General features: G+C 63.5%; 56 protein-coding genes and 1 tRNA gene (2 of these 57 cut by a window edge). 20 read left to right on the plus strand and 37 right to left on the minus strand.

The features are described from left to right. Window positions 1-444, plus strand: partial view of a phenylacetate--CoA ligase family protein gene (locus tag ACK4FK_RS03320; protein WP_409741073.1) — the end only. 768 nt of this gene lie to the left of the window's left edge; only the last 444 of its 1,212 coding nucleotides appear in the window; the start codon falls outside the window, past its left edge; it ends in the stop codon at window positions 442-444. Window positions 445-456: 12 nt separating this feature from the next. On the opposite strand, the gene ACK4FK_RS03325 is transcribed toward ACK4FK_RS03320, so the two are convergent. From ACK4FK_RS03325 to ACK4FK_RS03350, 6 genes are all read right to left on the minus strand, one after another. Beyond that, entirely contained in the window at window positions 457-1,248 is a 792-nt protein-coding gene (locus ACK4FK_RS03325; protein ID WP_409741076.1) for an ABC transporter ATP-binding protein, read from the minus strand. Window positions 1,249-1,309: 61 nt separating this feature from the next. Further along, on the minus strand, window positions 1,310-2,527 hold the full coding sequence (locus tag ACK4FK_RS03330) for an ABC transporter substrate-binding protein (protein ID WP_409741079.1): 1,218 nt from the start codon (window positions 2,525-2,527) through the stop codon (window positions 1,310-1,312). Between the two features lie 55 nt (window positions 2,528-2,582). Then, window positions 2,583-3,635, minus strand: coding sequence for a branched-chain amino acid ABC transporter permease (locus ACK4FK_RS03335; protein WP_409741081.1), 1,053 nt, complete (start codon window positions 3,633-3,635; stop codon window positions 2,583-2,585). Window positions 3,636-3,638: 3 nt separating this feature from the next. After that, the gene (locus tag ACK4FK_RS03340; RefSeq protein ID WP_409741084.1) at window positions 3,639-4,523 is read right to left on the minus strand and encodes a branched-chain amino acid ABC transporter permease; all 885 of its coding nucleotides are present in this window, start codon (window positions 4,521-4,523) and stop codon (window positions 3,639-3,641) included. Further along, entirely contained in the window at window positions 4,520-6,484 is a 1,965-nt protein-coding gene (locus ACK4FK_RS03345; RefSeq protein WP_409741086.1) for an AMP-dependent synthetase/ligase, read from the minus strand. The genes ACK4FK_RS03340 and ACK4FK_RS03345 overlap by 4 nt, the downstream gene beginning before the upstream one ends. Beyond that, window positions 6,484-7,290, minus strand: coding sequence for an ABC transporter ATP-binding protein (locus ACK4FK_RS03350; protein ID WP_291008896.1), 807 nt, complete (start codon window positions 7,288-7,290; stop codon window positions 6,484-6,486). The genes ACK4FK_RS03345 and ACK4FK_RS03350 overlap by 1 nt, the downstream gene beginning before the upstream one ends. 149 nt (window positions 7,291-7,439) lie before the next feature. On the opposite strand from ACK4FK_RS03350, the gene ACK4FK_RS03355 reads away from it, so the two are divergent. Beyond that, window positions 7,440-8,399: an NAD(P)H-dependent flavin oxidoreductase gene (locus tag ACK4FK_RS03355; RefSeq protein WP_291008868.1), complete on the plus strand. Its 960-nt coding sequence runs from the start codon at window positions 7,440-7,442 to the stop codon at window positions 8,397-8,399. Here ACK4FK_RS03355 and ACK4FK_RS03360 read toward each other — a convergent pair. Continuing rightward, window positions 8,386-9,015, minus strand: a complete 630-nt coding sequence (locus ACK4FK_RS03360; RefSeq protein ID WP_291008871.1) for a TetR/AcrR family transcriptional regulator — start codon at window positions 9,013-9,015, stop codon at window positions 8,386-8,388. The two genes, ACK4FK_RS03355 and ACK4FK_RS03360, sit on opposite strands and share 14 nt — an antisense overlap. A 221-nt stretch (window positions 9,016-9,236) precedes the next feature. Between ACK4FK_RS03360 and ACK4FK_RS03365 the strand changes: the two genes are divergently transcribed. Further along, entirely contained in the window at window positions 9,237-10,340 is a 1,104-nt protein-coding gene (locus tag ACK4FK_RS03365) for a CaiB/BaiF CoA transferase family protein (RefSeq protein ID WP_409741090.1), read from the plus strand. On the opposite strand, the gene ACK4FK_RS03370 is transcribed toward ACK4FK_RS03365, so the two are convergent. The 3 genes from ACK4FK_RS03370 to ACK4FK_RS03380 are packed head-to-tail and all read right to left on the minus strand — an operon-like array spanning window position 10,324 to window position 13,458. Beyond that, window positions 10,324-11,475, minus strand: coding sequence for a hypothetical protein (locus tag ACK4FK_RS03370; protein WP_409741093.1), 1,152 nt, complete (start codon window positions 11,473-11,475; stop codon window positions 10,324-10,326). The genes ACK4FK_RS03365 and ACK4FK_RS03370 overlap by 17 nt on opposite strands. A gap of 29 nt (window positions 11,476-11,504) precedes the next feature. Then, window positions 11,505-12,290 carry an enoyl-CoA hydratase/isomerase family protein gene (locus ACK4FK_RS03375; RefSeq protein ID WP_409741096.1) on the minus strand — a complete coding sequence of 262 codons (786 nt, stop codon included), beginning with the start codon at window positions 12,288-12,290 and terminating at the stop codon, window positions 11,505-11,507. Between the two features lie 25 nt (window positions 12,291-12,315). Then, window positions 12,316-13,458 carry an acyl-CoA dehydrogenase family protein gene (locus tag ACK4FK_RS03380; RefSeq protein ID WP_409741099.1) on the minus strand — a complete coding sequence of 381 codons (1,143 nt, stop codon included), beginning with the start codon at window positions 13,456-13,458 and terminating at the stop codon, window positions 12,316-12,318. Between the two features lie 208 nt (window positions 13,459-13,666). Between ACK4FK_RS03380 and ACK4FK_RS03385 the strand changes: the two genes are divergently transcribed. Next, on the plus strand, window positions 13,667-14,623 hold the full coding sequence (locus ACK4FK_RS03385; protein ID WP_409741101.1) for an NAD(P)H-dependent flavin oxidoreductase: 957 nt from the start codon (window positions 13,667-13,669) through the stop codon (window positions 14,621-14,623). 33 nt (window positions 14,624-14,656) lie between these two features. Here ACK4FK_RS03385 and ACK4FK_RS03390 read toward each other — a convergent pair whose 3' ends face one another. Further along, a complete protein-coding gene (locus ACK4FK_RS03390; protein WP_409741104.1) occupies window positions 14,657-15,565 on the minus strand; it encodes a LysR family transcriptional regulator in 909 nt (302 codons plus the stop codon). A gap of 251 nt (window positions 15,566-15,816) precedes the next feature. On the opposite strand from ACK4FK_RS03390, the gene ACK4FK_RS03395 reads away from it, so the two are divergent. The 5 genes from ACK4FK_RS03395 (at window position 15,817) to terL (ending at window position 21,629) form a co-directional block, all read left to right on the plus strand. Next, window positions 15,817-16,620 (plus strand): NADPH-dependent F420 reductase, encoded by an 804-nt coding sequence (locus ACK4FK_RS03395; protein ID WP_409741107.1) that lies wholly within the window; start codon window positions 15,817-15,819, stop codon window positions 16,618-16,620. A 289-nt stretch (window positions 16,621-16,909) separates the two neighbouring features. Further along, entirely contained in the window at window positions 16,910-17,677 is a 768-nt protein-coding gene (locus ACK4FK_RS03400) for an SDR family NAD(P)-dependent oxidoreductase (protein ID WP_409741109.1), read from the plus strand. Between the two features lie 532 nt (window positions 17,678-18,209). After that, window positions 18,210-19,559, plus strand: a complete 1,350-nt coding sequence (locus tag ACK4FK_RS03405) for a site-specific DNA-methyltransferase (RefSeq protein ID WP_409741112.1) — start codon at window positions 18,210-18,212, stop codon at window positions 19,557-19,559. A 20-nt stretch (window positions 19,560-19,579) separates the two neighbouring features. Continuing rightward, window positions 19,580-20,203 (plus strand): DUF5681 domain-containing protein, encoded by a 624-nt coding sequence (locus ACK4FK_RS03410; RefSeq protein ID WP_409741115.1) that lies wholly within the window; start codon window positions 19,580-19,582, stop codon window positions 20,201-20,203. Beyond that, the gene (gene terL, locus ACK4FK_RS03415; protein WP_409741117.1) at window positions 20,187-21,629 is read left to right on the plus strand and encodes a phage terminase large subunit; all 1,443 of its coding nucleotides are present in this window, start codon (window positions 20,187-20,189) and stop codon (window positions 21,627-21,629) included. Before ACK4FK_RS03410 ends, terL begins: the two co-directional genes overlap by 17 nt. Before the next feature lie 24 nt (window positions 21,630-21,653). On the opposite strand, the gene ACK4FK_RS03420 is transcribed toward terL, so the two are convergent. Further along, window positions 21,654-22,010, minus strand: a complete 357-nt coding sequence (locus ACK4FK_RS03420; protein ID WP_409741120.1) for a helix-turn-helix transcriptional regulator — start codon at window positions 22,008-22,010, stop codon at window positions 21,654-21,656. A gap of 108 nt (window positions 22,011-22,118) precedes the next feature. Here ACK4FK_RS03420 and ACK4FK_RS03425 point away from each other — a divergent pair, with 108 nt between their 5' ends. Both ACK4FK_RS03425 and ACK4FK_RS03430 read left to right on the plus strand, forming a co-directional pair. Further along, the gene (locus ACK4FK_RS03425; RefSeq protein WP_409741123.1) at window positions 22,119-22,832 is read left to right on the plus strand and encodes a hypothetical protein; all 714 of its coding nucleotides are present in this window, start codon (window positions 22,119-22,121) and stop codon (window positions 22,830-22,832) included. Between the two features lie 92 nt (window positions 22,833-22,924). Then, window positions 22,925-23,167 carry a hypothetical protein gene (locus ACK4FK_RS03430; RefSeq protein WP_409741126.1) on the plus strand — a complete coding sequence of 81 codons (243 nt, stop codon included), beginning with the start codon at window positions 22,925-22,927 and terminating at the stop codon, window positions 23,165-23,167. A 138-nt stretch (window positions 23,168-23,305) separates the two neighbouring features. On the opposite strand, the gene ACK4FK_RS03435 is transcribed toward ACK4FK_RS03430, so the two are convergent. After that, complete coding sequence (locus ACK4FK_RS03435) at window positions 23,306-23,650, minus strand: HNH endonuclease family protein (protein WP_409741129.1); 345 nt, start codon at window positions 23,648-23,650, stop codon at window positions 23,306-23,308. Between ACK4FK_RS03435 and ACK4FK_RS03440 the strand changes: the two genes are divergently transcribed. The 3 genes from ACK4FK_RS03440 (at window position 23,602) to ACK4FK_RS03450 (ending at window position 27,440) form a co-directional block, all read left to right on the plus strand. Next, window positions 23,602-24,999 (plus strand): DNA phosphorothioation-associated putative methyltransferase, encoded by a 1,398-nt coding sequence (locus ACK4FK_RS03440; RefSeq protein ID WP_409741132.1) that lies wholly within the window; start codon window positions 23,602-23,604, stop codon window positions 24,997-24,999. The genes ACK4FK_RS03435 and ACK4FK_RS03440 overlap by 49 nt on opposite strands. Before the next feature lie 298 nt (window positions 25,000-25,297). Continuing rightward, on the plus strand, window positions 25,298-25,777 hold the full coding sequence (locus ACK4FK_RS03445; RefSeq protein WP_409741135.1) for a DUF2924 domain-containing protein: 480 nt from the start codon (window positions 25,298-25,300) through the stop codon (window positions 25,775-25,777). Then, window positions 25,770-27,440 (plus strand): recombinase family protein, encoded by a 1,671-nt coding sequence (locus ACK4FK_RS03450; protein ID WP_409741138.1) that lies wholly within the window; start codon window positions 25,770-25,772, stop codon window positions 27,438-27,440. The genes ACK4FK_RS03445 and ACK4FK_RS03450 overlap by 8 nt, the downstream gene beginning before the upstream one ends. A 244-nt stretch (window positions 27,441-27,684) precedes the next feature. Here ACK4FK_RS03450 and ACK4FK_RS03455 read toward each other — a convergent pair. Next, a tRNA-Ser gene (locus ACK4FK_RS03455) sits at window positions 27,685-27,775 on the minus strand. Window positions 27,776-27,876: 101 nt separating this feature from the next. Between ACK4FK_RS03455 and ACK4FK_RS03460 the strand changes: the two genes are divergently transcribed. Next, a complete protein-coding gene (locus tag ACK4FK_RS03460) occupies window positions 27,877-28,188 on the plus strand; it encodes a hypothetical protein (RefSeq protein WP_409741141.1) in 312 nt (103 codons plus the stop codon). Between the two features lie 20 nt (window positions 28,189-28,208). Here ACK4FK_RS03460 and lepA read toward each other — a convergent pair whose 3' ends face one another. Continuing rightward, window positions 28,209-30,014, minus strand: a complete 1,806-nt coding sequence (lepA, locus tag ACK4FK_RS03465) for a translation elongation factor 4 (protein ID WP_409741144.1) — start codon at window positions 30,012-30,014, stop codon at window positions 28,209-28,211. Window positions 30,015-30,039: 25 nt separating this feature from the next. Then, window positions 30,040-30,516, minus strand: a complete 477-nt coding sequence (locus ACK4FK_RS03470; RefSeq protein WP_409741147.1) for a PaaI family thioesterase — start codon at window positions 30,514-30,516, stop codon at window positions 30,040-30,042. Between the two features lie 312 nt (window positions 30,517-30,828). Here ACK4FK_RS03470 and ACK4FK_RS03475 point away from each other — a divergent pair, with 312 nt between their 5' ends. Next, entirely contained in the window at window positions 30,829-31,047 is a 219-nt protein-coding gene (locus ACK4FK_RS03475; protein ID WP_409741150.1) for a hypothetical protein, read from the plus strand. Between the two features lie 16 nt (window positions 31,048-31,063). Here the strand turns inward: ACK4FK_RS03475 and ACK4FK_RS03480 are convergent, their stop codons facing one another. Together ACK4FK_RS03480 and ACK4FK_RS03485 are read right to left on the minus strand one after the other, a co-directional pair. Further along, complete coding sequence (locus ACK4FK_RS03480; RefSeq protein WP_409741153.1) at window positions 31,064-31,900, minus strand: universal stress protein; 837 nt, start codon at window positions 31,898-31,900, stop codon at window positions 31,064-31,066. Between the two features lie 381 nt (window positions 31,901-32,281). After that, window positions 32,282-33,352, minus strand: coding sequence for a tartrate dehydrogenase (locus ACK4FK_RS03485; RefSeq protein WP_409741156.1), 1,071 nt, complete (start codon window positions 33,350-33,352; stop codon window positions 32,282-32,284). Between the two features lie 143 nt (window positions 33,353-33,495). Here ACK4FK_RS03485 and galE point away from each other — a divergent pair, with 143 nt between their 5' ends. Beyond that, window positions 33,496-34,482 (plus strand): UDP-glucose 4-epimerase GalE, encoded by a 987-nt coding sequence (gene galE, locus ACK4FK_RS03490; protein WP_409741159.1) that lies wholly within the window; start codon window positions 33,496-33,498, stop codon window positions 34,480-34,482. Here galE and ACK4FK_RS03495 read toward each other — a convergent pair. The 5 genes from ACK4FK_RS03495 to rpmI form a co-directional block, all read right to left on the minus strand. Beyond that, a complete protein-coding gene (locus tag ACK4FK_RS03495; RefSeq protein ID WP_409741162.1) occupies window positions 34,479-36,152 on the minus strand; it encodes a hypothetical protein in 1,674 nt (557 codons plus the stop codon). The two genes, galE and ACK4FK_RS03495, sit on opposite strands and share 4 nt — an antisense overlap. A gap of 14 nt (window positions 36,153-36,166) precedes the next feature. Further along, on the minus strand, window positions 36,167-38,569 hold the full coding sequence (gene pheT / locus ACK4FK_RS03500) for a phenylalanine--tRNA ligase subunit beta (RefSeq protein WP_409741165.1): 2,403 nt from the start codon (window positions 38,567-38,569) through the stop codon (window positions 36,167-36,169). Further along, window positions 38,566-39,648 (minus strand): phenylalanine--tRNA ligase subunit alpha, encoded by a 1,083-nt coding sequence (pheS, locus tag ACK4FK_RS03505; protein WP_409741168.1) that lies wholly within the window; start codon window positions 39,646-39,648, stop codon window positions 38,566-38,568. The genes pheT and pheS overlap by 4 nt, the downstream gene beginning before the upstream one ends. Before the next feature lie 114 nt (window positions 39,649-39,762). Further along, on the minus strand, window positions 39,763-40,131 hold the full coding sequence (gene rplT / locus ACK4FK_RS03510) for a 50S ribosomal protein L20 (RefSeq protein WP_409741171.1): 369 nt from the start codon (window positions 40,129-40,131) through the stop codon (window positions 39,763-39,765). A gap of 18 nt (window positions 40,132-40,149) precedes the next feature. Next, on the minus strand, window positions 40,150-40,350 hold the full coding sequence (gene rpmI / locus ACK4FK_RS03515) for a 50S ribosomal protein L35 (RefSeq protein ID WP_409741172.1): 201 nt from the start codon (window positions 40,348-40,350) through the stop codon (window positions 40,150-40,152). 672 nt (window positions 40,351-41,022) lie between these two features. Between rpmI and ACK4FK_RS03520 the strand changes: the two genes are divergently transcribed. Together ACK4FK_RS03520 and ACK4FK_RS03525 are read left to right on the plus strand one after the other, a co-directional pair. Further along, complete coding sequence (locus ACK4FK_RS03520; RefSeq protein WP_409741175.1) at window positions 41,023-41,775, plus strand: DEAD/DEAH box helicase; 753 nt, start codon at window positions 41,023-41,025, stop codon at window positions 41,773-41,775. Window positions 41,776-41,947: 172 nt separating this feature from the next. Beyond that, the gene (locus tag ACK4FK_RS03525) at window positions 41,948-42,895 is read left to right on the plus strand and encodes a class I SAM-dependent methyltransferase (RefSeq protein WP_409741178.1); all 948 of its coding nucleotides are present in this window, start codon (window positions 41,948-41,950) and stop codon (window positions 42,893-42,895) included. Window positions 42,896-43,102: 207 nt separating this feature from the next. Here the strand turns inward: ACK4FK_RS03525 and ACK4FK_RS03530 are convergent, their stop codons facing one another. From ACK4FK_RS03530 to ACK4FK_RS03595, 14 genes are all read right to left on the minus strand, one after another. Beyond that, window positions 43,103-43,588, minus strand: coding sequence for a F0F1 ATP synthase subunit B (locus ACK4FK_RS03530; protein ID WP_409741181.1), 486 nt, complete (start codon window positions 43,586-43,588; stop codon window positions 43,103-43,105). Between the two features lie 16 nt (window positions 43,589-43,604). Beyond that, window positions 43,605-44,096, minus strand: a complete 492-nt coding sequence (locus ACK4FK_RS03535; protein ID WP_409741183.1) for a F0F1 ATP synthase subunit B' — start codon at window positions 44,094-44,096, stop codon at window positions 43,605-43,607. A 5-nt stretch (window positions 44,097-44,101) separates the two neighbouring features. After that, window positions 44,102-44,326, minus strand: coding sequence for a F0F1 ATP synthase subunit C (locus ACK4FK_RS03540; RefSeq protein ID WP_144068315.1), 225 nt, complete (start codon window positions 44,324-44,326; stop codon window positions 44,102-44,104). Window positions 44,327-44,380: 54 nt separating this feature from the next. After that, window positions 44,381-45,139 carry a F0F1 ATP synthase subunit A gene (locus ACK4FK_RS03545; RefSeq protein WP_409741186.1) on the minus strand — a complete coding sequence of 253 codons (759 nt, stop codon included), beginning with the start codon at window positions 45,137-45,139 and terminating at the stop codon, window positions 44,381-44,383. 2 nt (window positions 45,140-45,141) lie between these two features. Beyond that, complete coding sequence (locus ACK4FK_RS03550) at window positions 45,142-45,543, minus strand: AtpZ/AtpI family protein (RefSeq protein ID WP_409741189.1); 402 nt, start codon at window positions 45,541-45,543, stop codon at window positions 45,142-45,144. Between the two features lie 256 nt (window positions 45,544-45,799). Beyond that, window positions 45,800-46,396 carry a PAS domain-containing protein gene (locus ACK4FK_RS03555; RefSeq protein ID WP_409741191.1) on the minus strand — a complete coding sequence of 199 codons (597 nt, stop codon included), beginning with the start codon at window positions 46,394-46,396 and terminating at the stop codon, window positions 45,800-45,802. Window positions 46,397-46,466: 70 nt separating this feature from the next. Next, window positions 46,467-47,105: a PAS domain-containing protein gene (locus ACK4FK_RS03560; RefSeq protein WP_409741193.1), complete on the minus strand. Its 639-nt coding sequence runs from the start codon at window positions 47,103-47,105 to the stop codon at window positions 46,467-46,469. 12 nt (window positions 47,106-47,117) lie between these two features. Continuing rightward, complete coding sequence (locus ACK4FK_RS03565) at window positions 47,118-47,894, minus strand: HesA/MoeB/ThiF family protein (protein WP_409741196.1); 777 nt, start codon at window positions 47,892-47,894, stop codon at window positions 47,118-47,120. A 4-nt stretch (window positions 47,895-47,898) separates the two neighbouring features. Next, window positions 47,899-48,879, minus strand: coding sequence for a cysteine synthase A (gene cysK, locus ACK4FK_RS03570; protein WP_409741199.1), 981 nt, complete (start codon window positions 48,877-48,879; stop codon window positions 47,899-47,901). 57 nt (window positions 48,880-48,936) lie between these two features. Continuing rightward, window positions 48,937-49,389, minus strand: coding sequence for an RrF2 family transcriptional regulator (locus tag ACK4FK_RS03575; protein ID WP_409741202.1), 453 nt, complete (start codon window positions 49,387-49,389; stop codon window positions 48,937-48,939). A 13-nt stretch (window positions 49,390-49,402) separates the two neighbouring features. Beyond that, window positions 49,403-49,879: a dUTP diphosphatase gene (dut, locus tag ACK4FK_RS03580; protein WP_409741204.1), complete on the minus strand. Its 477-nt coding sequence runs from the start codon at window positions 49,877-49,879 to the stop codon at window positions 49,403-49,405. Beyond that, entirely contained in the window at window positions 49,876-51,189 is a 1,314-nt protein-coding gene (gene coaBC, locus ACK4FK_RS03585; RefSeq protein ID WP_409741207.1) for a bifunctional phosphopantothenoylcysteine decarboxylase/phosphopantothenate--cysteine ligase CoaBC, read from the minus strand. Before coaBC ends, dut begins: the two co-directional genes overlap by 4 nt. Before the next feature lie 148 nt (window positions 51,190-51,337). Then, entirely contained in the window at window positions 51,338-52,078 is a 741-nt protein-coding gene (locus ACK4FK_RS03590) for an SDR family NAD(P)-dependent oxidoreductase (RefSeq protein ID WP_409741209.1), read from the minus strand. Window positions 52,079-52,125: 47 nt separating this feature from the next. Beyond that, window positions 52,126-54,405, minus strand: coding sequence for a spermidine synthase (locus tag ACK4FK_RS03595; RefSeq protein WP_409741212.1), 2,280 nt, complete (start codon window positions 54,403-54,405; stop codon window positions 52,126-52,128). 177 nt (window positions 54,406-54,582) lie between these two features. On the opposite strand from ACK4FK_RS03595, the gene ACK4FK_RS03600 reads away from it, so the two are divergent. Beyond that, a protein-coding gene (locus ACK4FK_RS03600; protein ID WP_409741215.1) for a carboxylate-amine ligase crosses the window boundary here: on the plus strand, window positions 54,583-55,443 show its 5' portion. It continues 267 nt past the right edge of the window; the window shows 861 of its 1,128 coding nt (coding positions 1-861); its start codon is at window positions 54,583-54,585; its stop codon lies off the right edge, out of view.

A 55,443-nucleotide genomic window follows, 5' to 3' on the forward strand; every position in this document is an offset into this window, starting at 1 on the left:
CCCTTGCCCATAGGCGAACCCGGCGAAATCGTGGTCACCACACTGCGGCCGGGCTGGCCGCTGATCCGCTTCGGCACCGGCGATGTCGCCATGGCGCGCGCCCTGCACGACGATGGCAGCGTGGCGCATATCTCCATGCTGCAAGGCCGTGTCGGCCAATCCGTGAAGGCGCGCGAGATCTTCATCTATCCGCGGCAGCTGGAAGACCTAGCCATCGCCGTACCCGGTATCCAGCGCGCCCAGGCCTCGATCAGCCGCGAGGGCCATCGCGACTGCGTCACCCTGCGCCTCGCCCTGCAGGACGGTATCGATCCCGGCAGCGTGACCGAACCGGCGCAGCAGAAATTCCGCGAGCTGTCGCGCCTCAAGGCGGATCGTGTCGAGATTACCAGCAGTGCCGAGCTGACTGCCGAAGCGCCGCTGGTACGTGACCTGCGGCAATAAACGCCAACTGGCTCAGCCGAGCCAGCGCTTGCGCCGCCGGTAGTGCTTGACGTCGCGGTAGCTCTTGCGTTCGCCTTGGATATTCAGGCCGAGATAGAATTCACGCACATCTTCGTTGCTGCGCAGCTCATCGCCGGCACCTTCCAGCACGATATGGCCGTTTTCCATGACATAGCCGTAATCGGCCAGTTGCAATGCGACACGCGCATTCTGCTCCACCACCAGCAGCGTGACGCCGGCATCCTTCAGTGACTTCAGAACCGCAAAGACCTCGTCGACCATCAAAGGCGCGAGGCCAAGCGACGGCTCGTCGATCAGCATGAGCTTGGGGCGCGCCATCATGGCGCGGCCGATCACCAGCATTTGCTGTTCGCCGCCCGACAGATAGCCGGATGTGCGATCCTTCAGGGCGGCAAGCCGGCCGATGCGGGAATAGACCTCATCGAGCCGCTGGCGCACCGCGCGCAGGCTGGTTTCCTTGTGGCCGCCGATGATCAGGTTCTGCTCCACAGTCAGGTGGCGCAGCACGCGGCGGCCTTCCATCACATGGATGATGCCGTCATTGACGATATCGACCGCATCCTGGTTGTCGATACGCTTGCCATTGAACTGGATATTGCCCGAGGTGACGCGCCCGTCCTCGGTTTTGATCACATTCGAAATCGCCTTCAGCGTCGTCGACTTGCCGGCGCCGTTGCCGCCCAATAGGGCGACGCACTGCCCCTCGCTGATGCGCAACGAGACGCCCTTCACCGCCAGGATGACTTCGCTGTAGATCACTTCGACGTTGTTGAGTTCAAGCACGCGCGCCTCCTGCATTATAGAGCGAGCCGGGCATTACGCCCGGCCCGCCCTTGCGACTGGGTTACCACTTCCCGATCTGTGGCACCGCTACACCCGGAGCGGCCGTGACATACTTGCCGCCCTTCACGATGCCGATATTCACCGTCGCCCCGGTGGTCGGGAACGGCGCATCGTTGGTGTATTTCACATCCGACAGGATCTCAAAGGTCTGCTCGCTGGTAATCGTGGTGCTGAGCAGCGCTTCGCGCACGCCGCGGCCGGTGACATTCGCCGCGCCCGATTTCTTGGCCGCAGCCTCTACTGCGCGCAGCGCCACCAGGGTCTGGTTCAGGCCCATCACGGTCGGCACCGTCCAGCCGCCCTTCATGCCATACTGGTTCTTGAGCTTTTCATAGAACTGACGCGACTTGGTGTTCTCGTCGGTTGGCATCGCCATGCCGTAGACTTCGTAGTCGCCCTCCAGGTTGGCAATGCCGCCCATGGCCGAGGCCGAGGCAGTGATGCCGTTATGCGAGCTCATCACGATCGGCACTTTCTTGTTCAACGCCTGCAATGCACGCTTCACCGCCACCACGGCGGCCGTGTTGGTCTGCACGTCCAGCACTTGGGCGCCCTTGTTGAGGACGCGGTTCACCTGGGTGGTCAGATCGGTCGGCTGCACCTCGGTGTAGACGATCTCGACCAGGTCGATGGTGGCCTTGTTCTCATCGGCATACTTGCGCAGGCCTTTGGCGATATCGACATAGGCCGGCGAGGCCTCGGACGAGAAGACCGCAACCTTCAGCGCACCGGTGACATTGTTCTGCTTGCGGTACCATTCGAGGAAGGCAGCCGCCTCATGCGCATAGGTCGAGCGCGGGTTGAACACCCAGGGATCGCTCTTCCAGCCGAAGCCATAGCCGGCAGTCGACATGATCAGCGGAATGCCGTCGGCCGGCAGGCGACCCTGCAGCGCGGTGGCATCCGGCGCGCCGACGCCAAGGGCGATGATCGGGTTCAGCTCGGCCTTGATGCCGGGCCACAGGCTGGCAACCTGGGCAGCGTCGTAACGATGGTCATAATCCTTCATGCGGAGCTGGACGCCGAGGTCCTTGCCCACTTCGGCATTCCACCAGGCGACGGCGGAATGACGCGCGCCGTTGAGGTCCTTCATCACGTCGGCATATGGCCCGGTGAAATCGGCCAGCGAGGCGATGTTATAGGTGGTCTGGGCCCGCGCCGGGGCAGCCAGCATTAGCGTGGCCATTCCGGCAAGCACGGTGCGTGCGAACATTTTCATTGTTACTTCCTCCCGTTTTTCGTGTGTGTGGAACTCGTCTACGCCATGCGAAACGCTAGTAGGAGAACGGCCAGAGCCGGTAGGAGCGTTTGATGATCGACCAGCGATGCATCAGGCCGCGCGGCTCGAAGATCAGGAACGCGGCGATTACACCGCCCAGGAAGATGTTGAGGGTGGCGAACACCACGTCGCCACCCAGCCATGGCACCACCTGCACGAAGGTGGGACCGAGGCTGATGAAGCTCTCGCGGATCGAGAGAATGACCACAACGCCGATCAGGGCGCCGGTGATCGAGCCGATTCCGCCGACGATGACCATGGCGACGAACCAGATCGAGTGGAACAGCGTGAACTGGTCGACGGCGACGAAGCGGACGTAATAGGCCCACAGGCCACCACCGATGCCTGCATAGAAGGAACCCACCAGGAAGGCCATGGCCTTGGTGCGGACGACATCGATGCCCATCATGCCCGACGCGACATCATCGTCGCGCACCGCCACAAAGTCTCGGCCATGACGGCTACGCGCAATGCCGAAAGCACCGGCCACCATCACCACGGCGAAGGCCAGGCAGAGATAGTAGATCGAGCGATCGGTATCGATGGCGAAGCCGAACAGTTGCGCCGGCTCGAGCGACAGGCCGTTGGATCCGCCGAGCCATGACTGCGGCAGGTTGAGCACAAGGAAATGGAACAGCGACTGCGCCGCGATGGTGGTAAGCACAAGGTAGAAACCTTTGATGCGCACCGCCGACAGGCCGAAGATGAAACCGAAGGCGGCGGCCGCGCAGCCGCCCAGCGGGATCGCTGCCCAGAACGGGAAGCCGAACTTGCTGGCCAGAACAGCGGTGGCATAGGCGCCGCTGCCCATGAAAGCAGCCTGGCCAAGATTGATCTGGCCGCCATAGCCGGTGCAAATCTGCAGGCCGACAGTCACCACTACGGTGATCAGCGCCGAAGTCGCTACCGCCACCAGGCGCGGACCGACCAGCATCGGTAGCACCGCCAACAGCAGCAGGAAAAGCACCAGGCAGAGGAACTGCTTGCGCGTGCGGATCAGCGACTGGTCGCGCGCGAAGCTGGTTGCAAAGACGCCAGCGGGATCCATGGCTCAGACCCTCTCGACCATTTTCCAACCGAACATGCCGGTTGGCCGGATGAACAGGATGACAAGCATGATGATGAACGGGAACACATTGCCGACGGAGCCGCCGATGACCGGATCGACATAGGCCATAACCAGGCCTTGGATGATGCCGACGATGATCCCGGCAAGTAGCACGCCTCCGATCGATTCAAAGCCGGCCAGTAAAGCGACCGGCAGCGCAGCCAGGCCGATCTCGGAGGCCAGGAAGCTGACCGATTTTCCGCTCAGGAAGATGATCGCGCCCAGCGTCGACAACACCGAGCCGAGGATCCAGGCAAATGCCACCGAGCGCTTGACCGAGATACCCATCGACACTGCCACCTGGTGGTCTTCCGCCACCGCCGTCATGCGCAAGCCCGGACGCGTGCGGTTGAAGAACCAGGAGAGACCGAGGCCGACCACGATGGTGATCATGCCGCCGACGAACAACGAGCGCGGGATCAGGATGTCGCCGATGATCACCGGCTGCAGCGGGAAGATGATCGGGAACGGCCGCACCTGCGGGCCAAACAACACCAAGATCAGACCGCGCAGTAGGATCAGCAGGCCGATGGTGACCATCACCATGGCAAAGACCGACTCACCCACCAGGCGCGAGAAAAAGATGCGCTCGATGGCAAAGCCGAATAGGGCCGCGGCAACGAAAGCCAGCGGAATGCCGATCCAGTATGGCAGGCCGATGGAGGTGATCATCCACCAGACCACGAAGCCGCCGAACACCACCAGCTCACCTTGGGCAAAATTGAACACCTTGGAGGCGCGGTAGATGACGATGAAGCCCATGGCGATCAGGGCATACAACAACCCGATCAGCGCACCATTGATGGTGTAGTTTAGAAAGTCGCTCATGCGATGGCCCGCCTGTTGTCCTGCACTTCAATTACGTTGAAGCCCTCGTCGACATCGTTGATGCGCACTGTTGCCGAGAGCGTACCTTTACGACCATCCTGGTAGGTGATCAGGATGTTAACGGCCGCCGTGCTGCTGCCGCGATAGATCTCTTCCACCAGGGCCTGATAGCGTTCGGTGATGAATTCACGCCGCAATTTGCGCGAACGGGTCAGCTCGCCTTCGTCAGGATCGAGTTCCTTGGGGAAATTGGCGAAGCGGCGCACGCGCGCATGTTCCGGCAGGAAGCGGTTGACGCGGCGGATATCCTCGCGGATCAGCGTCGCCACTTCCGGCTTCTGCGACAGGTCAGTGAAGGTGGAGTATGTGATGTTGCGCTCTTCCGCCCAGCGCGACAGCACCTCCATGTCGATATTGATCAGCGCGCCGACGAAATCGCGACTTTCATCGCCAAGGGTGAGGATGTCCTTGATGAAGGGGCTGAAGCGCAGCCGGGTTTCGATATATTGCGGCGGGAAGCTGTCGCCGCTGCGCATGCGGCGTAGGTCGCTGATTCGCTCGAGGAAGACCAGCTCGCCGCTCTCGGTCTGGGTGACGGCATCGCCAGTCTGGTACCAGCCATCCTGCAGACGCTCGTCGGACTTCTCCGGATTGCGGTAATACCCCTGGAAGAAGGAACCGCCGCGCACCAGCAGCTCGCCGGCCTCTGACAGTTTCCATTCCAGCGGCTTGCCGGCATCCGGATGTGGCTTCATCCAGTGGCCGACGGTCTCGAGGTTGTAGCTCTCGCTCTGGTGCAGGGTCAGCAGGCCGATCTCGGTAGCGCCGTAGATGTTGCGCAGCGGCACGCCGATGGCATGGAACAGCCGGAATACATCCGGCGCCATGGTGGCGCCACCGCAGACCGGCAGGCTGAGCCGGGTCAGACCAAGTTTGTCGCGCAGCGGCTCCAGCACCAGCGCATCCGCCAGCGGATAGAGCAGCCGCGCCAGCAGCGGCGCCGGCTTGCCTTCCAGGCGACCGACATTCACCTGATGCCCGATCGCCACGCCCCATTCGTAGATGCGACGACGCAGCGGGCCGGCATCCAGCATGCGAGCCTGGATCGTCGCCGCCAGGCTTTCCCACTGCCGCGGCGCGAAGACCATCATCTCCACCGCAATTTCGCGCAGGTTTGCCAGAACCTGCTCGGGCGATTCCGGGAAATTCACCACCATCGGCACGGCCAGGCCCATGGTGACGCCGACGATCTGCTCGGTGATCCAGGCCGGCGCAATATAGGTTAGATAGTCGAGACCGGGCCGCACCTCGGCCGCACTCATGATGCGGTAGGCGTTGTCGATCATCATCTTGTGCGTGACGATCACGCCCTTGGGCCGGCCAGTGGTGCCCGACGTGTAAGACAGCACCGCGATATCGTCCGGCTGTCCTGCCGCCACCATCGCCTCGAAGGCAGCGGGACTGGCGCGGTGACGCTCGATACCCCGGGTTGTCACGTCCTGCGTGGTATGCAGCCCCTTGTCGCCGTAGGACCACATGCCCGTCGTGTCCCAGTACAGGATATGCCGCAGGCCTGGTACGGCATCGCGGATGGCCAGGCCCTTGTCGACCTGCTCCTGATCCTGGGCGATCAGGCAGACCGCCTCGCTGTCATTCAGAAGATAGTCGATTTCGCCAGCCGTCAGATCGGGGTAGAGCGATATGACCTTCGCTCCGAGCGCCAGTGCGGCAAACTCGGCCCAGAAATTGTCCGGCTCATTCTCGCCGATGATGGCAACCGTTTCGCCGCGCTTCACACCCATGGCATCAAGCCCGAGAGCGAGGCCGCGCACCTGCTCGAGCACATCGCCGAAGCTGTATTCGCGCCAGATGCCGCGCTTCTTGTGGCGCTGCGCCAGGCGGCTGGGCTCCTGCTGGCCACGCAGCAGCAGCAGTTGGGGCAGGGTCTGCATCGCAATCATCAGCGCGTTCCCTCACCCAGATAAGCCTTGAGCACCGCCGGATCGCGCTGGACTTCGGCTGGCGTGCCCTCGGCGATCTTGCGGCCAAAATCCAGCACGACCACGCGATCGGCCAGATCCATCACCACGCCCATGTCATGCTCGACCAGCACCACCGGAATGCCGCGTGCCTCGCGCACATCCAGGATGAAACGGGCCAGATCTTCCTTTTCTTCGGTATTCATGCCGGCCATCGGCTCGTCCATCAGCAGGATTTTCGGCTCCTGCGCCAAGGCGCGACCAAGATCGACCCGCTTGCGCTGGCCATAGCCGAGCGTGCCGACCGGACGGTGGCGAATCGCCTCCATCTCCAGCAGCTCGATGATTTCCTCCACCACCTCGCGCTGGGCGAATTCCTCATTGCGCGAGCGGCCGAAATGGATGAAGGCATCCAGGATGCTGCTGCGCATGTGCATATGCCGGCCGATCATGATGTTTTCGATCACCGTCATGCCCGAGAAGATATGCGTGCCCTGGAAGGTGCGGGCGAGGCCGGCGCGCGCAATCTGGTGCACCGACTTGCCGATCACGGACGTGCCGTCGAACTGGATTTCGCCGCGCTGCGGACGATAGAAGCCGCTGAAGCAGTTCATCAGCGAGGATTTGCCGGCCCCGTTCGGGCCGATCACCGCGACCAGTTCGTCGCTGCAGATCTCAATGGTGACGCCATCCAGCGCCTTGATGCCGCCGAATTGCAAACCGATGTCTTGGGCGGCGAGCACCGGACGCTTGCGCGCTCCGGCAGCCGCGCCATGCGGCACTGCCATCGCTTCCACTCGTTTCCTCCCTGGCATCGGTCGAGTTCAATTCCCGGACCGGCCGGTCAGATTTGAATATCTGACCATATGGACGTCTAGTTTACTTACGGGTCAATTCATGTCAACCTCTCTTTCACTGATCCTGGGGAGGACATGAAATGTCGATGCAATTCGGTAACCGCCAGCTCGCCGCGCGCTTCATGTCGCGGCTGCAACTTCCGGTCATCGCCGGACCGATGTTTTTGATTTCCGGGCCAGATCTGGTGATCGGTTGCTGCAATGCGGGAGTGGTCGGCTCCTTCCCCAGCCTGAATGCCCGCACGACAGCGCTGCTCGATGAATGGCTGACGCGCATCGCCGCCGAAACCAGCAGCCCGAATGCTGCACCGTATGCGGTCAATATGATTGTCCATCCCAGCAACACGCGGCTGGAAGAAGATATGGCGCTGGTCGAAAAGCATAAGGCGCCATTGGTGATCGCCAGCGTCGGTAGTCCCGCCAACATCGTCGCCCGTGTTCATGCCTATGGCGGGCTGGTCTTTTCCGATGTGGCCTCGCTGAAACATGCACGGCGTGCAGCGGAGGTCGGCGTCGATGGCCTGATCCTGTTATGCGCCGGCTCGGGCGGCAATACCGGCTGGCTTAATCCCTTCGCTTTCGTCGGCGCCGTGCGCGAATTCTTCGACGGCCCGATCGTGCTGGCGGGTGCCATTTCACGCGGCCAGTATATTCATGTGGCGCAGGAAATGGGCGCCGACATGGCCTATATCGGCACCAGCTTTATCGTCACGCGCGAAAGCATGGCCAACGACAAGTATCGCGACATGCTGCTGGATGCCAATGCGGACGACATCATCCTGACTGCAGAGATCACCGGTATTCCAGCCAATATGCTGCGCCAGAGCCTGGAGAGTGCCGGCCTGAAAACCGGAAAAAAGCATGAAGGCGGCTTCAGCCTGCTGCGCGAAGTGGAAATGCTGAAAGCCTGGCGCGACATCTGGAGCGCCGGCCATGGCGTGGGCGATGTGCGGGCGGTGGAAAGCGTCGGCGACCTGGTGCGCCGGTTACAGGCGGATTACCTGGCGGCGCGCAACCGGCAAAACGTCACTGCGGCTTGAGCGCATGCTCCAGCAGATCGGAGAACACGCTGGCGATACCCTCGCCGCTCATGTCGCCGTCGGGACGGAACCATTGCGTCATCCAGTTGATCGCGCCCATGAAGAAGAACACCGTCATGCGCGGATCGGCTTCGCGGATACTGCCGTCCTTGATGCCCTCGGTGATCAGTTCGCTGAACTTCTTCTGGAAATCGTCACGGCGCTTTGCGATCACAGCGCGGTTCTTGGGTTCGAGCGCGGCAAATTCGCTGAGCACCGCGCAGGAGCCGATCTCGCTGGTGATCAGTTCGATATAGCGGCGACAGACCAGTACGATCTTCTCGCGCCCTGTCTCGCCATGCTCGACGGCGTAATCATAGGCCACGTTGCCGAGATCCTGCGCCAGCATGTGGCATTCGAACAGGATCTCCTGCTTGTTGGTGACATAGTAGTACAGCGCCGGCTTGGTGACGCCCAAGGTCTTGGCAACGTCGTCCAGGGAGGTGTCGTGATAGCCGCGTGCGCTGAAAGCGCGGGCCGCTTCGCGCAGCAGGGCCGTGCGCTTCAGCGCAAAAAGCTGATCGCGGCTGGGCGCCACATTCTTCCAGGCCGACGGTTTGCGACCGCGCTGTGCCACACGCATTCTCCCTTGAAACTTACCCGAAACGCCGGCCAGCCCAGGCAGGCGGCGGCGCCAAAACCCGGGAATCGGGCCGGCGGCTGGAAACTTTCAACAATCTTACCGCAAAGTCAAACAAGCTGTCCGGAATGCAGAATCTATTTACCACGGGGGCGAGGCTGCCGACTCGAGCCACCCGGCCATGGGCAAAATCGAAGCGTAAGCAGCAGGAGGGGAAGATGAAAGGGATTTTCGACGGCGTCCGCGTGCTCTCACTGGCCGAGCAGTTGCCCGGCCCGTATGCCACCCTGCTGCTGGCCGATCTCGGCGCCGATGTGATTCTGGTGGAGCGGCCTTCAGGTGGCGACCCGGCACGGGCCTTTCCGTCCTTCTTCCGTGCCGTGGGGCGCAACAAGCGCAGCCTTTGCCTCGATCTGAAATCCGAAGCCGACCGGGCTGAATTCATAGCCCTCGCGGGGAGTGCCGATGTGGTGCTGGAAGGCTACCGGCCCGGCACCATGGACCGTCTCGGCATCGGTTATGCGACGCTGTCCGCCGTCAATCCGCGGCTGATTTATGCTTCCATCACCGGCTTTGGCCAGAACGGCCCGAGCCGACTGCGACCGGCCCATGATCTGTCCTACCAGGCGGTGGCAGGCATGGTGTTCGGCAGTGCCGGCGCGCCACCCGCGATGCCGGAAATCCCGCTGGGCGACCTTTCCAGCGCCACCTTCGCCGCCTTTGCCATCGCCGCCGCCCTCTATGGCCGCGAGCGCAGCGGGCATGGCACCGCCATCGATGTCTCGATGACCGATGGCCTGGTCTCGTTGATGGCGCCCTATCTCGTGCCGCATATGAGCGGCGACAAGGCCTTCGAAGTTTTCGACGAGCCGGCCTACGGCATCTTCACCTGCGGCGACGGCAAGCAGCTGACGCTCAGCATCGCGCATGAGGATCATTTCTGGGCCACACTGTGCCATGCCCTGGAGCTGCCGCAGCATGCCGGGCTGAAAGCGGCGGAACGGCGGCGGCGGCGCACCGAACTGCACGGGGAGATATCAGCACTGCTGGCACAGCAGCCGCGTACCCACTGGGCCACGGTGTTCGATACTGCCGGCAATATCGCCTGGTCGCCGCTGCATGATTTCACCGGCGTTTTGCAGGATCCGCATTTCCGCGCGCGCGGCCTGTTCCAGCAGTTGCCCAGCGGTGAAGAACATATCTTGCAGCCAGTGCAGTTCTCCGCCTATCACAGCGTCATCCGGCGCGGTGCGCCGGGCCTGGGCGAACACACGGCAGAAATTCTTGGACGCGACCGCGCGACGGTTAAAGCTGCGGGTTGATCAGATATTTGACGCCGCTGCGCTTTTCCATGTAGGCGGCCACGGTCCGCGGCTGGACGGCATCGGCCAGTGAAATGGTGGCGGCATAGCTGGTGGCGAAGGTGGTGTGCAGCTCGTCGCAGACGCGTTGGCGCAGCCTCGCCTGCGTCGCCGCATCGGTCTGCTGCAGGAAATCGAACAGCAGCCAGCCGGACACGCTCCAGTTCAGGCCAACGATACGACTGATCTCGATCGGCGCGCGGTCGAGCGCGCCGTAGACGAAGGCTTGCTTCAGCACATTGGTGCCATAACGGCTGTAGCGCGTGGCCTGCTGCGACGCGGCCGCCTCCATGGCGCCCAGGATGCGCCCGGTCAACGCGCCGCCCACGGCATCGAAACAGGCGGTCGCACCGGTGGCGGCCAGCGCCAGCGCCAGATCCTGCCGGAAGTCCGGCGCGGCACTGCTGCAGACATGTTCGGCGCCAAGCGCGCGCAGTTCCGCCACCTGGTCATCGCGGCGCACGATATTCACCAGCGGCACGCCATCCTGCCGGCAGGCGCGGATCAGCATCTTGCCGACGCTGGACGCCGCCGCCGTGTGGACAATCGCCTTGTGCCCATTACGCCGGGCGGTTTCCAGCAGGCCGAGCACAGTCAGCGGATTGACCAGGGCCGCCGCGCCCTCGGCCGGACTGGTGCCATCGGGCAGCACCAGGATGTCGGTCACTGCGATCCGCCGGTATTGTGCATAGGCGCCGTCGCCGATCATGGCCACGGTCTTGCCCAGCAGTGCTTCCTGGCCGGGCCCGGCCGCCACCACCACACCGGCACCCTCCACGCCGGCCGGCAGCGGCTGATCGATGCGCAGGGCGACAAACGGCAGCGCGGCCGGCGGCACCGGCGCCACCAGCACCGGCTGTCGCACGGTTCCCTCCAGCCGGGCCGCTGAAAGATCGGCCGGGCCGAACAGCAGGCCCATGTCGGTAGGATTGATTGGCGCAGCCTCAACCCGAACCACGACTTCGTTTGTGGCAGGAACTCCGGTAGCTTGCTCGGTCAAGGCGATGCGCAGCTCGCCCGCCGCCGTGATACAGGACCGCAAAACCAGGCCGCGCCAGTCTTCGCCACCTGCCTGGACCGTCGTTTTCTGTGTCATGGCTGCTGCCTTGCGATGCCGAAACGGATTTAGCGACCCTGGAATACAGGCTTGCGCTTTTCCACGAAGGCCGCGATGCCCTCTTGCGCATCTGCTGAATCGACGCAGGCGGCAATACCGCGCGCCTCCAGCTCCAGCTGGGTTTCCAGGCTGGTAGATTCTGAATCGGTCAGCAGGTTTTTCATGCGGCCAAAGGCCGCCGTCGGGCCGCTGGCAAGGCTTTCCGCCATCTGGGTGGCGGCACCGGTCAGCTGATCGGGCGCAACCACCTGGTCGGCGATGCCCCAGTCGAGCGCCTCGGCCGCCGGCACCCTGCGGCCCTGCAACATCATCAGGCGGGCGCGATGCGACCCGATGCGGCGCGGTAGCGTCCAGGACTGCCCGCCATCGGCAGAAAGTCCGGCCGCGGCATAGGCCGAGGCGAATTGCGCCGTGTCGGATGCGATGAGGAAATCGCAGGCCAGCGCCAGACTGAAGCCGGCACCTGCGGCAGGGCCGTTCACGGCCGCGATGCTCGGCGCCCGCATCCGTGCCAGCGCGGCGATCGCGCCATGCAGATGCAGGGTCATGGTGCGGATGCTGAGTGCGGTTTCGGTCGGATCGCGCATACCGCTGAGATCGCCGCCGACGCAGAAGAAACGCCCGCTGCCGGTCAGCACCACGGCACGAACAGCAATGTCAGCCTCACAGCGCCGCACGGCCTCGGCAAGATCGGTTAGCAGCGCGACATTCATACCGTTGCCGGCCTCCGGCCGCGCCAGCGTCAGCCACGCCACCGCGCCCCTGCGTTCAAACGTCACCAGCTTGTCGGTCATGCCACGTCCCTCCGTTCCGGATCCGTCAAATCTGCTGCTCGCGGATTCGACGCGCAATGATCAGCCGCTGGATATCGTTGGTGCCTTCGTAAATCTGGCAAACCCGCACATCGCGAGAGATCTGCTCGACACGATAGTCATTAAGATAACCATTGCCGCCATGGGTCTGGATGGCATCGGAGCAGACCCTTTCGGCCATCTCCGCAGCTTTCAGCTTCGCAATCGACGCTTCTACCGCGCATTCGACACCTTCATCGAACAGGCGGGCGGCATAGCGGGTATAAACCCGCGCCATGTCAATGGCGGCATGCATGTCAGCCAGCCGGAAGCCGACAGCCTGGTGGTCGAAGATCGACTTTCCGAAAGCGGTGCGCTCGCGTGAATAGCGCAGCGCCAGTTCATAGGCGGCCCGTGCCATGCCGACCGACTGCGAAGCGACCGAGATGCGACCATCCGACAGCAGGCCCATGGTGAGCGGTAAAGCCTCGCCGACGCCGCCGAGAACCATGTCGTCCGGCACGAAGCAGTTCTCGAAATGCATCTGCACGGTATCGGAGGTGTGCTGTCCCATCTTGCGCTCGAGCTTGCCGGGCGTGAATCCCGGCGTGCCCCGCGGCACCAGGAAGAAGGTTTTGCCACGCGAACCGGCCTGCGGGTCGGTGACGGCCAGCACGATGGCCAGACCAGCACGAGCGCCGTTGGAGATGAACTGCTTCTCGGCATTGAGCACCCAGCCACCTTCGGCGCGCGTCGCCCGGCCGGTGATGGCAGAGAGATCCGAACCGGCCGATGGTTCGGTGAGGCAGACGGCACCGATCGCTTCACCGCTGGCCATCTTGCCGAGCCAGGCTTTTTTCTGCGCCTCGGTGCCCAGCCGCGCCAGCAGCATGGCGGTGCCCAGGCCATGCACGTGGATGAGCGTGGACAACCCGCCGTCGCCGGCCGCCAGTTCCTCGATCACGGCAATGAAGGTGGAAAGGTTGCAGCCGGAACCGCCGTATTGCTCCGGCAGCAGCAGGCCGAACAGGCCCATCTCGCCCATTTCGGCGAACACGCTGTCCGGCACCTGACCATCGCGGTTCCAGACCGCGCTATGCGGGGCGATGCGCTTCTGCACAAAGCGGCGCACACCCTCGACCAGTTCGCTGTCGATATCACTGGCAGCCATCGGATTTCCTCCATTCATTTTTTTGCAGCCCTGCCATTCGGCGCGAACTGTCGCCGCTGCTGCAGCGGACCGGCCGCGTGCGGCGCGGCCCGAATGCGAGCATCCGGCGGGAATTGTCTCAACTATAGTCAATTTGACTTTTAAGTAAATAATATTATTTATAAGTCATATTAGTGGCGGACCGCCGCCATGCAGGGAGGGATACAAAATGCTGCCGACCCAACTGGCCCAGCGCCTGCGCATGCCTGTGCTGGCCTCGCCGCTGTTTCTGATTTCCGGTCCAGACCTGGTGGTTGAAACCAGCAAAGCCGGTGTGATCGGCAGCTTCCCCAGCTTCAACCAGCGCACCTCGGTCGGCTACGAAGAATGGCTAAAGGACATCCGCCAGCGGCTGACGCCGGCCGATGCGCCCTGGGCTGTGCAGTTCGCCGTGCATCGCACCAACGCCCGTCTGGCCGAGGACATGGCGCTGACGGTGAAATACCAGGTGCCGATCCTGATCACGGCACTCGGCATCACCCGCGAGGTCACCGATGCGGTGCATGCCTATGGCGGCCTGGTCTTCCACGATGCCATCAACATGCAGCATGCCCGCCGCGCGCTGGAGATGAACGTCGATGGCATCATCGCCGTCTGCAATGGGGCCGGCGGCCATGCCGGCGTCTACAACCCCTTCGCCTTCATCGGCGAATTGCGCCCGATCCTCGGCGACAAAACACTGATCCTCTCAGGCTGCATCGGCGACGGCAGCAGCATCGCCGGCGCGATCGCCGCAGGTGCGGATCTCGCCTATATCGGCACCCGCCTGGTCAACACTGCGGAAAGCATGGCTTCAGATCAGATGAAGCAGCTGATCATCGAGTCCAATATCACCGATATCATCTACTCTGCCGAGGTCGACGGTGTCGGCGCCAACTGGCTGCGCCAGACGTTGCCCGCCACAGGCAATCTGCGCGCCGGCGGCGCGGTGGGCAGCATGAATGTCAGCGATGTTCTGGGCGAGCCGAAGCGCTGGCGCGATATCCTCAGCGCCGGCCAGGGCGTCGGCTCAATCCACGATGTTCCGCGGGTCGCCGACTTGATCGCGCGGATGGAGCGCGAATATCGGGCTGCAACTGACCGGCTGATCAGAATCGTGGGGAGGCAGTCGAGTGCCGCTGCCTAAAGCGGCTGCCTGAACCGGCAGTCAGCACGCAGCTCACAATGAGTTGCCCCCGTTGCGTTTAAATGCGCTGAGGCAGTGATCCACGAAGCTCCGCACTTTCGGATCCATGTAGCGGCTCGATGCGAAAACAGCATGTACAGGAGCCGGAACCTCTGCCCATCCTACCAGCACGTTCGACAGGGTACCATCTGCCACATGCGGCGCAGCCATGAAACGAGGCAGTTGCGCTATCCCAAGGCCTGCGAGTGTCAGGTTCTTCGCGGCGATCGTGCTATTGACGGCGCAACGCGGGGAAGGCGCGACTTTCTCTGTATTCGTACCCTTCACGAGGGTCCAACTGGAACGGCCACGTATCGTCTTCATGATCAGGTCATGATGCTTCAGATCACTGACTGAAGAAGGCGCCGGACTCCGATTCAGGTAATTCGGGGCCGCATATAACCCATAATCCACCTCGCCGAGCCGGCGCGCCGATAACCCGGAATCCTCGAGTGTGCCGACGCGAATCGCGACATCGAATCCTTCGTGGATAATGTCGACCAGTCGATTCGTGTACTCCGCCTCCACCGTCACCTTCGGTGCCAGTCCGAGAAACGCCGCGATCCATTTATCAACGACCATGGTCCCGAATTCAGAGCCCGCCGTAATCTTGAGCAGCCCTTTTGGTTCCTTGGACTGCTGTGCCACAGCAGCCTCAGCCGCCTCCGCGGCAGTCAGGATGCTGACGGCGCGCTCAAAATAATCCCGTCCAACCTCGGTCACGTTGAGGCGACGTGTCGAGCGGGTGAGGAGCTGCGCACCGAGCTTTTCTTCCATGCGCCGTATAATGCGGCTGACACGTGCCTTGTCGGTGCCAAGCCGCTCCGCCGCCGTTGTGAAGGAGCCATCAGTCACAACTGCCGCGAAGACTTTCATTTCCGGCAAGTCAATTGATGTGTTCATGAACAACAGTATGTGGCTTATGCCCCCATTTATCAATCCCGGAGCGGGTCCTACCTTCTGACCCGTGCAACATGCCACGCCAGTGAATGCAGCATAGATGCTGATTCCACGCGGTTATGGGCGTCACGGTACTCGGGGCAAACCCCATCTTGCCCGTGAAAAGCTCACTTGCATTGCAGTGCGCGATGGACGCGTGCCGCATGGACCAGCCTGGGGGAACGCCGCCGCTCTCCCATTCAAGGAGTTCTAAATTGACGCAAACAATTGGAATCATCGGCTCTGGCCTCGTGGGCAAGGCCGTCGCGCACCTCGCCATAGCCGCGGGCTACCACGTCGTGATCAGCAACTCGCGCGGTCCGGAGACACTTTCAGACCTGGTTAAGGGTCTGGGACCGCGCGCACGCGCTGGGACAGTCGATGAAGCGATCGCGGCCGGGGATATTGTCTCGATCGCACTCCCACTGGCGGTGTTCGGGACGTTGCCGGCCGGCAAGTTCGTCGGAAAGGTGGTCATCGATCAGACAAACTACTATCCAGGCCTTGGTGATTTTCGCCGGTCAGACCTCGACAATGGTGAACTGACGTCAAGCGAACTCATGCAGAGGCACCTCACGGGTGCCAAGCTGGTCAAGGGTATCCATAACCTTGGCTGGATTCACATGCAGTATAACGCCCGGCCAAAGGGTCATTTCGAGCGAACCACGCTGCCGATTGCCGGTGACGACGCGGCTGCAAAGCAGATCGTGGCCCGTTTCATTGAGACAGTTGGCTACGACGTGATTGACACCGGCTCGCTCGCCGATAGTTGGCGCATCGAGCCAAATACGCCAATCTACTTCTGGCCCTATGTCCCCAGCATCCCGGAAAGCCTGACGGAGACAGAGAAAAAGAAAATCTATCAGAACGCAGGCAAGCCGGTTTCCCCTGAGGCCGCACGGAAGCTGGTTGCCGAGACAAGGCGTCCATCGCCAATCGGTGGCACCCTGGAGGGGATGCCGCCGGTCCATATCGCCCTGTTTCTCGAACTCGCCAGCGCTAATACTGTTCAAAAGTAATCGCTACCACCGGGTGCTTTCATTGCAAGCACCCGGTGACTGCCTTCGGCTGCGGTCGACACAGTCGACCACCGTATTACGCCGCCACACCGACTGCATCTCCAGTCAATCCTTTGATGTCTGTGTCACCAACAGTCTGTGGTTCCCGATGCTGCTTATCGACGCAGCAGACGGCCCTAGATTGAGTCTGCTCACAGCGAGCCTGTGCGCAGACGACCCGCCTGAAATTTCGCGACAGCAGTCAGCGAAATCATCCGACCCAGATTGCATATTCTCAAAGGATCATGAAATGACACTGTTTCTTGCCGGAAAGACAGCCCTTGTGACTGGTGGGTCGCGGGGTATCGGCCGCTCGATTGCTGAGCGTCTTGCGAACGAAGGCGCAACAGTCGCCCTGACCTACAACGCGAGCAGCACGGGCGCTGATGAAGCGGTCACAGCTATCCGAAATGCTAATGGCAGCGCCTTCGCACTTCGTGCCGATCTGAGCGATGCAGAGGCCATTCCTGCATTGTTCGAGACGCTTGACGGCGAGCTCACAAGCCGGACCGGCAGCAGGGCGCTAGACATCCTCGTCAACAATGCCGGAAATTCCGGCTGGGGCGGCCTCTCAGACGCGACGCCGAATGTCTGGGACACGATGTTCGCGGTACATGCCCGTGCGCCGTTCTTCGTCATTCAGTCTGCGCTAGCTCGTCTTTCCAACGGCGGAAGCATCATCAATATCTCGTCTGGTGTCGGGACCCGGCCGATGCACGTGGCCCCGATCTATTCCATGGCCAAGGCGGCAATCAACAACCTGACCCATGCCCTCGCTATGGAGCTGGGGCCGCGCGGTATCACTGTGAATGCCGTGGCGCCAGGTTGGATAAAAACCGACATGAACGCGACTGTCCGCGAGAATGCCGACATGGTGAAAGCAATCGAAGCAGACACTGCCCTCGGTCGCTTTGGAGAAACCTCGGACATTGCCGCAGTGGTGGCGTTCCTGGCCTCAGAGGGAGGTCGCTGGATCACGGCTCAGGTTATTGAAGCCAGCGGCGGGTATAGGCTTTAACTGATCTGAACTGCAGACGACATAGACGTAATTGCGGGACTGGGGGATGGAGTCACTGGCCCCCTACTCAATGACATTTATTGGCACCTGCATGCTGGAGATGCTGAATTGAGCGGTGACAGACAGGCGCGGAATTCCAGCCACTGGCGTAGAAGGCCGTGGAACGCCCTGTTTAACCGGATAACGCTTCAATATGGAGAATTGCGGCTGCCTTACTGATTCATAACAACAGGGAAAATTCCCTGTTGCTGTTCGTTTTGACAATGGATCAGTAATAAGCCGCTGAAATTATTTCTCTTCTCTTCTTGACGCATCATCCGATCAGCCATATCTCCTCGCTCAGAACGGTAGCCATGCTGCTGTTCTGAGTGGACTCCGACAGAGCAGATTTCCCATCCGGGGCAGCACGACGGAGTCACATACATTGCTTTGCTTCGATCAGAAGCCAGAGCGATGCGATGTGGCTTATTCGGCGACACCCGTATGCCTGAATCTGCTCACTCCATCCCTTCCATCGGATTGGAGCTATGTCATGTCTACGCAGAAAAACTCTCAACACCTCGAATCGATCCGCTTCGACGCCAATACCCTGACTGTCCAACTGTGCGCTCCCAGTGAGCTCAAGCCCTACGAGCGCAATGCCCGTAAGCACAGCCGTCGGCAGATCCAGCAGCTGGCTGCCAGTATCCGGCAATTCGGCTTCGTCAACCCGGTCCTAGTCGACGCAGAGTCTCGCATTATCGCAGGCCACGGCCGCGTAGAAGCAGCCAAGCAGCTCGGTCTGACCGCGATTCCGACGATCCGCATCGAACATATGACGGACGCCCAGAGGCGCGCCTACATCATCGCCGACAACCGGCTGGCAGAACTCGCTGGATGGGACCAGGACCTGCTGAAACTGGAGTTCGGCGACCTGCTTGAGCTTGATCTCGATTTCGAGATTGAAGTCACCGGCTTTGCCTCGGCTGAAATCGATCACCTGATCGAAGGACCTACCAGCCGTAAGATCGACAAGGCCGATGAGCAGCCCGAGCTGCCGGCAGATTATAAGCCCGTCACTCTGCCAGGCGACCTCTGGCAATTGGGTTCGCACCGACTGCTGTGCGGGAGCGCCTTGGAACCAGAAAGCTACCAACAGCTTCTGGGTGAGGATAAGGCACAGATGGTCTTTAGCGACCCACCCTACAACGTCAAGGTTGATGGCCATGTCTGCGGCGCGGGATCGGTCAAGCACCGTGAATTTGCGATGGCGTCAGGCGAGATGTCGAAGACCAAATTCACCGAGTTTCTGACCAAGGCGCTGACTGCCATGGCGCAAGCCAGCCAGCCGGGCTCGGTTCACTTCATCTGTATGGACTGGCGCCACATCGGCGAACTACTCCAAGCTGGCGAGGCGGCCTATACCGAACTGAAGAACCTGATCATCTGGAGCAAGGACAATGCCGGCATGGGCACATTCTATCGCTCGCAGCATGAGCTGATCTTTGTCTTCAAACACGGTACGGCCGCCCACATCAACAACTTTGGTCTGGGCGAAACCGGCCGCTATCGCAGCAATGTCTGGAGCTATCCCGGCGTTAATACCTTGAAGGCTGGGCGCATGGAGGAGCTTTCCATGCACCCTACCGTCAAGCCCGTCGCTCTGATCGCCGACGCCATCCGCGACTGCTCCAAGCGCAACGGCGTCATCCTGGACGCCTTCGGCGGTAGCGGAACGACCTTGATCGCAGCTCACAAAACCGGGCGTCAGGCCCGGTTGATCGAGCTCGACCCGATTTATGTCGACGTTGCTATTCGGCGCTGGAGCAAGCTCACCGGCGGCGAGGCTATCCACGCCGAGACCGGCGAGGGTTTTGCCGCCCTCTCAGCCGTACGCCGCTAGCCCACTCTGGAGATCCCGCCATGTCTAAGATTCAGCCCCAAACCCTCACACAGCCCAATAACGACTATGGTGTCACCGCCGACGGCATTCGCTATCGGATCCGGACGCGCCCACCTGCTGGGTTGGCTTCAGTGAGCCAATCTCAGGGGCAGGTAACGCCGCCTCCGAGCAACCACGATGCCCCTGTGGGGCCTGCCATCCAGAACAACCAGCATTCTGCTGCCCCGTCCGGCGACTATAACGTCGGCTACGCAAAACCGCCGGCACACACACGGTTTCAGAAGGGCCGCTCCGGCAACCCCAAGGGCCGCCCACGCGGGTCGATCAATGTCCGGACCGCTATGGTCAAGGCGCTTCAGGGGACGGTTACCGTTGTCGAGAACGGCCGGCCGATCAAGATGTCTCGCCCGGAAGCCTTGGCGCACCGGGCGTTCGCCCAAGCGATCAAAGGCAATGCAAGATTCTTCGATATCCTGCTGCAGACCGGGGAGCAATGGGAGGAGAAAGCCGAGGCCTCTCGTCAGCGGCAGGCCGAAGCCGCGAAAGTCGATCCACGCGATCAGGAGCTGATTGATCTGTTCCTGGCGCAGATGGGTATGAAGCCCGATAAAGCCGATGAGGACGACGATGGTAGCGCAAACTGACGTCGCCAAAGCTATCGCCCGGCAGCATTTCTTCTTCTTTGTCATCCGGGCGTTCAAAGAGCTGTATCCCGATCAGGAATTACTGCCGTCGGAATACCTCCAGGCAATGACCTATCCCTTACAGCAGGTGGCGGAGAGCGATCTCCGTCGCCTGATCATCAATATTGCACCACGGCACCTGAAGTCGTTCTGTGCTTCCGTGGCCCTGCCGGCTTGGCTGCTAGGCCGCGATCAGACGACCAAGATGATCGTGGTCAGCTATTCCGCGGTGCTGGCCAAAGACCTGACCCGGCTATACCGGCGACTGCTGGCGGCACCCTATTACCAGTCCCTGTTCCCCAATGTAGCGATCGCCCAGAGCAATGATCTGGAGACCCATCTGGCGAAAGGAGGCTTTCGGGTCGCGGTTTCCCTGGATGGCTCGCTGACCGGCCGCGGCGGTGACCTGATCATTATCGACGATCCACAGAATGCCGGCGATATGGGGACCCCAGTGGGTCGTGACCGCTTCAAGGTTGTTTATGACGACGCCCTCTATAGCCGCCTCGACAACAAGCGGACCGGCCGCATTGTCCTGGTTACCCAGCGCCTGCATGAAGATGATGCGACGGCTCACCTCCTGACCAAGGCGGACAACTGGCGGCATCTGAAACTCCCCGCACTCGCTCAGCAGTCAGAAGAGATTGTGATCGGCCCTGGGCGGAATTGGCACCGTACCATCGGCCAGCCGCTCGTTCCGCACCGGGAAACGCCCGAGATGCTGGAGCGGATCCGCCATGATGTCGGCCCGGCTAATTTCGCTGCCCAGTACCTGCAGGAGCCGGTTCCTGCCGCCGGCACACTGTTTCGCCTGGAGCGGATCCAGCGCTACAGCACACTGCCCGATCGGGAGAATTTCGAGCATATCGTGCAGAGCTGGGACACCGCATACACGCCTGAGGCCTTGTCAGACTATTCCGTCTGTACCAGTTGGGGGTTTTACCAGAACCAGTGGTATCTGTTGGATGTCCATCGGGCCAAACTCGAATTCCCCGAGCTGAAAGCTCAGGTGATCGCGCAGCGGCTGCGCTTCCGTGCAAGCCGCGTCATCATCGAACGTACCGGCGCCGGATTGTCGCTACTGCAGCAGTTGAACCAGGAAAGCCGGTTCCGCGGCCCCTGCCCCTGGACGGCCTATCAGCCCAGGCTTGACAAGGTCAGCCGCGCCAACGGCGTACTGGGGAAAATCGAGGAAGGCCGCATCCTGCTGCCGGAACAGGCACCATGGCTGCAGGACTTCCTGAAGGAACTTCGGGCCTTCCCCAATGGTCGCCACGACGACCAGGTCGACAGCATGGTGCAGTTTATCGATGCCATGACGCGAGTGCGCGGCTATCTCGATGGCCGGCGCCCCTACGACATGCACGACCGGCCGAACTATATGTGATGGCTGCTGACGTCCAGCTAGTTGCTACTTCCGCCGTGATGTCTGAGGGCGCGGCGCCTCGAGAAAGGCTTCTAGCTGGCGAATCGCGAGTTCGAGATCGGTATCCGACAGGTCAGCGCCGATGAGAGCAAGTTGCTGCTCTAACTTCATCCGCTTGGCCGACTTGCCAGTGTCGTATTGCTCGTCGGGGAAAAAGTCCCGTAGCGGGATTTTCAAGACCTTGGCGAGGCGCGTCAGCGTGACCAGCGTCGGCAACGACTTGCCGCGCTCGATGTTGGATACCGCCTCGACCGTGCGCTGAATTTGCTCAGCCACCTGTTCTTGGGTCAGTTGCGCCCGCCGGCGGGCCAAGGAAACCTGGCTACCGATATACTGCTTCAATTGAGGTCCCATGACCCGAATTCTCAATTCGGGAAAAGGACTTGACCATTAAGTGTAATTCGTTTTTCCTCATCCAGCCGAATTAGACTTCGGGTAAATGAGGGGAAAATGATCAAAAAATTCAGATACATACTGGCCGCCATTGTCATGGTTCTGGCCGTTGGCCTGAGCCTCGCCGCACAGCCGGCCCTGGCGCAGGCCAAAGCCAAAAAGGCTGAGGAAACCGCCTTCTCGCGGCGGGACTACCGCCTGGGCATCACGCTCACCGAATTCAAAGCCATTCCGCACCCAGACCAGCAGGCCTGGCCCAATGCATACCCGGTTTGCTCCGATGAAGAGCGAGCAAAGGACAGCCGTTTCGATCGCGCAAACCCGCCGAGCCGGTTTGTGCGGGCCGACGTGATCGGCTGCCACTTCTTCTATGACAGTAAATCCTTCGGGCCTTCGGAAGCTGGGCTGAAGATCAACGATCTGTCCGCTCTGACCACCTTCCTGTTCATCAAGGCTGACGGCGAGGCCGAGCCGAAGCTGTTCTGGATCGTCACTGAGGGGCCTGCTGGGCAATACGACGAGATCATGGATGCCTTTACGGCCGCCTATGGCAAGCCAGCGAGCAAGGGCAATAACACGGTGCAGAACCGGATGGGCGCGGCATTCCAGAATACGACCACACGCTGGGAGAATGGGATCAGCTATATCGAGGCACTGCGTTATGGCGACAACATCCAGCGCTTCCAGATCAACTACGGCTTCAAGCCACTGATGAAGGTCTTCAACCAGCGCCTTGCTGGTGGTGGCTCTGGCGACGCCAAGAAGCTTTAGCTACGCCCTCTTCTCCCGGCCCAGTGAGCCCGGCCGCGATGGTCGGGCTCATGGGGTGGGGGCGTCAGCCTCCTATATTAAGAGGAGGCACTATGTCCAAACTACGCAAACCAACGACCAGATCCAAATCTGCTGCTAGCGATACACTCGCTACCCTCTACTGCCTGCGCAGCATGACTTCCTTTATCCAGGCTTGGATCGAGGAAGCCATCGCCCGGATTCACTCGGGCGATGAGGCTGGCGCTAAGAATGCCATTTCGGGCCTCGACGTCATATTGGCCGAAATGCTGCAGGCGTATCGCGAAATCACCCCAGCAAATGAGGAAACGACCTGATGTGATTGAGTCGGCTAGAGTTTAATAACTAATCGCTGCATAAACTTAGGAAGATATCTAGTTTTGTGACCACGTGGCGCGCCTGCTAGGCGCCATTTGCATTCATGCGCTGGCAGACGCCCATATAAAATTGCCCCATCAAAGCGCCCATACTTTGATAGCGGCCTTTGCCATGTCCTTCTGTCTCTGCTCAATCTCGGCACTCGTCCAGCCCTTCCATTCGGTTTGATTGGAAAGAGCTTGTGCTGATGGCAAAGCAGTATCTTTGTAACATTTGATCGTACTGATCTTTCCTTTGGCATTCTTGAAAGTTCCAGTCTGCTTGACTCCAAATTCGTGGCTCTCAACGGATCTATTTACGTCACTATCAAGAATGACCAGATTGCCAAGTCGGTTTACAAGGCTGCGGTGAAGATCGGGATTGGTCCTGGCCCATGACCACTCATGAGTGCGTCCCTTCGCATTGGAAAGCCGCTGCGGCAAGATACGGTTGCGGTCTCGGAGACGATTTGCGGTTTCTGGCGGCTCTAGGCATAAAGGGTGATGGTTGGGACCCAAATCATCGACCACATACACTTCTACGCAAGACGCCGGTAGTCAATCTTGGTTATGTGATAAACGTAATCGAGAACCCCACAGAGCGGCAAGAAGTTCTGCTCAAGGCTTGGGCACTTACAAAGGAAGTGCTTATTATCAGTGCGCGATTAGCAATTGAGGCGAAGTTTCTTGGTGAGACGCAACTCTTTGCAGACGGTTACCTAACCGGTAGAGGGACATTTCAGAAGCTCTACGAGCAGCAGGAATTACGCACCTGGATTGATAATACACTGGGGATTTCCTGCTTCCCTGCTGCACCGGGTGTCTTTTATGCATTCCGGGATGAACAAGTACTGAACGCGTTTGCAGCCTCTCGGTATCAACGCCGTCTCTCGGCGCCAAGGATAGATAGGTCTGAACAATTCTACCGTGAACACGCTGATGCATTGCAGCCGCTTATTGAGTTTGTTAGCGAGCGCGGTCGCCTGCCTGCAGAAGACGAGCTTACAAATGCAGATATGGTTCGCAATATCTTCGGCTCAATTCGCCGGGCTTTTGGAGTGGTTAGAAGAGTTACCGCCTCACAAAAGTGGTCCGATATTACGGAAAAGCGCAAAGAAGATTTACTTATCTATCTCGCGCTCACACGGTTTGGAGGCCGGCCAGCTTTTAGCAAACTGTCTCGAGCGATCCAGGGCGATGTAAAGGGTCTTTTCGGAACCTATCGCGGTGGCTGCAGCGAGGCAGACGGCCTTCTATATTCTCTAGGAAGACCTGGTACGACACAGACAGAAATGCAGCGGTCAGAAATCGGAAAGCTAACGCCCTCGGCACTATACGTTCATGTTAGTGCGCTGCCAGCTCTCTCACCCATTTTACGGCTATTTGAAGGCTGTGCCCGAGCCTACCTCGGTGAGGTGGAAGGTGCGAACATCATTAAGCTGCACCGCGACGAGCCAATCGTATCCTACCTCTCTTACCCGGATTTCGAAGCGAATCCACATCCAGCCTTGGCGCTATCCCTTACAGTGCATCTACAAACCTTCCGCATTCGCGTGCGCGATTATCGCGCTCAGGAAAATGCCCCTATCCTGCACCGCAAGGAACTATTCGTGGCACCGCAGCATCCACTGCATGCCAAGTTCGCACGTCTGACCCGAATTGAGGAATCAAAAGGCCTGTATAGTGAAACAAACAAAATTGGTTTACGTGAGGACTGGAACCGACTTCTCCGTGAGAAAGGTCTTGCGTTAAAGGGACATCGACTGATGTCAGCAGCCAAGACCAAGTCCTAGACAATGGATAGTCCCTTCTTATTTCTCCCGCTTAAACGTTAGAACCTTCATCGATCCGAAGCGTAAGCTAAATGTGCGCACAGGTCAGAGGGACCTTTCACCTGCGCATGTATTTGGCGTTAAAGATTTGCCTAATTTAATGCATCAGCTTCTCAAGGTTGTGAGAAAATGGCTGAGTTTCTGGCAGAAAACCTGATTATTGCCTCGCCCAAACCTCTCTTATCCGTGCCTTTGGAGCACATTCCGCTGGCTATGTCGGCCACGGTAAGCATGTATGGGCCTCAAAGGAGGGCCGTACATGTTGGACTCGGCTCGGGGTCAGAAAGGCCGCATAGCGGCTGAAATCAAGAAACTCGAAGAGCTATCGACGGCGCAGTTAAAGCAGCGCTGGCATCGGAAATGGCCCGTTCAGCTTCCCAAGCAGGTCAGCCGCGAGCTTCTAGTTCTAAGTTTGGCCGGGGAACTCCAGGCTACAGAATTCGGCGGCTTGCCGCGGGAGCTTCAGCGACAAATCGACACGCTCGCCGGCGATCTGAAGCGGTCTGGCAAGATAGATAACAACACTCCCATCCGCATCAAGCCGGGCACGCGGCTGGTACGGGAATGGCAAGGCGAGCGCCATGAGGTCACGGTGCTTGAGAAGCGCTTCACATACAAAAACAAGCAGTTCGACAGCCTCTCTGAGATAGCCCGAGAGATCACCGGCACCCGCTGGTCCGGCCCGGTCTTCTTCGGGCTGAAGAAAGTTTCTCGCCCGCGCGTGTCCGTCGATGCCTAACCTGCGCTGCGCGATCTACACCCGTAAGTCCTCCGAAGAAGGACTAGAGCAGGATTTCAACTCGCTCGACGCCCAGCGTGAGGCCTGCGCCTCCTTCATACAAAGCCAGCGGCATGAAGGCTGGACACTGATCCCAGGCAGCTACGACGACGGCGGGTTATCGGGAGGGACGATGAACCGTCCTGCCCTGCAACGTCTTCTCGACGATATTGAGAAGGGCCTGGTCGATGTCGTGGTGGTATACAAGGTAGATCGACTGACACGCTCGCTCTCCGACTTCGCTAGGATTGTGGAGATTTTCGACAAGAAAGGGGTGTCCTTTGTATCGGTCACCCAGCAGTTTAATACCACCAGCTCCATGGGTCGTCTGACGCTGAACGTCCTGCTCTCCTTCGCGCAATTTGAGCGTGAAGTGACGGGCGAGCGCATCCGAGACAAAGTCGCTGCTTCACGCCGCAAAGGCATCTTCATGGGTGGCAACATTCCGCTGGGATACGACCTGGATAATCGGAAGCTGGTGGTCAATCAGGCCGACGCTAGGTTCGTGCGGTGGATCTTCGACCGCTATCTGGAGCTCGGCAATGCCTCGCTGCTCAAGGCTGAGCTCGACCGGGATGACATCAAGACGAAGGCGCGCGTTAGCAAAACTGGTCGGGATATGGGCGGCACGCCTTACACCCGGGGCGTGCTCTACTACATCCTCAAGAACCGCGCCTATATCGGTGAGGCTGTCCATAAGGGGAGATCCTATCCAGGCGAGCACATCGCCATTGTCGACCAGGATGTCTTCGACAAAGTCCAAGCCCTGATATCGACCAACCGTCGGGACCACATCACCAAGAGCCGGACCTTGGATCCCAGCCTCCTGGCTGGCCTGGTTTATGACCACTATGGCCGCCGTCTCTCCCCCAGCCATACAAACAAGAATGGCCTGCGATACCGCTATTATGTCTCCGGACCGGCAAAGAGCCATGGACAGAATCTGCGCGCGATCCGTGTGGCTGCAGGCGACCTGGAGCAGCTCATCATCGACCGCCTTGTGGGCATTCTGAACTCACCACAGCGATTGACGGAGATTCTGAGTGTCGATGGATTGACCGAGGGCCATACGCTTAAAGCTCGCGAGGCGCTGATCGGATCGCCTCAGGTGGCCGCAGAGGTGCTTAAGCGGATCGTCTATAAAGTCATCGTCGGCCAAGAGGAATTGACTCTCCAGATCGATAAGGCCGGCCTTGCCGGCACCTGCGGTCTGGGCGATGTCAGCCGGCCCCGGGGGGCGAAGGAGCAGGTCTACTCCATGACCTTCAAAGCCAGTTTCCGCCGGATCGGCAGCGAGACCAAGCTGATCGTCAATGATGGGCAAGCAGGCAATGAAAAACCTCGCCGCGATCCAGCACTCATTAAAGCGCTGGCGAGGGCACATGCCTGGGCCAAGCAGCTGCATGCTGGCAAGGTCAGGTCGCTGAATGAGATTGCTGTGGCCGATGGCCTCACCCGAGGCTATGTGTCGGCCATCATCAGGATGGCTTACCTGGCGCCGGACATCACCGAGGCCATCCTTGAAGGCCGCCAGCCGCAGACCCTGATGCTCAAGGACATGATGCGGACCATTCCGCCGAATTGGACCGACCAGCGCCGCATGTTCGGCTTCACCGCGGCCTGATCCTCACTCAAAGCTGGAGAATGATTCGGGCCGTGCAGCGCATGGCCCGCACTCGTACAGCGGCAGAAATTCAAAACGAGACTTCGTGGTAGGGGTCCGGAGAAAACCGGCCATTCAGCCAGCCAATGGCGGCCGAAATCCCGCCCCGAAGCGTCGATCTCCGGGGCCACATATGCGCAAAGCGCGCGGAATGTTTGATGATTTGCCGCCCCGCGGAGAACCCGTTCTCCAAGGGCTGACTAGGTGGCGGAGGGAGTGGGATTCGAACCCACGATACCCTTTTGAGGTATACACACTTTCCAGGCGTGCGCCTTCGACCACTCGGCCATCCCTCCGGCGCGGGGCGGCACTATACCCGCCGGACACGAATTTGCAATCGGCCCACGGGACGGCGTAAAGTCTTGGGCGGACGAGCGGATTCACCAGGGGGAGCGCCGTGTTGCTGGGACGGATTCTGGGCTGGCTGCTGCTGGCGCTGGCCATGCTGGCGCTGGGCGGCGACGGCCTGCGCTGGCTGGAAAGCGGCCGGCTGACGCTGATCACGCTCCGCGACTTCTGGCTGCATTTCCAGCCCGACGGCCCCGCCCTGTTGCAGAGCCTGCTGCCGCCCGTGCTGTGGGACCCGGCGGTGGTGACGATCCTGACCTGGCCGGCCGGCATCGCCCTGGGCGCGCTGGGCCTGATCCTGCTGATCCTGTTCCGCAGGCGGCCGCCAAAACGGCGCCAGCGCTTTGGCGCTCTTGCCTAGGGTCGCGCTGACTTTAAGGCTCAGTTGTCCGAGATCTTGAGCGCGGCGATGAAGGCTTCCTGCGGGATCTCCACATTGCCCACATTGCGCATGCGCTTCTTGCCCTCTTTCTGCTTCTCCAGCAGCTTGCGCTTGCGGCTGATGTCGCCGCCGTAGCATTTCGCCAGCACGTCCTTGCGCAGGGCCGAGATGTCCTCGCGCGCGATGATGCGCCCGCCGATGGCCGCCTGGATGGCGATCTTGAACATCTGGCGCGGGATCAGCTCCTTGAGCCGTTCGCAGAGCTGGCGGCCGCGCGCCTCGGCGCGGGCCGAGTGCACGATGGTGGCGAGCGCATCGACATTCTCGCCATTGACCAGGATGGTCATCTTCACCAGCTGGCCCGGCTCGTAGCCGTCCATCTGGTAGTCGAAGCTGGCATAGCCGCGGCTGACCGACTTGAGCCGGTCGTAGAAATCGAACACCACCTCGTTCAGCGGCAGGCGATAGACCACCATGGCGCGGTTGCCGACATAGGTGAGCTCGATCTGGCGGCCGCGCTTTTCCTCGCACAGTTTCAGGATGCTGCCCAGATGCTCGTCGGGCACCATGATGGACGCCTTGATCCAGGGCTCGTCGATATGGTCGATCAGCATCGGATCGGGCATGTCGGCCGGATTGTGCACTTCCTGCATCGAGCCGTCGGTCATATGCACGTGATAGATCACGCTGGGCGCGGTGGTGATCAGGTCGAGGTTGAACTCGCGCTCCAGCCGCTCCTGGATGATTTCCAGATGCAGCAGGCCGAGAAAGCCGCAGCGGAAGCCGAAACCGAGCGCGGCCGAGCTTTCCATCTCGAAATGGAAGCTGGCATCGTTGAGCCGCAGCTTGGCCAGGCTTTCGCGCAGTTCGGGGAAGGCGCTGGCATCGACCGGGAACAGGCCGCAGAACACCACGGGGATGGACGGCTTGAAGCCCGGCAGGGCCTCGGCGGCCGGCCGCTTCTCGTCGGTGATGGTGTCGCCGACGCTGGTATCTGCCACTTCCTTGATGGCAGCGGTGAAAAAGCCCATCTCGCCGGGGCCGAGTTCGTCCACCATCACCTTCTTGGGCGTGGTGACGCCGACGCGTTCCACCAGATGCACGGCGCCCGACGACATGAACTTGATCTTCATGCCCTTGCGGATCGTACCGTCGATCACACGGAACAGCACCACGACGCCCAGATAGGCGTCATACCAGCTATCCACCAGCAGCGCCTTGAGCGGCGCGTTGCGGTCGCCCTTGGGCGCCGGCAGGCGGTTGACCAGCGCCTCCAGCACCAGGTCGATGCCGATGCCGGTCTTGGCCGAGATCGGCACGGCGTCACTTGCATCCAGGCCGATCACATCCTCGATCTGTTGCTTCACGCGGTCGGGGTCGGCCGCCGGCAGGTCGATCTTGTTCAGCACCGGCACGATTTCGTGGTTGGCGTCGAGCGCCTGATACACGTTGGCCAGCGTCTGTGCCTCCACGCCCTGGCTGGCATCGACCACCAGCAGCGAGCCCTCGCAGGCGGCGAGCGAACGACTGACCTCGTAGGCGAAGTCGACATGGCCGGGCGTGTCCATGAGGTTGAGCACGTAGGTCTTGCCGTCCTTGGCCGTGTAGTTCAGGCGCACGGTCTGCGCCTTGATGGTGATGCCGCGCTCCTTCTCGATGTCCATGCTGTCGAGGACCTGCTCGCTCATCTCGCGCTTTTCCAGCGCGCCGCAGGCCTCGATCAGGCGGTCGGCCAGCGTGGACTTGCCATGGTCGATATGGGCGATGATCGAGAAGTTGCGGATCAGGGACAGGTCGGTGGCCACAGCGGACTCGTTTCCAGCGCGTGTTTCAGCGGAACAGGTTCAGGACATTGCCCTCGCGGGATTCCTGAGACGGAATTTTCATGATGCCGGAGGCGCGCAGGCAGGGCGCGCCATCGGCGGTGATCAGGCATTCGGCGAAGCCGAGATTGCGCGTCATGCGGATCAGCCGGCCCTTGCCCTCGACCCAGGCACCCAGCGGCGCCGGCCCGACATAGTCGCCGCCAAGCTGAACCGTGGGCAGGAACTTCTTGCCGCCGGCCGCCACCGATACGGTGAAGCCCAGCAGCATGTCGGCAAAGGTCATCAGCATGCCGCCATGGCAGATCTGCATCGGATTGCAGTGGCGCAGCTCGACGCGGAAGCCCATCACCGGCAGGCCGTCGGCCTCGTCCAGCCGGCCCCAGAGCGGGCCGTTGGTTTCCATGAAGCCGGCCAGCAGGTCGAGCTTTTTCATGCCGGCTGGCGCCGCGGCCGGCTGGTCGGTGATCTGGGGTGCGTTCATGGGCGGGGGTTGTAGCATCCGCCATGACGGGCAGCAACGCAGGCGGGAGCGCGCCGGGCACCGGCGAAGCCGGCGGTTTGGCGTGCATTGCGCGGCGCGCCGCGGCGCCGGCCGGCGCTGTGGCGCGGGATGGCCCGATTTGGCGGCGCGGGGCAGCGGTTTGGCGTCGTTTTGCGATGGTTTTGATAGGGTAACCCATTGATATGGCATGAATCGGATTTTACGGAGGGGCATGGCGGCGGCGGTGCTGCCCACTCTTGTGCATTTAGAACAAAAAGGGTACATTGCAACCCTGACTTCGGAGACGCCGCCATGCCCCCTGCCCTGCCTTCTCCCGTGGCGCCGGCCAGCCGGATCGCAGACGAGCTGGGCCGCGAATTTGCCATCTGCGAGCAAGAATGCCGGGCGCTGGCCGTCCATCTGGGCCGGCGGCCGCGTTTGAACCCGCAGGAGGCGGAAAGCTACAAGGCGCTGCTGCGCCGGCGGGCGCGGATCGCCGATGAATGGCGGATGGCGCGGAGCCTGGGCTGAGGCCCCACGCCCGCGATCAGTGCGACAGCAGGGCCGGAACCTGCAGGTCTTTCAGGATGCCGTTCGTGGCGCCGCCCAGGACGAAGTCGCGCATCCTGGAATGGCCGAAGCCGCCCATCACGATCAGGCCGGCGCCGATTTCCTTCGCCTTGTCCTGAAGAAGCTGCGCAACCGGGTTCACTCTGCCACCGCCAATGGTAACGGCCTGCGCATCGAGACCCCGGCGGGAAAAATAATCCATCAGGCGGGCATTCGGCTCGCCCTCCGGCAACAGCTTTTCCTCGGTCACCGTGGCGACCGTGACCTTGGCGGCGCGCTGCAGGAAAAGTCCGGCATCTGCGACCGCGCGGGCGGCGGCGCGGGTTCCGTCCCAGGCAATCATGACATGATCGAAACTGATCCGGCGCACCCTGTCGGAAATCAGCAGCGCCGGCCTGCCCGAACCGAAGATGATCGACTCCGCGGCGCCGGGCGCCGACTCGCTGGTGTTCAGATCCACGACCGTCAGGTCATGGTATCGCGCATGTTCGGCGGCAACATCGCCAAACTCCGGCGGGAAACACATGACCTCCGTGGTTCTGAGTTGCAGGCGATGACCCGCCAGCCCATGACCGATCGCCTCGACCAGCGTCTTTGCGCGCGCGCGGCAATCCGACTTCACATCGCGCACCATCGACGGCACGTCGAGCAGCATGTTGCCGAGCGCACTCGCCACGGGCGGAAAATCCGGCACGTGGACCAGCGCATGGATATCCGCCTCAAGATATTTCGCGATACCGGCCACGTTTCCGATCAACGCATCGGTGTTTCCGGCCTGATAGGTGATCACCGGCACCAGCAACTGAAAAGCCATCATCTGCTCCCTGTCTCGTTTTTCGCTCTCATCAAAGATGCGTGGTGTCGATAACACGCGGCGGGTCAGACGAGGTTGACGCAGGTCAAAAAGGTTCGCGTGTCACAACACGATTTCGTGTGCGCGACACTTGCTCCGCAATGAAAGACGCCATGACAACGGACCATAATACCGTTCAGAACATGCGTGTCGTCACAGCGTGGATCATAGTACCGCTGCAAACGGAATGTTCGTGAATACGGATGGCGCGGGCTTGAGGCTGATCGCGCAATTATACCGCCGTCATGGCCGGGCCCGTTCCAGCCATCCACGTTTAGGGGTGAGAAACCAACGAAGGCGTGGATGCCCGGGTCAAGCCCGGGCATGACGGTCAAAAGAAACTCATCCCTTCGCCACAACCTCGGCAATCGCCTTGCCCACGTCCTGCGTATTCGCCTGGCCGCCCATATCGGGCGTGCGCGGCCCGGCGGTGAGCACCTCTTCGATGGCCTTCATCACCGCATCGGATGCGTCCTTGTGGCCCAGATGCTCGAGCATCATGGCGCCGCACCAGATCTGGCCCACCGGATTGGCGATGCCCTTGCCGGCGATATCCGGCGCCGAGCCATGCACGGGCTCGAACAGCGAGGGGAAGTTGCGTTCGGGATTGAGATTGGCCGAGGGCGCGATGCCGATGGTGCCGGTGCAGGCCGGCCCGAGATCAGACAGGATGTCGCCGAACAGGTTCGAGCCCACCACCACGTCGAACCAGTCCGGATGCTGCACGAAATGGGCGGTGAGAATGTCGATGTGGAACTTGTCGACGCGCAGGCCGGGATAGGCTTTTGCCATCTCGGCCACGCGTTCGTCCCAGTAAGGCATGGTGATCGAAATGCCGTTCGACTTGGTGGCCGAGGTGAGGTGTTTTTTCGGCCGGCTCTGCGCCAGATCGAAGGCGAATTTCAGGATGCGATCCGTGCCGGTGCGGGTGAGGATGGTTTCCTGGATGACGAATTCGCGCTCGGTGCCGCCAAACATGCGGCCGCCGATGGAGGAATATTCACCCTCGGTATTCTCGCGCACCACATAGAAATCGATATCGCCCACCTTGCGGTTGGCCAGCGGCGAGGGAATGCCCGGCATCAGGCGCACCGGGCGCAGGTTGACATACTGGTCGAATTCGCGGCGCCACTGGATCAGCGAACCCCAGAGCGAGATGTGGTCGGGCACCTTCTCGGGCCAGCCCACCGCGCCGAAGAAGATGGCGTCATGCCCGCCGATCTTCTGCTTCCAGTCGTCCGGCATCATCTTGCCGTGCTTCAGGTAATAGTCGCAACTCCAGTCGAAATGGTCGAAGGCGAAGTCGATGCCGAAGCGGCGCGCGGCGGCATCCAGCACACGCAGGCCCTCGGGCACCACTTCCTTGCCGATGCCGTCGCCGGGGATGGTTGCGATCCTGTGTTTCCTGCTCATGCGTTCCTGCCGGCCGTTTCTCGTTGTGGATGAAGGCCGGACTATAAGGCAGTCCACAGGATACGGCCATATCCATGCATCATGTTACAGCCCTGCGCATTGCGTCGCCGGCGCCGCTGCCTATTCTGTGCGCGGGGGTTTTCATGATGCATTCCGTACTCGTCACAGGCGGCGCGGGCTTTGTCGGCAGCCATGCCTGCAAGGCGCTGCATGCGGCCGGCTTCGTGCCGGTGGCCTATGACGACCTGTCGGGCGGCCACGCGCATGCCGTGCGCTGGGGTCCGCTGGAGCGCGGCGACATCCGCGACGCGGCGCGCCTGCGCGAGGCGCTGGGCCGCCACCGCCCCGTCGCCGCCCTGCATTTCGCCGCGCGCATCGAGGTCGGCGAGTCGGTGCGCGATCCGGCCGGCTTCCACGACGTGAACGTGGCAGGCACGCGCTGCCTGCTGGAGGCCCTGCACCAGGCCGGCATCACATCCTGCGTGCTGTCGAGCACGGCGGCGGTCTACGGCACGCCGCGGACGACGCCGATTGCGGAAGACCATCCGCTGCAGCCGATTAATCCCTATGGCGAGACCAAGCTGGCCGCCGAGAATCTGATGGCCGATTTCGCCGCGCGCCTTGGCCTGCGCTTTGCCGCCCTGCGCTATTTCAACGCGGCCGGCGCCGATCCCGATGGCGAGCTGGGCGAAGAGCATGAGCCGGAAACGCATCTGATTCCGCTGGTGCTGCAGACCGCGCTGGGCCGGCGGGCGCAGATCGCCGTGTATGGACGCGACTACGATACGCCGGACGGCACCTGCATCCGCGATTATGTGCATGTCAGCGACCTGGCCGAGGCGCATGTGCTGGCGTTGCAGCATCTGCTGGCCGGCGGCCCGTCCCTGCGGCTCAATCTCGGCACCGGCCGGGGCTGGTCGGTGCGCCAGGTGATCGAGACGGCACGCCGGGTGACCGGTCGCGCGATTCCGGTCGTGGAAAGCGGCCGGCGCGCGGGCGATCCGGCCATGCTGGTGGCCGATGCAAGCCAGGCCATGCAGGTGCTGGGCTGGCAGCCGCAGCGGGCGGCGCTGGAAATCCAGATCGGGGATGCCTGGCGCTGGATGACGCGGGCCGCGATGCCGGCCTAGGCGCCACGCTCCCACACCGCGCTGTCGGTGACGATGTAGTCGACGCGGCCATCCTGCAGGATCTGCAGCGCCTCGGCCGGCGCATCGGCAGGCGGCGCGAAGCCGGCCTGCAGCGGCAGGCCAAGCAAAGCCGGCAGGGCGCTGAGGCCGGCATAGGCCGACAGCAGGTCGGCCAGCAGGGGATGGCTTTGCGGATCGACCGCCACCGGCACCACCAGCCCATCGGGCAGCAGGGCCGCGTGCAGGTTCTGTTGCCAGCGCGGCGCCGGCAATGCGGCGATGCCGCCCTGCGCCTGGGCGAGATCGAGGCCCGGACAGAGCAGGCCGAGTCCGACGCGGGCGACATAAACCGCCGGCGGCAGCCAGCCCGGCCGCTCCAGCCGCTGGTTGGCCAGCGCCGCGGCGCCGGGATTGTCGCCGGCAAACAGCACGACCCTGGCCGCGCCGCCCTCGGCACCGCAGGCGCGGCCGGCATAGCAGGCGACCAGCTTGCCGGCATTCAGCAGGGCGGCGGCGGCGCTGGCCGGATCGTGGCTCACCAGGCGACAGCCGGCATTGCCCAGCACCGGGTCGATATCCACGGTGTAGTCGCGGCCCCAGGCCGCCTGCGCCAGCGGCGCGCGCCGGTGCAGCCAGGCCGCCGGGCCGTCGCGCTGCAGCAGCATGTCGAGCACGCCGCCGAGCGGCAGCGCGGCACCTGAGGCGAGCGGATACAGCGACAGCCCGGCCGGCTGCGTGGCCTGACCGATCATGTGCACCAGGCGTGGATCGGCGAACAGGCTGCCGCCGAGCGCCAGATGGCGCAGGTCGTGCCGCTGCATCAGGCCGGCGATGGCCTGCGAGAACAGGCTGAGCAGCGCGAAATGCAGAGACGCGGCCACCAGGGCCGGCGGCTGATCCTGCGCCAGGCGGCGCAGCCAGCGCTGCGCGCCGCCCTCGGCGGCGAAATCGGCCTGGATGCGGCCGGCCCCGTCCACGCGCAGATGCGCCAGGAAGGCCTGGCCCAGCATCGGCTCGCCATGGGCGGCCAGCGCAAACAGCGCGGCGGCATCGGGCAGGCCGAGCACATCGACGCACAGGGCCAGCAGGCGGCCGGGCGTGAATGCGTCGGCCGGCAGTTCCGTCTCGTCGTCGAACAGCGCAGCCAGGCGGCCGTATTTCAGCACCTGCGCGCTGCAGCCCGCCTCGTCGGCCACAAAAATCAGGCCGCTGTCCCATTCGGCCTCGGCCAGCGCCAGCAAGGCCTGGGCGGCGTGATCGCGATAGACATGCACGGGGATGTTGCGGTTGAGGCCGAGGTCGTCGAGCAGCACAGGCAGGTTGAGCAGGGCGGACGTTGCCTGGCCGTGGCGGCGCAGTTCGTCGCCCAGGCTGATCGGCGCATCGCGGCCGAAAAGCTGGCGCAGGCCGCGGCCAAGCCGGCGGGGCAGCGAGAGATGGCCGAAATAGCGGCCGGGAAACACGCCGGCCGAGAGGCAGAGCGCGCCGATCTCGTCGGAGCGTATGCCGGCAATGTCGAGACACTCGGCGATGGCCTCGACGGGCAGGCGGCCGCCGTCGCGCGGCATGCCGGTGAGGCGGGCCAGCGGCACGGCGGCCAGCAGGGCGTAATCGTCGAAGACCGCCGCCCCGGCGTCAGTCCAGCCGGAATGAACGCCGAGGGTCAGCATGCCGCGCCCGGCGCCTAGGCCCGCAGAGTCGCGCCGCAGGCCTTCTCGGCGGCAGCGACGATCTTCTTCGCCACCGCCTCGATCTCGGCATCGGTGAGCGTCTGCTGGGTCGGCTCCAGCCGCACGGTGACGGCCAGCGACTTCTTGCCTTCGGGAATCCCGGCGCCGGCGAAGACGTCAAACACGGAGGCGCGCGCGATCAGCGCCTTCTCGGAGCCGCGCACCGCCTTCAGCAGCGTATCGGCCGCCACGTCGCGGTCGACGATGAAGGCGAAATCGCGCTCCACCGCCTGCAGCTCCGACAGCTTCAGTGCCGGCTTGGCCTTGGTCTTGGCGCGGCTGGCCGGGATGCGGTCGAGATAGATCTCGAAGCCGACCAGCGGCCCCTTGATGTCCATCGCCTGCAGCGTGCGCGGATGCAGCTCGCCGAAGGCGGCCAGCACCGTCTTGGGGCCAAGGCGCAGCGTGCCCGAACGGCCGGGATGGTAATAGGCCGGCGCGCCGTCCATCGCCATCAGCGACTCCACCGCCACGCCGGCCGCCGCGAGCGCCGCATAGGCATCGGCCTTGGCGTCATAGGCATCGACGTTGCGCGGCTTGTCGCGCCAGTGGCGCGGGCCGGTCTGGCCGCGGCGGATGCCGCCGGCGACCAGAGCCTGGCCATCCTGCGCCGCCGAGGCATATTGCGGCCCCAGCTCGAACAGCGCGACATCCATCATGCCGCGATCCATGTTGCGCTTCGCCGCCGCGATCAGGCCGGGCAGCGTGGAGGGCCGCATCGCATCCATGTCGGCCGAGATCGGATTGACCAGCAGCAGTTCCGGCTGGCCGCCGCCGAACACCTCGGCCTCGGCGCGCTTGATGAAGGAGTAGGTGACGGCCTCGATCAGCCCGCGCGCCGCCAGGGCGCGGCGGACGATGCGGGCGCGGCGCTGGCCGGCATTCACCGCCGGCTGCGGCACCGCGCGCGCCACCGGCAGCGGCACGGCGGGAATCGCCTCGAAGCCGTGCAGGCGCGCGATCTCCTCGACCAGGTCGGCCTCGCCGTCGATATCCGGCCGCCAGGACGGCGGCGCGACGGACAGAGTGTCGCCCGCCGGCGTGACTGTGAAGCCGAGCGCCGTGAGGATGCGCGTCTGCTCGGCCACCGGCAGGTCGAAGCCGACCAGCCCCTGCAGCCGCGACGGACGCAGGGTGAAGCTGCGGCGCCAGTCGGGCTCGGCGCCATCCACCACCACCTCTGACGGCGCGCCGCCGCACAGGTCGAGGATCATCTGCGTGGCCAGCTCGATGCCCGGCCGCACCATGGCGGGATCGACGCCGCGCTCGAAACGGTGCCGCGCATCGGAATGAATGCCCAGCTTGCGGCCGGTGCTGGCGATGCGCACCGGATCGAACCAGGCGCATTCCAGGAAAACATCCGTGGTGGCTTCCGAGCAGCCGGAATGCTCGCCGCCCATGATGCCACCAATGCCTTCCGGTCCGTTGTCGTCTGCGATCACGCACATGGTTTCGTCCAGCACGTATTCGCGACCGTCCAGCGCGAGCAGCTTCTCGCCGGCCTTGGCCATGCGCGGCTGGATGTCGCCCTTCACCTTGGCGGCGTCGAAGACGTGCAGCGGACGGCCGAGATCGTAGGTGAAGAAATTGGTGATATCGACCAGGGCCGAGATCGGACGGAGCCCGATGGCCTTCAGGCGCTGCTGCAGCCAGCGCGGCGACGGGCCGTTCTTCACGCCGCGGATCAGCCTGCCGGCGAAGATGGCGCAGGCGCGGTCGTTTTCCGGGGCGAACTGGCGGCGCACGCCGATCGGGCTTTTGAACTGGCCCGGCACCGGCTTGATCTCAAGCGGCTTGAGCGTACCCAGCCCGGCGGCGGCCAGGTCGCGCGCGATGCCGCGCACGCCGAGGCAGTCGCCGCGGTTGGGCGTCAGCTTGATCTCGATCATCGGATCGTCCAGGCCCATCACGCTGGCAAACGGCGCGCCCACCGGCGCATCGGCCGGCAGGTCGATGATGCCGGTATGCTCGTCGGTGAGGCCCATCTCGCGTTCGGAGCAGAGCATGCCGTTGGAAGCGACGCCGCGGATGCTGGCCGCCTTGAGTAGCAACTGCGTGCCCGGCACGGTAGAGCCGACCGGCGCGAAAACGCCCTTCATGCCGGCGCGCGCATTCGGCGCGCCGCAGACGACCTGCAGGGTTTCCTTGCCGGTGAAGACCTCGCAGACCCGCAGCTTGTCGGCATTGGGATGCGGCTCGGCCTTCTTCACTTCCGCCACCACGAAGGGCGCGAAGACGGCGGCCGGATCGGTGATGCCTTCGACCTCAAGGCCGATGCCGGTGAGCTTGGCGGCGATCTCGTCCAGCGAGGCATTCGTGTCGAGATGGCTTTTCAGCCAGGACAGCGTGAATTTCATCGTGCCACCCCCTGGCCCAGCGTAGGCACGTCCAGCGGCACAAAACCGTAATGCTTGAGCCAGCGCAGGTCGGCGTCGAAGAAGGCGCGCAGGTCGGGGATGCCGTATTTCAGCATGGCGATGCGGTCGATGCCCATGCCCCAGGCAAAGCCCTGCCACTCGGCCGGATCGAGGCCGCAATGCTGCAGCACGCGCGGGTGCACCATGCCCGAGCCGAGGATTTCCAGCCAGTCGTCGCCCTCGCCCACGCGCAGCACGCCACCCTCGCGCGAGCAGTTGATGTCGACTTCCGCCGAGGGTTCGGTGAAGGGGAAATAGCTGGGGCGGAAACGCATCTTCACATTGTCGGTTTCGAAGAAGGCCTTACAGAATTCGACCAGCACGCCCTTGAGGTGGCCCATATGGATATTGCGGTCGATCACCAGGCCCTCGATCTGATGGAACATGGGCGTGTGCGTCATGTCGTAGTCGGAGCGGTAGGTGCGGCCCGGCACGACGATGCGGTAGGGCGGCGGGCCCGACCGCATGGTGCGGATCTGCACCGGCGAGGTATGCGTGCGCAGAACCATCTGCTCGCCGTCTTCGCGTTTCGGCAGATAGAAGGTGTCCTGCATCTGTCGGGCGGGATGCTCGGCCGGGATGTTCAGCGCGGTGAAATTGTGGAAGTCGTCTTCGATATCCGGGCCTTCGGCGATCGAGAAGCCCATGGCGGCGAAGATCTCGGTGATCTCGTCGATCACCTGGCTGACCGGATGGATGCGGCCCTGGCCTTCGTGGCTGTCGTTGAGCGGCAGGGTCATGTCGAGCTTCTCGGCCGCCAGCCGCGCGTTGATCGCGGCATCGGCCAGCACGCCCTTGCGCGCCTCGATGGCGCCGCCGAGGCGATCCTTCACCTCGTTGAGCATCTGGGCGCGCGTCTTGCGCTCGTCGGGCGACAGGCCGCCCAGGTCCTTCAGCGCGGCACTGAGCCAGCCCTTCTTGCCGAGCACGGCAAGACGGGCCTCTTCCAGGGCTTCCAGCGTCGGAGCCGCAGCCACGGCCTTTTCGGCTTCGGCTGCCAGCGTGGCGATCTCGGTCATGCTTCCTCTTTCAACGCACGGGTCGGCGACAGCGTGGACAAAAACAAAGGGGGCCGCAATGACGGCCCCCTTCGCAAACGGTCGCTTGAATTGAGTTGGGCGAACGCGGGCCGATCAGGCCGCCTTGGCGGGCAGGGCGGCTTTCGCCTGCGCCACCAGGGCGTTGAACGCCTCGGGCTCGTGCACGGCGAGATCGGCGAGGACCTTGCGGTCAATCTCGATGCCGGCGAGCGCGAGGCCGTTGATAAATCGGCCGTAGGTCAGACCCTGCTCGCGGGCGGCAGCGTTGATGCGCTGGATCCACAGCGAGCGGAAGTTGCGCTTCTTGGCGCGACGGTCGCGGAACGCATACTGCAGTCCCTTCTCGACCTTCTCGATCGCGACGCGGAAGACGGTGGAATTGCGGCCACGATAGCCCTTGGCGAGCTTCAGGACCTTCTTGTGGCGGGCATGGGCGGTAACGCCCCGCTTGACACGTGCCATGTCAGTATCTCCTCAGGCTCAGTCGTTCGGCAGATAGTTCTTGATGATCTTGCGCGCATCGCCCTCGAACACCACGGCGGTGCCGCGGTGATTCCGGATCTGCTTGTTGGTGCGCTTGATCATGCCGTGACGCTTGCCGGCCTGGGCACGCTTCACCTTGCCGCTCGCCGTAAGCTTGAAGCGCTTCTTGGCGGAACTCTTGGTCTTCATCTTGGGCATTTCATAACCTCCGAAGGTATGGAGTGATCTTCTGGGCGGACACGGCAGCCCTTTTGAGCCGGAACGCCCGATACGAGGGCGCGGTTGTAGCGGCCGGACCGGCACTTGGCAAGCGGCTTGACCCGCCGGATCGGCCGGGATTCGCCCGGTTTTGCCGCCCCCCGCCCCCCGCCCGCCCGGCCGGGGGGCTCGGGTTGCCCTCCGGACACGGCGCAAGCGGCCGGAAATAGTTAACAATGCGCCCGAGTCGACCCCGTTTTGGTCTCTTTGCTACCCGGCGGACGGGCTGGAACGGCGCCGGGCACCCGCCTCTGGCGAAACCTTCGACCGGCGCCAAATATTTGATTCATCCTCTTGAAAGGATTTGTAGATTTCACCATGTGACATCTGGAAGTCAGGCCCGGAAAAGCGGCAAAATCCACACGTAGTACGTGATTGTCGCAGGATGAGGTTTCGCGCTTGCAAAACGAGGAACGGCCGCTAGTATCACGCGGGTTCGCGGTACCCCGCAGGACGCCGCTGTACCCAACGTTCCTGGCTTCCGTGACAAGCCTTCCCGTTCGCCGCCGCGCAGATCCGGCGCTGCCGGACAGGGCGGGGTTGTCGCCCGTTGTAGCCCCCCCGGCAGTCCTGCCCCTGGCAGACCTGCCGTGTGACATAGATTGCAGACCGATGTTGAACGCCAATCAATTCTCGCAGCTCGATCTCGTTGAACCCATTCAGCGCGCACTTACCGCTGAGAAGCACGTGGCGCCCACGCCGATCCAGGCCAAGGCCATTCCCCATCTGCTGCAGGGCCGCGACCTGCTGGGTCAGGCCGAGGCCGGCGCCGGCAAGACCGTCGCCTTCACGCTGCCGATCCTGCAGCATCTCTCCATCGACCGGCATCCCGCCGGTGCCCGCAAGGCGCGCGCGCTGATCCTCACCACCTCGCGTGAGCGCGTGCAGCATATCCAGGAAAGCTTCCGCGCCTATGGCCGCTTCGTGCGCCTGAGCCAGGCCACCGTGTATGAAGGCCCCGGCAAGGCGGCGCAGGCCCAGGCGCTGTCGCGCGGCATCGACATCCTGATCGGCACGCCGGGCCGCGTGGTGGAGCTGATCAATGCCGGCCAGCTTGAGCTGAACAAGCTCGAGATCATGGTGCTGGACGAGACCGACCGCATGCTGGAACTGGGCGTGACCAACGAGCTGCGCGCCATTTTCGAGGCCGCGCCGACCGAGCGCCAGACCATCGTGTTCGCAACCACGCTGCCGGCCGAGATCAAGCAGCTGGCCGACAACCTGCTGACCGATCCGGTCACCGTGCTGGCCAATCCGCCGGCGCCGCGCCTGATCACCACCGCCCAGTCGGCCCGCATCCGCGACACGGAAGCCCGCCGCCGGGTGCGCGACCTGCTGCCGGAGCGTATTGTCGGCCGGCGCTGACCACCTAAGGTTATCAAATCTATACGGTTTTCAAGGCGCCCGCGATTCCGCGGGCGCTTGCCTATGGTGGGTAGCTGCGCCAGAGTCGGTCTTGCCGGCGCGGCCAGATTTGCCAGAAACGGAAAATCAACCACGCCGCTGATAGATATGCCTGAATCGGCTGAATGCGGATATGGCTGTGGTGGCAAAGGAGAATACCGAGCAGTCCTCTGACCTGAACTGGCGCGACAAGCTGCGCGCCTGGTGGCATGGCGACGACTATGTCATCCAGCACGGGCCGGATGTGACACCGCTGCCGACGGCCGACGAACCGGCGCCGGAACCGGAATTGCCGCGCGAAGTGCCCACGGTGGACAGCTGGACGCCGCGCCGGCGCCAGATCGTGCAGAAGCTGTTCGGCGAGGGCTTCAACCAGCCCGGCGGCGAAGAGCTGATGAAGCCGCTGATCTCGCCGCTCGGCCTCAACCCGAATCTCTCGATCGCCGAACTGGGCTGCGGCATGGGCGGCATGAGCCGCATGATGGCGCGCGAGAATCTGTGGATCGACGCCTACGAACCCGATCCCGACCTGGCCAATGCCGCCATCGACCTGGCCAAGCATCAGGGCGTGAAGCAGCGCATCAACATCAAGACCACGCCGCTGGACGAGATCCAGTTCAAGCGCAAGAGCGTGGATGTGGTGCTGTCGAAGGACGGCCTGATGCCGGTGCAGGACAAGCGTCTGCTGCTGGCCAAGATCCGCGCCGCCATGAAACCCGGCGGCCAGCTCATGTTCACCGACTTCCTGCTGACCGGATCGACCGAGAGCCGCGTCTACGAGGTGTGGTGGGAGCGCGAGCCGGTGAAGCCTCACCTGCTGACGCCCGAGGGCCTGCAGGCCGAGCTGGAAAGCCTGAATTTCATCATCTGCTACATCGAGGATGTCAGCCACGAGCTGAAAGCCGCCGTGCTGAGGGCCTTCGGCGACTATGCCGAGGAAGTGAAACTGAGAGGCAGGGCCGTGGACGACAACGAGCGCGAATGGGCGATCTCGGAAGGCGAACACTGGGCCATTCGGCTCAGCGCCATCGACGCCAACGTGATCCGGCTCTATCGCGTCTATTGCCGCGTGATGGACTGAACGCAATCATCGTCATGCTCGGGCTTGGCCCGAGCATCCACGAGTTTTTCCAGTAAGACGTGGATGCCCGGCCTTCGCGCTTTGCGCGAGAGCATATGCATGGCGGCGAAGCCGCCGGGGCCGGGCATGACGTTCTTCAATATCCACACAACGAAAAAGGGCCGCATCGCTGCGGCCCTTTTCGTATGCATTATCGCGAAACGCGGATCAGTGCAGCTTGGCCTTGACCTCGCCGATGGCGCGGTCGATCTGGCTTGCCGCGGCAGCACCCTGCAGCGACTGGCCGAGCACCTGAGCGGCGGCGGCAATCGCCACCTCGACCGCGGCGGCGCGGACTTCCTGCACGGCCTGCTGTTCGGCCTGGGCGATCTTGTCCTCGGCCTGTTTGCGGCGACGCTCCAGGCTGGCCTTGAGATCGGCTTCGGCCTCGCGGACCAATGCCTTCGCCTCGGCCTCGGCGGCCGCGACGATCTCCTCGGCTTCCTTCATCGCATTGCGCTGCTTGCGCTGGTACTCGGCGAAGAGCTGCTGCGCCTCCTGGTGCAGCTTCTCGGCTTCCTCAAGATCGCGCTTGATCTTGGCGGCGCGCTCGTCGAGCTGGGCCATCACCTTGCCCGGCACCTTCAGATAGAAGATCAGGGCAAAGAAGAGGATGAAGGCGACCAGCACCCAGAATGTCGAATCCTGGAACATGGGGTTCTCCGATCCGTCAGTTCTGCTTGGCCAGGGCCTGGCCGACCGCGGCTTTCACCGCATCGGCCGAGGGTGCCGTGCCGCTGATGCGGGCCACGACATCGGAGGCCGCTTCGGCGGCGACCGAGGTCAGCTGGCTGAGCGCCTGCTGCTTGGCCGCCTGGATGCGGGCTTCCGCCGCCTTGGTCTGCTCGGCGATCTCGGCATCGACCTTTGCACGCAACGCGGTCGCGTCGGCCGACATCCGGGCGCGGGTGTCGCCGGCGATGCCTTGCGCCTTGGCGCGAGCCTGGGCCAGGGCCTGTTCGTATTCGGCGATGGCCTTCTCAGTCTCGCGCTTCAGCCGTGCCGCCTCTTCCAGGTCGTGTTCGAGGCGCTTCTTGCGCCCGTCCACGACCTCAGCCACGCGCGGCAGAGCCACCTTCGCCATCAGCACATAGAGGACGGCGAAGGTGATCAGCAGCCAGACGAGCTGCGGCAGGAAGGTGGCTGTATCGAGCTGAGGCATTTAGCTCAGACGAACAGGATCAGCAGCGCGATCAGCAGCGCGAAGATGCCGAGCGCTTCGGTCACCGCGAAGCCCAGCATCAGGTTGCCGAACAGCTTCGGGGCGGCGCCCGGGTTGCGCAGCGCGCCGTTGAGGAAGTTCGCGAAGATCAGGCCCACGCCGATCGCCGCACCGCCCATGCCGATCGCCGCAATGCCGGCACCGATCATCTTGGCTGAAGCAAGATCCATGATACTCATCCTTTCTAGGTTTGAACTGATAGTCGGTTGAACTGGTGGATACGCTTAGTGGTGTTCCATGTTGACCGCCTCGGCCAGGTAGAGGCAGGTCAGGATGGCGAACACGTAGGCCTGCAGGAAGGCGATCAGGAATTCCAGCGCGGTGAGCGCGGTGACCATGATCAGCGGCAGGATGCCCGAAACCGACAGCGCGCCGCCCATGCCAATCATGGAGACGACGAAGCCGGCAAACACCTTGAGCGTGGTATGGCCCGCCAGCATGTTGGCGCACAGACGCAGGGACAGCGAGATCGGGCGCGAGAGATAGGAGATGATCTCGATCGGCACGATCACCGGGGCCAGCCACATCGGCACGCCGGCCGGCATGAAATGGGTGAAGAAGTGGATGCCGTTGCGGGCGATGGCAATCAGCGTCACGCCCAGGAACACCACGATGGCCAGCGCGAAGGTGACGATGATGTGGCTGGTGACCGTGAAGCTGTAGGGGATCATGCCCAGCATATTGCTGAACAGGATGAACATGAACAGCGAGAAGATGAACGGGAAATACTGGCGGCCGTTGGGGCCGACATTCTCGCGCACCATGCCGGCGACGAATTCGTAGGACAGTTCGGCGAGCGACTGCAGGCGGCCCGGCACCAGGCTGCGGCTGCGCATGCCATAAACCATCAGCAGGGTGGCGCCCACGGTGGCCAGCACCATGAACAGCGAGGCGTTAGTGAAGGAGAATGCCTGCAACTGGCCGCCCTCGCCGCACAGCGCGAGGCACTTGACCTTGAATTGATCGAGCGGACTTGCAGCCACGGTCATTTCCCTTCCGTCTTGCTTGCGCCGCCGGGGCCGGAAGCGGCCTCCTGGCTGCGCTGCATCACCAGCGCCGTGCGGATCGCCGACCACAAGGCCGCGGCCACGCCCAGCAGAATAAAACCGAGCAGACCCCAGGGCGCCGTACCGAACCAGCGGTCAACCCACCAGCCGATGAAGAGGGACACGACCACCGCGGCGACCATCTCGATCGCCAGCGACCAGGCCTTGCCGACCTGCTGCATCTGGCGGGGATCCGCCTCAGGCCGCTGGTCTGCCCCCCGGCGCCCCTGCACATCCGCCAGTTTTTGATCCAGCCGCGCCAGGTCGGCATGGCTGTCGTCCACCGGCGGCCGCGAGGGGCCGCTGCTGTCCGGTCGGGATGCTGGGGTATCGTCAGCCATGGGCATCTGCTCCGGCCTGAATCAGGACTCCGGCCCCCCGGAAAGCGCCGGCACCATAGAAACCGGGTCAGCCAGCGTCAAGCCGCCCGCGGACCCGGCATTATTTGCGAATCTATTGCATCTGCCAAATCAAGCCCTTTGCAAACAATGGTTTTTCATGGGCTATTCCCGGCAGCGGCGATTCAGGAATCTGCAGCCGGCGGCCTGGCGGGCGGGGTGCGGGCCGCCTGCGACATTCGGTCGCAGCGCGGGTCCGTCAGGGTTCCGGCGGCAGCCCGGCGGGCAGCCCCGCGCAGGGATAGTAGGTGACCTCAGGCCCGATATGGGGCGGGGCCGTTGCCTGGGTCAGCGGGTTGTAATGATAGATCGACAGGCCGAGCATGCCCCAGGGCCGGCCATCGGGCCAGGTCAGCGGCACCACCAGGCGGTCGGCGGCCTTTTCCGTCCGGTCGCGCGGGGCGATCGGCCGGTGGCCGACATGCACCGCCGGTTCGGTGACGATGCGGCGATAGATCGCCAGCGCGGTGGCGGCGCTGGCGGCGGGCATGAAATCCTGCGGCTGGCGGCCGATCATCGGGTGGCCCCAGGCCTCGCTGACCTTCTCGCCGGCCAGGGTGCAGGTGAAGGCGCCGGTCTCGGGGTTGAAGCGGAACATGTAGACATGGGGCAGGCAGGCCCTGATGGCCGCCGGGTCGATGGCCTCGCGCGGCGTGGCGAGCCCGCGGCGTCCTTCGGCCCAGTGCCGCAGTAGCAGCGCGAATCGGCGATCGCCGAAAACCGGCCAGGCGCCGGACTCGGCCACCATGCCCTCCTGATGCGTGACCGTCGTCGGGGAATCCGAATGCGGCTTCATTCCGCCATCATGCTAACTCGGCGGGCTGCGCGCTATCGTCGAGGCGGAGGAAAAACACTGCACCTCCGGTTTAGCCGGCGGGCGACTCCTGGCCACCTTCGCCCAGCGAAAGATCCGGCGGCAGATCCGGCGGCAGGTCGGTGCAGGGATAACGCCAGGCCCGCACCAGCATCGGAGCGGTCTGGGGCTGGTCACGCCGCCGATCATAGCCCAGCAGGGTCAGGCCGATCACGCCATAGGGGGCCCCGGCCTCGTCGCGCAGCGGCAGCATCAGCCGCCGCGCCACCCGCGTGCCCGGGATGTCGCCGGTCGGCGTCAGGCTGGACGTGCCGTGCAGGATGGCCGGCAGCAGGGCGACCCGCCTCAGCCGCTCGTTGGCAAGGCCGCCCTGTTCCGCGCCCCACAGATCCATCGGCGTCTTGCCCATGATGGAAAAGCCCCAGGCCTCGTTCAGCCGGTCGCCCGCCAGGGTGCAGACGACATGGCTGCGGTCCTCGCTCAGGCGGAAGATCCACAATTCCGGCAGGCAGGGAATGATCGTGGCGGGATCGACGGCGCTGCGCGGCGGGGCAAGGTCGTCGCCCCCTGGGCCATGCGAGCGCCACTCGGCCCAGCGCCGCAGCAGCAGGCGCTGCCTGGCATCCTCCAGCCGGGGCCATTGGCCGCGGACAATCTCCTCATCGGCGGCGGAATCGTACTCGTTACCCATGATACTCCGAACTCAGCGCTCATGCCCCCCGGTGCCGCAGAGGCGACAGTGAGGATCGCGGCGCAGTTTCACCGTACGCACGTCGCCGCGCAATGCATCATACAGCAGCAGGCGCCCGGACAGGCTGTCGCCAAGCCCGAGCAGTTCCTTCACGACCTCCAGCGCCTGCAGGCTGCCCATCACGCCGCCCAGCGCGCCGAGCACGCCGGCTTCCGAACAGGCCGGCACGCTGCCCGGCGGCGGCGGCTCGGGAAAGACGCAGCGATAGCAGGGATGCGGCTCGCCCATATGCGCCTTGAAGGTGGAGAGCTGGCCGTCGAAACGCAGCATTGCCGCCGTCACCAGGGTCTTGCCCAGGCGAAAGCAGGTGTCGTTGACCAGAAAACGGGTGTCGAAATTGTCGCTGCCATCGGCCACCAGGTCGTAGCCGCCGATCAGGGCATCGGCATTTTCCGGCGTCAGGCGCGCGGTATGCTCCACCACGCGCACATGGGGATTGAGCGCGGAGATCGACACCGCAGCACTTTCGGTCTTTCTGATGCCGACACGTTCGGTGCCGTGCAGCACCTGGCGCTGCAGGTTGGACAGCGAAACGATGTCGTCGTCGACGATGCCCAGGGTGCCGATGCCGGCGGCGGCCAGATAGAGCAGCAGCGGCGAACCCAGCCCACCCGCGCCGATCACCAGCACGCGCGAGGTTTTCAGTTTCTGCTGCCCTGCGCCGCCGATCTCGGGCAGGATGATGTGCCGGGCATAGCGTTCCAGTTCGTCCTTGCCGAAGGCGGCCACGATGTCACAGCCCGTCGAACAGGGCGGTGGAGAGATAGCGCTCGGCGAAGGACGGGATGATCACCACCACCGTCTTGCCCGCCATGCCGGGCCGCGAGGCGATTTCCAGGCCGGCGGCCATCGCCGCGCCCGAGGAGATGCCGGCGGGAATGCCTTCCAGCCTGGCCATGCGGCGCGAGGTCTCGAAGGCGGTCTCGTTGCCGATGGTGATCACCTCGTCGATCAGCGCGGTATCGAGATTGCCGGGAATGAAGCCGGCGCCGATGCCCTGGATCTTGTGCGGCCCGGCCTTGCCGGCCGAGATCATCGGACTGTCTTCCGGCTCGACCGCCACCATGCGCAGCGACGGCTTTTTCTGCTTCAGCACGCTGCCCACGCCAGTGAGCGTGCCGCCGGTGCCGACGCCGGAAATCACCACATCCACCTTGCCGGCGGTGTCGACCCAGATCTCCTCCGCCGTGGTGTGGCGGTGGATTTCCGGATTGGCGGGATTCTCGAATTGCTGCGGCATCACGCTGCCGGGGATCTGCTTCAGCAGCTCGTCGGCGCGGGCGAGCGCGCCCTTCATGCCCATGCCGGCCGGGGTGAGGTCGAGTTCGGCGCCGAGGAACTTCAGCATCTTGCGGCGTTCCAGCGACATGCTTTCGGGCATGACGAGAATGAGGCGATAGCCCTTGGCGGCAGCGACGAAGGCGAGCGCGATGCCGGTATTGCCCGAGGTGGGCTCGACGATGGTGGCACCGGGCTTGAGCCTGCCGCTGCGCTCCATCGCCTCGATCATGGCGATGCCGATGCGATCCTTCACGGAAGACAGCGGATTGAAGAATTCCAGCTTGGCCAGCAGGTCGGCCGTGGCACCCGCCTCCTTGGCCAGGCGGTTGACGCGCACCAGCGGGGTGGCGCCGATGGTGTCGACGATCGAATCGTAGACCCGGCCGCGCGGCGGATTGAGCGGACGGATGGTGTCGGGGCGCGCCTGCGTCATGGATTCTCCCGTTCTATTCGTTATCGCGCGACGATCCCGGATGCGGGATGCCGCGCATCAGATCGCGAAGTTGTCGGCGCCTTCCAGTTCGGCGGCGAATCCGGTGCTTTCGGCCCGTTCACACAGGTCCTCCAGCGTGATCTTGTCCACCTTTGCCATCAGCGCGGCCTGGCATTCCTCCCAGATCGGCTGCACGGTGCGGCGGCCGAGTTCGGAACCTGCCGAGAAATCGTCGTCGCCATCGGCATCCAGTTCCGAGACGATACGGATCACCTCGCCCACCGTGATGCGGCGGCGTTCGCGCGCCAGCGTATAGCCGCCGCGCGGGCCGCGCACGCCCTTGAGGATGCCGTTGCGCACCAGATGCTGCATCACCTGCTCCAGATAGCGCTGCGGCACGCCCTGGCGGGTGGCGATGTCCTTGGACTGCACCGGCTCGGGTCGGGCATGAAAGGCGATATCCACCACCGCTTCCAGCGCGTGCATGGTGCGCCGCGTGCATTTGAGCATTGTCGTCGTCTCCTCAGGCTGTCTTGGCCGCGGCCCCGGCGGTGCCGGTCGAGCCGAAGCCGCCGGCGCCGCGCTGGGTCTGCGGCAATTCCGCCGCCTCGATCCATTCGACGCGGCTGTAGGCGGCGATCACCATCTGCGCGATGCGTTCGCCGCGGTTGATAACGAAGGGCTGGTCGCCGTGATTGATCAGGATCACGCCGACCTCGCCGCGATAATCGGCATCCACGGTGCCCGGGGCGTTCAGCACGGTGATGCCGTGCTTGAGCGCCAGGCCGGAACGCGGCCGCACCTGGGCCTCGAAGCCCGGCGGCACCGCGATGCTGAGTCCGGTGGGGATCAGCCTGCGCTCGCCGGGTTTCAGCGTGACCGGCTCGGCCACCGCCGCCAGCAGATCGAGGCCGGCGGCATCGGCCGTGGCATAGGCCGGCAGCGGCAGGTCGGCGCCGTGGGGCAGGCGTTTCAGCGGCACATGCAAAGGTGCGGTCATGCGGACTTGTCTTTCTTCTTGCCGGGAGTGCTGAAATGCGCGGCGATGCGGTCGGCCAGACGGGCCGCCACATCCTGCTTGCTCATGGTGGGCCAGTCCTCGACCGAGTCACCGCGCACCAGATGCACGGTGTTACGGTCGCCGCCGAACGTGCCGCTGCCTTCGGCCACGCTGTTGGCCACGATCCAGTCGCAGCCTTTCGCCTGCAGCTTCTTGCGCGCATAGGCCACCACATTCTCGGTTTCGGCCGCAAAGCCGACCACGAGCGCCGGGCGGCGCCAGGCATCGGTGGTGCTGATGGCGCGCAGGATGTCGGGGTTCTCGGCCAGCTTGAGCGTGGGCGGCAGGTCGCCGCTTTTCTTCAGCTTCTGCGGCGCTTCCACCGCCACGCGCCAGTCGGCCACGGCGGCGGCGCAGACCACGGCATCGACGGGCAGCGCCAGAAAGCAATGCTCGAACATCTCGCGCGCCGATTCCACATGCACGGTCTTCACGCCGGGCGGATCGGGCAGGCTGACCGGGCCGCTGACCAGGGTGACCTCGGCGCCCAGCGCGGCCAGGGCGGCTGCAATCGCATGGCCCTGCTTGCCCGAGGAGCGGTTGGCGATGTAGCGCACCGGATCGATCGGCTCATGCGTGGGGCCCGACGTGACGATCATCCGGCGACCCTTCAGCGTCTGGGCCAGAGGCTGCACGCTGGCGGCGGCGGACGGAGCGGACGCCGAAACCTGCGTGAGATGCCGCGGCAGCGGCTTGCCGAACTGCGCCTCGCCAAAATACTTTTCGATGGCGGCGACGATTTCCAGCGGTTCGACCATGCGGCCGGGCCCGAATTCGCCGCAGGCCATCTCGCCGTCGTTGGGACCGATGAAGGCGACGCCGTCCTTCTTGAGCTGCTCGACATTGCGCTGGGTGGCCGGATGCAGCCACATGCGCACATTCATCGCCGGGGCGACCAGAACGGGCTTGTCGGTGGCGAGCAGCAAAGTGGTGGCCATGTCGTCGGCCAGGCCCTGGGCCATGCGGGCGAGGATGTTGGCGGTGGCCGGCGCCACCACCAGCAGGTCGGCATCGCGCGAGAGTTCGATATGGCCCATCTCGGCCTCGTCGGTCAGCGAGAAGAGATCGCTTGCGACCTTCTCGCCGCTCAGGGCGGAGACGCTCATGGGGGTGACGAAATGCCCGGCCGCGCTGGTCATCGCGCAGCGCACGCTGGCGCCGCGCTCGCGCAGGCGGCGGATCAGCTCAAGCGACTTGTAGGCGGCGATGCCGCCTGAAATCACCAGCAGAATGCGTTTGCCCTTGAGCACGATTCCCTCGGGGTTTGCCGACACGACACCGGAAGCATAGCCATTACGGGTTATGCGCGGTTTGTGGCGCAATCCCGAATATTACGCTGCCTGAATGTGTTTAAGGCTAATCCACCCGAACGGAAATCACAAGACCCGAGGGGAATTATCAGACGTGCTGGCCGCCATTAATGTGAATTTCCGCGCCGTTCACGTAGGACGAGGTCTGGGTGCACAGGAAATAGATCGTGCTGGCCACTTCCTCGGGCTTGCCCAGGCGGTGCATGGGGATTTCCCGGCGCACGATCTCGTCGGTGCCGGGCGAGAGGATCGAGGTGTCGATCTCGCCCGGCGCGATGGCGTTGACCCGCACGTTATGCGGCCCGAATTCCCAGGCCATCTCGCGGGTCAGCGCCGCGAGCGCCGCCTTGGAGGTGGCATAGGCCATGCCGGCGAAGGGATGCACGCGGCTGCCGGCAATCGAGGTGACATTCACGATCGAGCCCTGCGCCGCCTTCAGTTCCTCGAACAGGCCTTTCGCCAGCAGGGCCACCGAGAACAGGTTGACATTATAGACGTGCATCAGCGCGGCCAGATCGGTATCCAGCACGCCAAGCCGCGAACCGCCGGGACCTTTCGGCGAGATCGCAGCGTTGTTGACCAGGGCATCCAGCTTGCCGTCGGGCAGCCGTTTCTTCAGATCGGCAATCGTTGCCGGCAGGCTGGAGATATCGTTGAGATCCATCTGCACATGGCTCTCGGCGCCGCCCTCCCAGGGGCAATGCTCCGAGAAGGGTTGCCGCGAAACGGTGAAGACCCTCCACCCCGCGGCCGAGAAGCGCTTCACGGTGGCATGGCCGATGCCGCGGCTGGCGCCGGTGAGGATGAGCGTGCGTTGGCGGTCTGTCATAGTTGCAAATCTATCGCAGGCCCATGACGGGCGCCAGCGGCGGGGGGTCAGCTATCGGGTTTGTTGCGCCGCGTCGCCGCATTCAGCCGGTTATTGATGTAATATTCATCACGCGGGAAGAGATCCGCGTTCAAGTCCATCCCGGAAACCGCCGGCGCATGCAGGATGGCGTCGCGGAACAGCCGGCTGGCGGATTTCGCCTCGATGCCGGCGGCGGCGAAGTACCGCATGGCCTGGGCGCTGGAAAACACCTGCGTCAGGCGGGCGTGATCGACCTGCACCGGACGGCGCGAGCCGATCAGAACCGGAAAGGGCTGCAGCATCGCCACATGGGGAAACACGGCGACAAAGGTGGCGACGCTGCGCGCCGTCGGGCCCCACTGCACATACAGCCCGTCGTCTTTCAGCGCGGCCAGCACCAGGCGCATGAACTCTTCCGAATAGAGCAGTCCGCTATGCGAGGATTCGGGCAGGATCGCATCGGCCTGGATCACGTCGTAACGCCGGTCGGTGGCGAAGATGGCCCGGCGGCCGTCGCCGACCACGAATTCATAGCGCGGATCGCGCAGCAGGCCCGCGATGGCTGAGTCGGGCTGGCGGGCGGCGAAATCGCGCAGCACCTGGAAAACCGGGCCGACCAGTTCGACGACGCGCACATGCTGCGTGGCCGGATTGATGCCGGCGGCAAACGGCGTGCCGCCGCTGCCCGAGCCGATCACCAGCACGGCCCGCGGCGCCGGATGCAGCAGGGGGCCGACCGCGCCCAGGAAGGCATGTTCGACCAGGAAGGGCCATTTCGACTGGGTGAAGCCCTGGATGAAGAAGGGACTGGCGGCGCCATCCTCGCCCAGGCGAAACAGCGCCAGACCGGAACGGTCCTCCGCCACCAGGATCTCGTGATGCTCGGCCGCCTGATGCAGCCGGGCCCAGAATTGCGCATTGCCGGGAAAGACCGCGATGGCGAGCGCCAGCACAACCGCCAACGCCGATGCGCCGCCCAGGGCAAGCGGCTGGCGCTCGCGCCAGGCCGCCAGGCTCCAGAAGCACAGCAACGCCACGGCCAGCAGCGCGATCATCTTCAGCGTGCCCGCGGTGCCCAGCCAATGCAGCGCCGCCAGGCCGGTGGCGAGGCTGCCCGCCGCATTGCCCATGATGTTGGACACCTGCACGGCGGCGACCCGCCAGCCGAGCAGGCTCAGATCGGTCTGCACGCCCTGCTGCGCCAGCGGAAAGGATATGCCCAGCAGAAACGAGGGCGGCGCCACCAGCAGCACCGTCACCAGCAGGGCGGCGGCCAGCGGCAATCCGTAATGCCGCGTGGTCTCGGCCGCCAGCAAATTCTCCCACCAGTCGGCGCCGGCCAGCCAGTAGACGCCATAGATCGAGGCCAGCGCATAGAGCGTGGCAAGCGCCTGCACCACGAAAAAGGCGGCGCGGATGTCTTTCAGCCGCCGCAGCCACATCGCGCCCAGCACCATGCCCAGGCCATCGGCCAGCAGAAAGCTGCCCAGGATGGTGGCGAAGCTGTAGGCCGTGTATTGCGCGATCACGCCGGCCACCCGCACCCAGAGGATCTCGAGCGCGACGATGGCGAATCCCGAGATGAAGACCAGCAGGCCCCAGGTGAGGAATCCGAAGCCGGCCGCCGGCGCCGGACGGCTGGTCGCGGCAGCCTGTGCCGGCGCCGGATCCGCAACGCGCCGCCACAGCAGCAACGCGATCAGCGCGGCAAGCAGATTGAGCAGCGCGGCCACGCGCAGGCTGTTTTCGTAGCCCAGCGTGCCGATCAGCCACCAGCCGCCCAGCAGGGCCCCGAGCCCGGCGCCCAGCGTGTTGAGGCCGTAGAGCCAGCCGATGCGCGGCGCGGCCTCGGCCAGCGACTGCACGGCGGCCTTGGCCAGCAGCGGCAGCGAGGCGCCCATCAGCATCGTCGGCACCAGGATGCCCATGAAGCAGACGGCGAAGATGCCCCAGCGGCTCGGCACCAGCGGTCCCACCACCTGCACGACGAAATCGTAGAGGAAGGCACGGCTGCTGAGCGCAAACAGGCCGATGCCGATTTCGCACAGCACGAACCCGATCAGCGCCGCGCGCGGGCTCAGGCGATCGGTGACCGCGCCGGCGGCCAGGCTGCCGAGGCCGAGGCCGAGAAGAAACGCGCCGACCACCAGCGCGGCGGTGACGGCATCGGATCCGGCAAACAGGCCGAGCATGCGCTGCCACACGATCTGGTCGATCAGCGCGGCGAAACCGGAGAGAAAAAAGGCGGCGCACAGAAAAAGGAAAACCTTGCGCCGTGAACCGGCGTCTTGATTGATGGCAAACATTGCAACTCCCCCTGCCGGCGGATTTTAGAAGCGGCCTGCGGGATTGCACCAGTAAATTAATGCCATATTGCCGCCGCAATGACCCGGCAGAAGCAGGCATATTGCGTCGCAGCATGCCGATGCGCTCCCCATCATCGCCAAACCGGCACGAGAACCGTCATAGCAGGAGGCCATCCCATGAGCGTCGGCTACCCCATCGGGATCGAAGAAGAGTATTTCCTGGCCGAGGCCGAGACCAAGAACGCGGTGTCGCGCATGCCCAAGGCCCTGATCCGCCGTGCGCGCGGGGCCTTGGGCGAGCAGGTAACGCCGGAACTGCTGCAGTCGCAGATCGAGATCGCCACGCCGATCTGCCATTCGCTGGAGGAAGCGCGCGGCCATCTGCGCCGCTATCGCCGCGCCCTGCGCGACGCCACGGCGGAATTCGAGCTTGAGGTCTTCGCCGCCGGAACACATCCGATGGCGGAGTGGAACGAGCAGCAGCCGACCGACAAGCCGCGCTATGCCAAACTGACCAACGACCTGCAGTTCCTGGCCCGCCGCAACATGATGTGCGGCCTGCACGTGCATGTGGAGATCAGGGATCCGCATGTGCGCATCGACGTGATGAACCGCATCCTGCCCTTCCTGCCGGTGCTGCTGGGCTTAAGCACGTCCTCGCCGTTCTGGCGCAAGCATGCCACCGGCCTGATGGGCTATCGCCTGGCCGCCTATGACGAATTGCCGCGCACCGGCATTCCCGACTTCTTCGTCAACCTGGCCGACTACAACAGCTTCATCGACACGCTGGTCGGCGCGGGCGTGATCGAGGATGCCAGCCATGTCTGGTGGGCGATCCGGCCTTCCCTGCGCTTTCCCACCCTGGAACTGCGCATCGCCGATTCCTGCACGCACATGGAAGACACGCTGTGCATCGCCGCGATCTATCGCTGCCTGGTGCGTGCCTTGCGCCGCCTGCCCGACCTGAACGGAATCTGGCGCAACCACACGCGCCTACTGATCGAGGAGAACCGCTGGCGCGCCCAGCGATATGGCACC

The sequence above is a fragment of the Ferrovibrio sp. genome, assembly GCF_046297895.1.
Classification (GTDB): Bacteria; Pseudomonadota; Alphaproteobacteria; order Ferrovibrionales; family Ferrovibrionaceae; genus Ferrovibrio.

What these genes read in the sequence shown, in the direction of transcription:
- ACK4FK_RS03330 (WP_409741079.1), bottom strand. Translation starts at nt 2,527, where the DNA reads ATGAAAATGTTCGCACGCACCGTGCTTGCCGGAATGGCCACGCTAATG.
- ACK4FK_RS03335 (WP_409741081.1), bottom strand. Translation starts at nt 3,635, where the DNA reads ATGGATCCCGCTGGCGTCTTTGCAACCAGCTTCGCGCGCGACCAGTCG.
- ACK4FK_RS03340 (WP_409741084.1), bottom strand. Translation starts at nt 4,523, where the DNA reads ATGAGCGACTTTCTAAACTACACCATCAATGGTGCGCTGATCGGGTTG.
- ACK4FK_RS03345 (WP_409741086.1), bottom strand. Translation starts at nt 6,484, where the DNA reads ATGATTGCGATGCAGACCCTGCCCCAACTGCTGCTGCTGCGTGGCCAG.
- ACK4FK_RS03350 (WP_291008896.1), bottom strand. Translation starts at nt 7,290, where the DNA reads ATGGCAGTGCCGCATGGCGCGGCTGCCGGAGCGCGCAAGCGTCCGGTG.
- ACK4FK_RS03355 (WP_291008868.1), top strand. Translation starts at nt 7,440, where the DNA reads ATGTCGATGCAATTCGGTAACCGCCAGCTCGCCGCGCGCTTCATGTCG.
- ACK4FK_RS03365 (WP_409741090.1), top strand. Translation starts at nt 9,237, where the DNA reads ATGAAAGGGATTTTCGACGGCGTCCGCGTGCTCTCACTGGCCGAGCAG.
- ACK4FK_RS03370 (WP_409741093.1), bottom strand. Translation starts at nt 11,475, where the DNA reads ATGACACAGAAAACGACGGTCCAGGCAGGTGGCGAAGACTGGCGCGGC.
- ACK4FK_RS03375 (WP_409741096.1), bottom strand. Translation starts at nt 12,290, where the DNA reads ATGACCGACAAGCTGGTGACGTTTGAACGCAGGGGCGCGGTGGCGTGG.
- ACK4FK_RS03380 (WP_409741099.1), bottom strand. Translation starts at nt 13,458, where the DNA reads ATGGCTGCCAGTGATATCGACAGCGAACTGGTCGAGGGTGTGCGCCGC.
- ACK4FK_RS03385 (WP_409741101.1), top strand. Translation starts at nt 13,667, where the DNA reads ATGCTGCCGACCCAACTGGCCCAGCGCCTGCGCATGCCTGTGCTGGCC.
- ACK4FK_RS03390 (WP_409741104.1), bottom strand. Translation starts at nt 15,565, where the DNA reads ATGAACACATCAATTGACTTGCCGGAAATGAAAGTCTTCGCGGCAGTT.
- ACK4FK_RS03400 (WP_409741109.1), top strand. Translation starts at nt 16,910, where the DNA reads ATGACACTGTTTCTTGCCGGAAAGACAGCCCTTGTGACTGGTGGGTCG.
- ACK4FK_RS03405 (WP_409741112.1), top strand. Translation starts at nt 18,210, where the DNA reads ATGTCTACGCAGAAAAACTCTCAACACCTCGAATCGATCCGCTTCGAC.
- ACK4FK_RS03410 (WP_409741115.1), top strand. Translation starts at nt 19,580, where the DNA reads ATGTCTAAGATTCAGCCCCAAACCCTCACACAGCCCAATAACGACTAT.
- terL (WP_409741117.1), top strand. Translation starts at nt 20,187, where the DNA reads ATGGTAGCGCAAACTGACGTCGCCAAAGCTATCGCCCGGCAGCATTTC.
- ACK4FK_RS03425 (WP_409741123.1), top strand. Translation starts at nt 22,119, where the DNA reads ATGATCAAAAAATTCAGATACATACTGGCCGCCATTGTCATGGTTCTG.
- ACK4FK_RS03430 (WP_409741126.1), top strand. Translation starts at nt 22,925, where the DNA reads ATGTCCAAACTACGCAAACCAACGACCAGATCCAAATCTGCTGCTAGC.
- ACK4FK_RS03440 (WP_409741132.1), top strand. Translation starts at nt 23,602, where the DNA reads ATGACCACTCATGAGTGCGTCCCTTCGCATTGGAAAGCCGCTGCGGCA.
- ACK4FK_RS03445 (WP_409741135.1), top strand. Translation starts at nt 25,298, where the DNA reads ATGTTGGACTCGGCTCGGGGTCAGAAAGGCCGCATAGCGGCTGAAATC.
- ACK4FK_RS03450 (WP_409741138.1), top strand. Translation starts at nt 25,770, where the DNA reads ATGCCTAACCTGCGCTGCGCGATCTACACCCGTAAGTCCTCCGAAGAA.
- ACK4FK_RS03470 (WP_409741147.1), bottom strand. Translation starts at nt 30,516, where the DNA reads ATGAACGCACCCCAGATCACCGACCAGCCGGCCGCGGCGCCAGCCGGC.
- ACK4FK_RS03475 (WP_409741150.1), top strand. Translation starts at nt 30,829, where the DNA reads ATGCCCCCTGCCCTGCCTTCTCCCGTGGCGCCGGCCAGCCGGATCGCA.
- ACK4FK_RS03480 (WP_409741153.1), bottom strand. Translation starts at nt 31,900, where the DNA reads ATGGCTTTTCAGTTGCTGGTGCCGGTGATCACCTATCAGGCCGGAAAC.
- ACK4FK_RS03485 (WP_409741156.1), bottom strand. Translation starts at nt 33,352, where the DNA reads ATGAGCAGGAAACACAGGATCGCAACCATCCCCGGCGACGGCATCGGC.
- galE (WP_409741159.1), top strand. Translation starts at nt 33,496, where the DNA reads ATGATGCATTCCGTACTCGTCACAGGCGGCGCGGGCTTTGTCGGCAGC.
- ACK4FK_RS03495 (WP_409741162.1), bottom strand. Translation starts at nt 36,152, where the DNA reads ATGCTGACCCTCGGCGTTCATTCCGGCTGGACTGACGCCGGGGCGGCG.
- pheT (WP_409741165.1), bottom strand. Translation starts at nt 38,569, where the DNA reads ATGAAATTCACGCTGTCCTGGCTGAAAAGCCATCTCGACACGAATGCC.
- pheS (WP_409741168.1), bottom strand. Translation starts at nt 39,648, where the DNA reads ATGACCGAGATCGCCACGCTGGCAGCCGAAGCCGAAAAGGCCGTGGCT.
- rplT (WP_409741171.1), bottom strand. Translation starts at nt 40,131, where the DNA reads ATGGCACGTGTCAAGCGGGGCGTTACCGCCCATGCCCGCCACAAGAAG.
- rpmI (WP_409741172.1), bottom strand. Translation starts at nt 40,350, where the DNA reads ATGCCCAAGATGAAGACCAAGAGTTCCGCCAAGAAGCGCTTCAAGCTT.
- ACK4FK_RS03520 (WP_409741175.1), top strand. Translation starts at nt 41,023, where the DNA reads ATGTTGAACGCCAATCAATTCTCGCAGCTCGATCTCGTTGAACCCATT.
- ACK4FK_RS03525 (WP_409741178.1), top strand. Translation starts at nt 41,948, where the DNA reads ATGGCTGTGGTGGCAAAGGAGAATACCGAGCAGTCCTCTGACCTGAAC.
- ACK4FK_RS03530 (WP_409741181.1), bottom strand. Translation starts at nt 43,588, where the DNA reads ATGTTCCAGGATTCGACATTCTGGGTGCTGGTCGCCTTCATCCTCTTC.
- ACK4FK_RS03535 (WP_409741183.1), bottom strand. Translation starts at nt 44,096, where the DNA reads ATGCCTCAGCTCGATACAGCCACCTTCCTGCCGCAGCTCGTCTGGCTG.
- ACK4FK_RS03540 (WP_144068315.1), bottom strand. Translation starts at nt 44,326, where the DNA reads ATGGATCTTGCTTCAGCCAAGATGATCGGTGCCGGCATTGCGGCGATC.
- ACK4FK_RS03550 (WP_409741189.1), bottom strand. Translation starts at nt 45,543, where the DNA reads ATGGCTGACGATACCCCAGCATCCCGACCGGACAGCAGCGGCCCCTCG.
- ACK4FK_RS03555 (WP_409741191.1), bottom strand. Translation starts at nt 46,396, where the DNA reads ATGAAGCCGCATTCGGATTCCCCGACGACGGTCACGCATCAGGAGGGC.
- ACK4FK_RS03560 (WP_409741193.1), bottom strand. Translation starts at nt 47,105, where the DNA reads ATGGGTAACGAGTACGATTCCGCCGCCGATGAGGAGATTGTCCGCGGC.
- cysK (WP_409741199.1), bottom strand. Translation starts at nt 48,879, where the DNA reads ATGACGCAGGCGCGCCCCGACACCATCCGTCCGCTCAATCCGCCGCGC.
- ACK4FK_RS03575 (WP_409741202.1), bottom strand. Translation starts at nt 49,389, where the DNA reads ATGCTCAAATGCACGCGGCGCACCATGCACGCGCTGGAAGCGGTGGTG.
- dut (WP_409741204.1), bottom strand. Translation starts at nt 49,879, where the DNA reads ATGACCGCACCTTTGCATGTGCCGCTGAAACGCCTGCCCCACGGCGCC.
- ACK4FK_RS03590 (WP_409741209.1), bottom strand. Translation starts at nt 52,078, where the DNA reads ATGACAGACCGCCAACGCACGCTCATCCTCACCGGCGCCAGCCGCGGC.
- ACK4FK_RS03595 (WP_409741212.1), bottom strand. Translation starts at nt 54,405, where the DNA reads ATGTTTGCCATCAATCAAGACGCCGGTTCACGGCGCAAGGTTTTCCTT.